Below are 55936 nucleotides of genomic sequence, written 5' to 3' on the forward strand. Positions count from 1 at the left end.
CAAGATCCTGGGCCTGCGGTTCGTGCACAACATGACGCAGACGCAGATCGCGGAGCGGATCGGCGTGTCGCAGATGCACGTGTCCCGGCTGCTCGCCCGCACCCTGCAGCGGTTGCGCGAAGGGCTGACCGAGCAGGACGGGGAGTCCTGACCTGCGGTTTTGCGGACTGCTCCGCAGGGTAACCGGCGATCATGACCGATCCCGGGTGGCGCGCGCCGATGCTGGCCACGCTGACCCAGCAGCCGTTCTCCCGCGAGAACTGGCTGTTCGAGCGCAAGCTCGACGGGGTCCGCGCCATCTGCTCCCGTGACGGTGGCGCGCCCGTGCTGTGGTCGCGCAACCACAACGACATCAGCGACGGGTACCCGGAGCTCGGGGAGGCACTCGCCGAACGCGGCGCCTCCTCCTTCGTCGCCGACGGCGAGATCGTGGCGTTCGACGGCAACCAGACCAGCTTCGCGCGGTTGCAGCAGCGCATCCACCTCACCGACCGGCGGCGCATCGAGGCCACCGGGGTCGCGGTGTACCTGTACCTGTTCGACCTGCTGGTCTTCGACGGCCACGACATGACCGGGCTGCCGCTGCGGCAACGCAAACAGCTGCTGCGCAGGGCGTTCGACTGGGGCGGCGCGCTGCGCTACGCCAACCACCGCAACACCACCGGCGAGGAGTACTTCGCCCACGCCTGCGCCCACGGCTGGGAGGGCGTGATCGCCAAGCGCGCCGACGCCCCGTACCGGTCCGGCCGGACGAACGACTGGCTGAAGTTCAAGTGCGTCAAGGAGCAGGAGTTCGTCGTCGGCGGGTTCAGCGCGCCGGGCGGGGCCCGGACCGGGTTCGGCGCGCTGCTCGTCGGCTACCACGACCGCGGGCGGTTGCGGTACGCGGGCAAGGTCGGGGCCGGCTACACCGAGACCACGTTGCGTGAGCTGACCAAGCGGCTGACCGGGCTGGAACGCCGCCGGTCACCGTTCGACGAACCGGTCCCCGAGCGCGGGCCGCGGTGGGTGGAACCCGAGCTGGTCGTGCAGGTCCGGTTTTCGGAGTGGACCGGGGACGGCAAGCTGCGGCATCCTCGGTTCACGGGTCTCCGCAACGACAAGCCGGCCGCGGAAGTGGTCCGGGAGCAGCCGTGAATCCGGACGAGATCGAGGTTTCCCGGCCCGGGAAGGTGCTCTACCCCGACGGGCCGGTGACGAAGGGCGACGTGGTGTCGTACTACCGCCGCGTCGCCGACGTGATGCTGCCGCACCTGCGCGGCCGCCCGCTGACGCTGCGCCGGTTCCCGGACGGCATCGGCAAGCAGGGCTGGTTCCAGAAGGAGGCATCGGACTTCTTCCCGGACTGGATGCGGGTCGAGGCGGTGCCGACGCGGGACGGCGGCTCGGTGCACCACGTGATCTGCGACGACGCGGCGACGCTGGTGTACCTGGCGAACCAGGCGGTGCTGGAGTTCCACGTCTGGACCTCGACGGTGCACGATCCCGGCCGCCCGGACCTCCTGGTGATCGATCTGGATCCGCCGCCCGGGGTCGGGGTGGCCGAGCTGCGGCGGGTGGCGCGCCGGTCCCGGGACGTGCTCGGTGCGCTGGGGCTGTCGGCGTTCGTGCAGGCCACCGGTGGGCGGGGGTTTCACGTCGTGGCGCCGCTGGACTGCACGAGCGGCCACGACGAGGTGTTGTCGTTCGCCCGCGAGGTGGCGGACTTCCTGGCGGCGGAGGACCCGGCGCGGCTGACGACCCAGCCGCGCAAGGACAAGCGCGGCGACCGGATCTTCCTGGACGTGAACCGCAACGGCTACGCCCAGACGTTCGTCGCGCCGTACTCGCTGCGGGCCCGGCCGGGTGCGGCGGTGGCGACGCCCCTGGACTGGGCGGAGCTGGGGCGGGTGTCGCCGGACGGTTTCGACGTGCGGCGAGTGCCCCGTCGGCTGGCGCGCAAGGCCGATCCGTGGCGTGAGCTGGGGGCGCACGCGGGTTCGGCGCGGAAGGCACTCGACCGGTTGCACCGGCTGACGTAGGAGGCGTTCATGGCGCGAGCGATCTGGAGCGGCGCGATCAACTTCGGCCTGGTGACGGTGCCGGTGGAGCTCTACAGCGCGACCGAGGACCACACGGTGCACTTCCGGCAGTTCGAGCGCGGGACGTCGGACCGGATCCGGTACAAGCGCGTCAACGAGCGGACCGGCGAGGAGGTGGCCTTCGAGAACATCGTGAAGGGCTACGACCTCGGCGACGGGGACTACGTGCTGGTCGAGCAGGAGGAGCTGGACCAGATCGCGCCCGGCCGGTCGCGGTCGATCGACATCGAGTCGTTCGTGGACCTGGAGGACATCGACCCGTTGTACTTCCAGAAGAGCTACTGGCTGGCGCCGACGAAGGAGGAGTTCGGGCGCGCGTACGGGCTGCTGATGCAGGCGATGGCGGAGACGAAGAAGGCCGGCATCGCTCGTTTCGTGATGCGCGGCAAGGAACACATCGCCGCGGTGCGCGCCGGCGCGGAGGGCGTGCTGGTGCTGGACACGTTGTTGTTCGCCGAGGACGTGCGGGACCCGTCGAAGGAGCTGAAGAAGCTACCGGAGAAGGCTTCGCCGCGGGGGCGCGAGCTGGAGATGGCGGTGGCGCTGATCGACTCGATGGCCGACGACTGGAAGCCGGACGCGTTCCACGACCAGTACAACGAACGGGTCCTGAAGCTGATCGACGACAAGAAGGCCGGCCGCACGGTGTCGGTCGAGGAGGCGCCCGCGGAGCCGACCAAGGTGGTCGACCTGTTCGAGGCGTTGTCCCGCAGCGTGGAGAAGCGGAAGGGTTCGCCGGGCGGCAAGGCCTCCTCCGGCGACGGCAAGGCCTCCAGGGGGAGTGGCAAGGCTTCCTCGGGTGGTGGCAAGAAGTCCTCCGGCGGGGGCAAGGCAGCGTCCCCGAGCCGTTCCCGCAAGGCGGAGCCCGACCTGTCCGAGCTGAGCAAGGCCGAGCTGGACCAGATGGCCCGGGAACTCGACATCAAGGGCCGGTCGAAACTCAACCGAACCGAGCTGGAAACCGCGATCCGCGAGGCGACCCCCGGCCGTTCGCGCAAGCGCGCCTCCTGAGAGCAGCGCACTTTCGCGCCATCGCCGCACCGTCCGGCTACGCCGGGCGACGCAACCGCGCTCCCGTCCACGGCCGCCCCGAGCGTCGGCGCACCGTCGCCCCCTGACGTGTCGCCACGTCCCGCCTCGCCACCGCCCAACGCGCCGACCCAACGATCCATCCCCCGAACACCGCGCTCCCGCCACGCCGGGGCAATACGATCACGGACGTGCCCAAGTTCGCCCAGCTCGCGAAGTTCCGCGTCGTGCTGCGCACCGGGCTGGGGTTCGTGGTGCTCGGCGTCGGATCGAGTGTGTGCGGCGCGGCGGCCGTCGGGTTGCTGCTGTTCCTGCAGGGCATCCCCGCCGAGATGGGCGGCCGGAACTGGGTTCTGCTCACCTGCGCCGCCGCGTACGTCCTGCTCTCGGTGCTCGTCGGCTCCGCGTGGACGGCCCTGCTCCACCGCCGCACCGCGGTGTGGTTCGCGCAGGGGCGCCGTCCGGACGCGGCCGAAGCGCGCCGCGCGCTCCGGCTGCCCCGTGACCTCGCCCTGGTCAGCGGCACCCTCTGGCTGGGCGGCACCGTCGTCCTCGGCACCCTCACCGCCGTCCTCGGCTCCGCGCTCGACGCGCTGGGCGTCACGCTCGCGGTCGGTCTCGGCGGGCTCCTGACCGTCGGCCTGATGTACCTGTTCGCGGAGTGGGTCGCGCGCCCGATCCTGATCCGGGCGCTCGAAGTCAGCCCGCCGCGCAACGCCGTGTCGGTCAGCGTCCTGTCCCGGCTCGCGATCACGTGGGCGGTGGCCAGCGGCGTCCCGCTGCTCGGCGTGCTGATCGTGGCCGCGCCGCCGGACATCGGGAAGGCCGACCAGACCGCCAGCCTGATCATGCTGTCGATCGTCGGTCTGGTCTCCGGCGCGATCGGCACCGCGCTGCTGGCCCGCGCGGTCGCCGCGCCGCTGCACCGGCTGCGGATGGCGGTCGGGCTGATCACCCGCGGCCGCAAGGACGTGTCCGTGCGCGTGGACGACGCCAGCGAGATCGGTTCGCTGCAGGTGTCGGTCAACAGCATGGTCGCCGGCTTGCGCGAGCAGGACCGGCTGCGGGACCTCTTCGGCCGTCACGTGGGCATCGACGTGGCCCGGCACGCCCTCGAGCACGGGGCCTCCCTCACCGGTGACGTGCGGGAGGTCGCCGCGCTGTTCGTCGACGTCGTCGACTCGACCGCGCTGGCCTACCGGCTGCCGCCCGAGGAGATCGTGCGCAAGCTGAACCGGTTGTTCGACAGCGTGGTGTCGGCCGTCGACGCCCGTGGTGGCCTGGTCAACAAGTTCCAGGGCGACGCCGCGTTGTGCGTGTTCGGCGCGCCGACGCGGCATTCCGACCCGGCCACGGCGGCCCTGTCCGCGGCCCGCGCCATCCGGGACGCGGTGCGGGAGGCCGGGGAGCTGGACCTCGGCATCGGTGTCGCGTGGGGTCGGGTGTTCGCGGGTCAGCTGGGCAGCAGCAGCCGGCTGGAGTACACGGTCATCGGCGACGCGGTGAACGAGGCGGCGCGGCTCACCGAGCACGCGAAGCACGTCCCCGGCCGGGTTCTCGCCAGCGACACCGTCTGGTCGGCGAGCTCACCGAGCGAGCAGGCGCTGTGGACCCGGCACGAGGCGCTCCACCTCCGCGGCCGGGAGGCGCCCACGAAGACCTGGACGAACTAGGCCTCGCCGCCGGGTTTGACGTCCGGCCAGGTCAGCAGGGTCGACCCCCACGTGAGGCCGGCGCCGAAGGCGGTCAGCAGCACCCGGTGGCCGGGCTGCAGGTCACCGTCGTCGCAGGCGTCGGCCAGGGCGAGCGGGATGGACGCGGCGCTCGTGTTGCCCACGCGCTCGATGTTGGCCACCACCCGGTCGTTCGCCAGGCCCAGCTGCTTCGCGGTGGCCTGGAGGATGCGGATGTTGGCCTGGTGGCCGACGAACCGGTCGACGTCGCCCACTTCGAGCCCGGAGCGGGCGAGCACGGCGCGGGCCGATTCGGCCATCCGCGCACAGGCGTGCCGGAACACCGCCGTGCCCTGCATCGTCAGGTAGTGGTCGTGGGGGTTGTCCGACCGGCGCTGTTTGACGCCACCGGCCGGGACGATCAGCAGGTCGGCGTGCTCACCCTCGCTGTGCAGGTCGAACGGCCCGAGCGCGCCGGGCTCGTCCGCGTTGCCGGCGCGCAGGACGACGGCGCCCGCGCCGTCGCCGAAGATCGGGACCGTGCTGCGGTCGGCGGGGTCGCAGTAGCGGCTGAAGGCGTCGGCGCCCACGACGAGGACGCGGCCGGCCACCCCGGCCGCGATCAGGCCCGCGCCCGTGGCCAGGGCGTAGATGAACCCGCTGCAGACGGCGTTGACGTCGAACGCGGCGACACCACTGAGCCCCAGGGCCGAGGCGACCTGCGGGGCGCTCGCCGGGCACAGCTGGTCCGGGGTGGCGGTCGCGAGCACGACCGCGTCGACGACGTCGGAACCGGCGCTGCGCAAGGCGTTGCGGCCCGCGCCCACCGCCATGTCCACAGTGGACGTGTCCGGGTCGGCGATGCGACGCTCGCCGATTCCCGTGCGGGTGCGGATCCACTCGTCGGAGGTGTTCAGGTGCCGGGCGAGGTCGTCGTTGTCCACCACCCGCGGCGGCAGCCAGGCTCCGAGGCCGGCAAGGACCGCGTGGTGTCCTTCATGCATGAATCCCTTGTAGGGGCTACCCCTGGGTAGACCGGTGAGTTGTGTTCCAGGTCACAAAACCAGGCCCGGAAAGGGCTACGCGGACCGGAACTGTCATGGGTAGGTTCTAGGGTTCGGCCATGCCGGAGACGCTCGGGCCGCGGGCCCTGAACCGCGCCCTGCTCGCCCGCCAGCTGTTGCTGCGACGGGCGAAGCTGACGCCACTCGAGGCGATCCGTCACCTGTGCGGGCTGCAGGCGCAGGCGCCCTTTCCGCCGTATTACGGGTTGTGGTCGCGGCTGCACGGGTTCCGGCCGGAGCAGCTCGGACAGCTAGTGCTCGACCGGCAGGTGGTACGGATCGCGCTGATGCGCGGAACGGTGCACCTCGTCGCGGCGGACGACTGGGGGTGGCTGCGCGCGGCGGTGCAGCCGCTGTTCGATCGCGACATCCGGACGAACGCCTCCTACGCGAAGGCCCTGGCGCCGCTCGACCTGTCCGCGGTGGCCGCCCGGGCCAGGGCCCTGCTGGCCGAGTCGCCGCGCACGCCCGCTGAGCTGGGCAAGCTCCTGGCGGAGCAGTGGCCGGACACCCCACCGGCCGCCCTCGCCCACGCGGCCCGTGGCCTGTTGCCGCTGGTGCAGGTCCCGCCACGCGCAGTATGGGGCCGCAGCGGCCGAACGACGCTGGCCCACGCGGAGGACTGGCTCGGTGTCCCTCCAGCCCCCATCTCCGGCGCCCAGCCGCCCCACTCGGCCCAACCCACCGCCCCGCACCACCCACAGCCGCCCACCACCCACGACGCCCTGCCACCCCGGTCAGCCCAACCCGCCGCCACCCAGCACCCCCGGCCGCCCACCACCGACGACGCCCTGCCACCGCAACCAGCCCAACCCACCGCCCCGCACCACCGACAGCCGCCCGCCACCGCCGACGCCCAACCGCCCCACTCTGCCCATTCCGTCGCCACTCAGCACCCACAGCCGCCCGTCAACCACGACGGCCTGCTGCCCCAGCCGGCCCAATCAACCCCCACCCACCACTCACCGCCATCCGCCACCGCCGACGCCACGCCACCCCAGCCGGCCCTTTCCCACCACCCACAGACGCCCTCCAGCCACGACACCGTGCCGCCCCAGCGGACCCAATCCACCCCAGCCCACCGCTCACGGCCGCCCGTCACCCTGGACGGCCTGCCACCGCAGCCAGCCGAATCCACCGCCACCCACCACCCACAGCCGCCAGCCACCGCCGACTCCCTGCCACCCCAGCCGGCCCAACCAGCCCCCACCCACCACTCACAGCCGCCATCCAGCCCAGAGGTCCGGCTGGCTCAGCTGGAGGAGCTGGTCCTGCGATATCTGGCGGCGTTCGGGCCGGCGAGCGTGGCCGACGTGCAGGCCTGGAGCGGGCTCACCCGGCTCAGCGAAGTGGTGGACCGCCTGCGTCCGCGCCTGTGCGTCTTCCGGTCCGAGCAGGGACGGGAGCTGTTCGACCTGCCCGACGCCCCACGGCCAGATCCCGCGACCCCGGCGCCACCACGGTTCATCGCCGAGTTCGACAACCTCCTGCTCTCGCACGCCGACCGAAGCCGGGTGCTGCCGGAAGGCGCCCGCAAGCGGGTGTTCGGGGTTCCGAACGGTGTGTTCCCGGGCACGTTCCTCGTCGACGGCCTGGTGCGGGGCACCTGGCGGATCACTCGCGAGCGTGGCGCCGCTTCATTGGAGATCGAGCCGTACGGGCGAATCTCCACAAAGGACAGGGCGGCACTGGAGAGCGCCGGGGCGCGGCTGCTGCGTTTCGCTGCCGGCGAAGTTGCCCACGACATCCGCTTCATGCCCCTCGAGTGAGTCCGGCGCCGGCCCGGTTTTGGTTACGATGCGGTGGTGCCCGCCGTTGACCTGGACAAACTCGACTACGAGATTCTGAGACGCCTGCAAGAGGACTCGCGGACGATCGCCGAGACGATCGGCGCCGAGGTGGGTCTTTCGGCCGCCGCGGTTCAGCGCCGGATCAAGCGGCTGCGGCAGGCCGGGGTCATCTCGCGCGAGGTGGCGGTGATCGAGCCGCGGTCGGTCGGGGTCGACATGACCTTCATCGTGATGGTCGAGATGGAACGCGAGCGGCTGGAAGTCCTCGACGCGTTCCGGAAACAGGTCCTGGCCGATCCCGCTGTGCAACAGTGCTACTACGTTACGGGGTCGGCCGACTTCATCCTGGTGGTGCACTGCCGCGATATGGGCGAGTTCGAGGCGTTCACGCGCCGCATGTTCTTCGACAACGGTGAGGTGCGGCACTTCACCACGAGCGTCGCGATGGACCGTGTCAAGGTGAGCCTGAGCGTTCCCCTGAACGGCGGCTGACCCCGCCGGCCACGCGTGTTACAGGATCAAGGGATTTGCACCGGATCGCGTGAAAGTCGTCCGCGAGGCATCATTTTCGGCGCCCGCTCACATCTCATCGCTGTCCGACCTGTTCGCGCCCGGAGCGCGGACCAAGACCGCGAGAGGTGGCACGTGAACACCGATACCGTCACCCAGAGCCAGTTCGTGTCACTCAACGGCTCCAGTGCTCCAGTCCTGTCTAGACTGTCGTACGTGGCGAGCGAGCCGTTTGCCGTGAACATCGCGTTCCGCACGGAGCGCGGCCGCTGGGTGGAGTGGACCTTCGCCCGTGAGCTGCTCGTCACGGGTCTGCGTGAGCCCTCCGGCATCGGCGACGTGCGGGTCCGGCCCGACCTCTCCACCGACGAGGGCATCCTGATCTTGGAGATCGAGTCGCCCGACGGGTACGCGCTGGTGGAAATCGAGCGCGAGGACGTCGAGCGTTTCCTGGACGCCGCTACGGAACTCGTCCCCCTGGGCACGGAAAGCGACTGCTTCGACGTGGACGCCTTCATCGACGAGATCACCAACGTCTGACCTGGCGCCGCGCACCCGCGGTGCCAGGTCGGCTCCGGCCGCTTCTGCTGCCCTCCGGAGCCGGCCAGGTACCGCCGATCCGGCCAGGTACGCGCCGATCCCGCCAGATGTGCGCCGAGCCGGCCAGGCACCGCTTACCCCGAGCGCCAGCCGAGGCTCTGATGACCGCTCCCAGGCGGCAGCCGAGCACGCTCAGCGGGCTCTCCCGGGCGCCAGTCCAGGCCTAAGCGATCCGCTCCCCAGCGGTAACCGTGGCGCAGCCGGGCGTGTCCCGCGCGCCAGCCCAGGCCCAGCCGGGCTCTCCCAGGCGGCAGCCAATGCTCAGCTGTCCCGAGCGCCAGCCGAAGCTCAGGCGACCCCCTCCCAGGCGGTAACCGTGGCGCAGCCGGGCTATCCGGGGAGGCAGCCCAGGGTCGGCCGAGCACTCCCGGACGCCGGCCAAGGCTCAGCGCAGCAACCCGCAGCAGGCCGTCATCGTCGCGACCTGTCGCTCCGGCGCACCACGCTGTTCCCGCACTCCACCCCGCGCACGTTTGCTGCACGAACCCGCGCAAACTCCAGCTACCGGCACCGACAACCCCGTCGCAGGCACCGAGCCCCGGCGCCTCGGCCTCCCGCCGACCGCTCGAAACCTGAAGGCTGTCGGGTCGCGGAATCAGCGGCCAGCGGCCCCTGATTGACGCCTGCCGCGCATTTGGTCAGTGCCCGAACGACCCGAAGGACCGCACCGATCGGTCCTGGACCTCGTCGAGGTCACGCGAGGAGTCCACCCGGGCCCACGACCACGCCGCGATCAGCCGCTGGATCTGCTCGTCCAAGATCTGCCCCGTCGGGCTTCCATGCCTCGGTGCGTCCGCGTCGGTGTCCGCCCGCGCCCCGCCGTTGTCCGGCGCCGAACTCGACTTGGCGGCGGGCTGTGCCTGCTTACGAGTCGGCTCCGTCGTCTTGGCCGTCGCCGGGACGGTCGTCACGGGCGGGCTCGGCATCGGCAGCTGAGGTGCGGTGCTGATCGGCGCCGGTTGCACCGGGTCGGCAGGCACCGGGCTCGGCACGGGTCCGGCGGCGACGGCGGGCCTGGGCTCAGAGCCGTGGTCGAGGTCGAAGGTGTCCCCCGCGATCCAGCCGACGGCCAGCAGCACGACGGACGCCGCCGCTACCAGCAGATTCCGTCGAACTCGCCGGAGCAGCCGTCGCTCGTCACCGGCCGCAGCCACCTCGGTCGCGGACGCCGCCAGGTCGAGTTGCCCCGACACCGTCGCGAAGCCAGAGTCGTTCGACTCCTCATCCCAGTGCGCGCCGGCCTGCTTGGGGGCGCTCGCCGCGACGATGCCCGTACGATCCGCCAGCTGCACGCTGCGCACGAGCTCGCGCGACCTGTCACGCAGGATCGTGCGCGCCATCTACACCCTCCATCGGCACGGCGTGGACCTTCCCCATGGCCTTGCCACCCGTCGGGCATCACTCGACTGCCCACCGAGCAAGTGGCGGCTCGCCAAAAGCTACCAGCGCGATGACTTCGCCAATGCCGAGCGACTCTCACTTTCCTCAATCACGGTGAAAGATCGCCCCATCGGGTGATCACACATCCCATACCTTCTGCGCACGGTAATCACTCTCCAGGCGGCACCACTTGTCAGTTCCTCACCGCTCACCTCCCTCCCCGCGTGTTTCCCACGTCCAGGCCGCGATCCCCACCCTGTTCCTCGCCCCAAGCTTTCGCTGGATGCTCCTGAGGTGCGTTTTCACGGTGCCCGCCGAGATGTGCAACAACTGCGCGATTTCCACGTTCGTCCGGGCCTGTGCAACGAGCCGCGCCACCTCCTGCTCCCGGCTCGACAACGAGGCACCCTTGCGGCCGCTTGATCCCGCGCGTCTGGACTGCCGCAGGAGGCGCAGCGTCATCTGCGGACTGATCAGCACATCACCTGACATCGCCGCGCGCACCCCTTCGACCAATAGAGCGGGCCCGGACCTCTTGAGCAGGAACCCGCACGCCCCGTTCCGCAGCGCGCCGTGCGCGTACTCGTCCAGCTCGAATGTGGTGATCACCACCACGCGCATCGGATCCGCGACGTCCGGACCGGCCAACAGCCGGGTGACGGACAGCCCGTCCCGCCGCGGCATGCGCACGTCGACCAACACCACATCAGGCTTCACCTCGCGCGCACGCTTGACGGCCGCCTCGCCGTCAGCCGCTTCGCCGACCACCTCGAGGTCGTCCTCGGCTTCCAGAATGTGCCTCAAGTTCCGCCGCACCACCTCCTGATCGTCCGCGATGAGGACCCGGATCGCCGTCATGACGACACCGGAAGCACGGCGTGGACCGCCCAACCCGCCGAGCCCGCCGGCCCCGCCCACACTGTCCCGCCGAGCGCCGTGACGCCCTCCGCCAGACCGCGCAGGCCAGTACCGCCCGCCTGTGAGCGCCTGAGCAGCCCCGGTCGTCGGACGCCGTCATTCGTCACCCGAACGATGAGATGCGGGCCGTTCGCGTGCACGTCCACCGAAACCTCACGTGCCCGGGGAGCATGACGGCGAACGTTCGTGAGCGCCTCCAACACGATCCGATACGCGATGCCGGCTACCTCCGCCGGCACTTCCGAGATCTGGTCATCGAGCTCCAGCCGGACCTCCGTCGAGCCGAGCGTCCCGAACCGCCCCACGAGCGCACGCAGATCTGCGAGTGTCGGTAGTCGCTCGTCGTGGGGCGGATCGGCGGCGATCCCGTCGCTGCGCAGCCACACAAGCGCCTTGTCGATCGAGCCGAGAACCCGGACCCCGGCCGCCTCGATGTTCACCAACGCGCGGCCGACAGCGTCCTCCGTGTTCCCCGGAATGAGCGCGGCTTGCGCTTCGAGCACCAACCCGGTCACCTCATGAGCCACCCAGTCGTGCAAGTCCCTGGCGAGCTGCATCCGTTGCTCACGCCGCGCCGACCGCACGGACTCCTCACGCGCTTCGTCAAGCGACCGCAGGTACAGACCGATCGCGATACCACTCGCCGCCAGAAGTCCCCAGCAGAAACACCAGGCGCCGACGTTCACGGTCCACGGAGACGCCCGGGCCCCGAGGTCGAGCCGCAACGGCGCCAGCACGATCACCGTTACGACTGCACCTCCGGCGAAAACGGCGTGAGCCCTCGGCGCCGTTCGAACCACCTGCACGAGCACGCACACGAGAAAGATCGTCTCCACGAGCAGCCAGGTGGGCAGCCCGCGATCTCCCGTTCCGTTGTGCCCGAAAGTGGCCGTCGCCGACGCCACTGCGGCCACGGACGCTGTCGCGACGACGAACCGGGGGCCACGGCGACGACGCAGCGCATTCCCCATCGCCACCAGGAGAACGGTCAGTGCGGATGCGGCGGGAAGCACTGACGTCGGTGGCGTTCCCGCGAGTACCGCGCACATCGCGCCCAGAACCGGAATGGGCCATCCCAGCTCCGCGGCCCAACGCCGGCTGGTTCGCGTCGTGGTGTCCATGTCGAATCTCCTCCGTCTGCCGGTGATCCGAGAATGCAGGAGACCGACGATACGCGCCATCTACCGAAAGGAAGATATTGCGCAGAGAGCCACAAAGATCTCCCAAAAGGAGGGGAACAAAGATTCGATACTCGTGTATGGTCGGAGATGTCGCAGGCGCCGAGAGTGCGCCGAATCCCTTGGTACGTCTACGAAATCACGCCGAGGAGCAATCATGGAGCACAACGGACCGGCCGCACGGCCTCACATCTCGCTCTCACGCGAAATGACCGGTGGCCGACGCACGGAAATACCAGGTGGTTCGCCGGCGAAACGCTCGATCTCGACGAGGACGTGCTGGCCCGTGCACCCCTGCGACAGCCGCGAAGAGGGGATGTCCGCGGTGAGCACGTTGGGGTTGCCATGGACGCACAACGTGCCGACAGGGTCGAACCACGCGCCGGTCGGCAGCTGCGCCACACCACGACGGAGATTCGTGTCCAACACCGCCCCGGCCAGGCAGGCGCCCCGGTCGTTGAAGATGCGGACGAGGTCCCCGTCGGCGATACCACGCGGTTCCGCGTCGGCGGGGTGCAGCCGGACGGCTTCCCGCCCGGCGATCTTCCCGGCCTGGCTGACCGCTCCACCGTCCAACTGGCCGTGCAAACGAGTTCGGGGCTGGTTCGCGATGAGCTGCAACGGGAAAGACGCAGCGCGCTCGCCTCCGAGCCACTCGACGGGCTCGAGCCACGCCGGGTGACCGGGGCAGTCGTCGTAACCGAACGACGCCACACGCTTTGAACTGATCTCGATCCTGCCACTGGGCGTGGCGAGACGGTTGGCGATGGGATCGGCGCGGAAATCGGCCCACAGTGTCCGATCCGGGTTCTCTTGGGGCAACCGGTACTCACCCGCGTGCCAGAAGTCGGCGAAGGAAGGTACGGCGAAACCCTTGTCCATCAAGTGGTCTCGCCATGCGCCGTAGAGGTGTTGCAGCCATTCCCATGGCGTGCGCCCCTCGGTGAACCGGTCACCGATTCCGAGCCGGGTAGCGAGCCCGGCGAGGATCGCGTAGTCGTCCCGGGCCTGCGCGTACGGCTCGACTACCTGGTGCATCGCGATGAGGTGGGTATCACGGCGGCCCGCGCCGAAGTCCTCGCGTTCCAATGCGGTGGTGGTGGGCAGGACGATGTCGGCGTGGCGGGCGGTCGCGGTCCAGAACGGCTCGTGCACCACCACGGTGTCCGGCCGGGTGAAGGCCTTCCGCAGGCGGTTGAGGTCCTGGTGGTGGTGAAAGGGATTGCCGCCGGACCAGTACACGAGGCGGATGTCCGGATAGGAGCGTTCGGCGCCGTCGTACTGGTAGGCCATCCCGGGGTTGAGGAGCATGTCCGCGATCCGGGCCACCGGAATGAACTGCCGGACGGGGTTGACGCCCTGGGACAGATACGGCACCCGGAAGTCGGGGCCGATGTCGCCGGTATCGCCCATCGAGCCGTAACCGTGCCCGAACCCACCGCCGGGCAGGCCGATCTGACCGAGCATGGCGGCCAAGGCGATCGCGGCCCAGACGGGCTGTTCACCGTGCTCGATGCGTTGAAGGGACCAGGTGACAGTGATGAACGTGCGATGACTGGCCATGCGACGGGCGAGATCCACGATGTCGGAGGCCGGGATGTCCGTGAGAGTGGCGGCCCACCCCGCGTCCTTGGGCATGCCGTCGTCCACCCCGAGGAGGTAACGCTCGAACTCCGGGTAGCCGGTGCAGTACCGGTCCAGGAACTGCCGGTCGTGCAGGTTCTCGGTGGCAAGGGTGTGCGCGAGCGCGAGCATGAGAGCGGTATCGGTCGCCGGGCGGATCGGGTACCACCGGGCTCGAAGCCGGTCCGGCAGGTCGTTGCGGAGCGGGCTGATCAGGGCGACGTCGGCGCCCCGCTCAGCGAGCTGCGCGAGGAAACCGGGGGTGTGGTGACGGGTGACGCCGCCAGGGGTGACGAACACGTTCTTCTCGGGCACGCCCCCGAAGGCGACCAGGAGTTCGGTGTTCGCCACGATCGTCGGCCAGCTCGACCCGTTGCGCAGGACGTCGGCGGCGCTGCCGACGACGTGCGGGAGCAGCACTGAACTGGTGCCGTTGCTGTAGGTGTTGCGAGAGGAGGTGAAGCCGCCGAAGGCGTTGAGGAAACGGTGCAGCTGACTCTGGGCGTGGTGGAACCGGCCGGAGCTGGCCCAGCCGTAGGAGCCGCCGTAGATGGCCTCGTTGCCGTGCTCGGCTCGCACTCGGCGGAGCTCTGCCGCGAGCAGGTCGAGCGCCTTGTCCCACCCGACCTCGACGAAGTCTTCCTGACCGCGCTTCGGATCGGGCCCGGGGCCTCGCTCCAGCCAGCCGCGTCGGATCGCGGGCGCGGCGATCCGCGTGGGGTCGGTCACTGTGCTGGGAAGGTTGCCGAGCAGGGGCGAGGGCGCTGGGTCTGCCGGATGTGGGGCGACCCGGAGAACGCCGTTCTCGTCGAGTCCGGCGGAGAAGGCTCCCCAGTGCGAGGTACTCGGCCGCAAGCGCATGGGTCTACAACTACCAGGAAGGATGGTGACTGCCTGTGGTGTGAGACGGTGAAGTCCATGGACAGGACAGGGCTGACCGCCGAGGTGTTCGGCGGCAGGATGCCAGCGAGGTCGGGCGACCTCGTGCTCGAGTCACACGGCATCATGCCGGTGCCCGCCGGCAACCGGTTCGGACGACCGGCGCGTCTGCTCACGGTGTTCTTCGCGCCGAACCTGACGATGACCGCCGTGTTCTCGGGCACCTTGGGTGGAGCGCTCGGGCTCGGGTTCGGCACGGGGCTGGTGGCGTTGCTGCTGGGCACCGTGATCGGGGCTGTGCCGGTGGCCTACCTCACGACCTGGGGCCCCCTCACGGGAACGGCCCAGCTGCCGCTCGCGCGGCTGCCGTTCCGGCGGACCGTGGTGCTGCCCGGGCTGGTGCAGTGGCTGAACTCGATCGCCTGGGACGCGCTCGTCGGACTGTTCGGGGGTGAAGCGCTCGCCCAGCTGTCGGGCATGCCGTTCTGGGTGGCCGTCGCCATCATCCTGCTGCTGCAGTGTGCGGTGGGTGTTCTCGGCTACGAGGTGATCCACCGGGTGCAGGCCGTGATGACGGCGGTGACCGCGGTGTTCTTCGTGGTCCTGACGGTGAAGTTGGTGGGCGGGCATCCGGTCGTGACGTCCGACTCGGTGTCCGGCGCCGACCTTGCCGGGGCGTTCGTCCTGTTCAGCACCATCGCGCTCAGCTTGTCGATCTCGTGGGCGAGCTACGCGTCGGACTTCAGCCGGTACCTGCCGCGGACCACCTCGCGGCCCCAGGCCTTCGTGTACACGCTGCTCGGGCTCACCCTGTCCTTCGGGTGGGGCGAGGCGATCGGGCTCGCGGCCGGGGAGACGCTCACCAACCAGACCACGGCCGGGATCAGCGCGCTGCTGGGTGGCGGGGTGCTGGGAACGATCGCGCTGGTCGTGATCGCCCTGACGGCCGTCTCGTCGAACGCGATGAACGACTACAGCGGCTCACTCGCGCTGCAGACGATCGGCGTGCGGGTCCGGCGGCCGGTGTCGGCCGTCGTGGTGACGGTGATCGCGTTCGCGCTGATCATGTGGATGCACGACGGCGACCTCGCCTCGAAGTTCGAGGACGTGCTCCTGGTGATCGGGTACTGGATTCCACCGTTCGTCGGGGTGGTGGCCCTGGATTGGTGGAGCCGGACCCGGCGCGGGCGGCGGTTCGACGTGCTGGAGGAAGTCGCCACACCTCAGCCGGGGTGGCCGGCAGTGGTGGCGTTCGCCCTCGGGTGCGCGGGCGTCGTGCCGTTCATGAACACCAGCGTGTTCACCGGGCCGGTGGCCAGTGCCGCGCACGGGGCCGACCTCGCGTACTACGTCGGGTTCGTGGTCTCGGCGATCGTGTACGCGCTGCTCAGGCTGGTCATCGTGAGGCGCGGTGTCCAGTCCGAGCAGCACGCCGCGCACGACTAGGGGTTCGGGCCGGTCGCCACGGGGCGGTCGGGCTGGTTCGACCACTGGGACCACGAACCCGGGTACAGAGCAGCGTCGATCCCGGCGATGGCGAGCGCCGCCACCTCGTGGGCCGCTGTGACGCCGGAACCGCAGTAGACGCCGACAGGTCCCGCCGCGCCGAGGTCGCGGAAACGTGCGCCGAGCTCGTCGGCCGGACGGAAGCGTCCGTCCGCGGCGAGGTTGTCGCTGGTCGGCGCACTGATGGCGCCCGGGATGTGGCCCGCGCGCGGGTCGACGGGCTCCTGCTCGCCGCGGTAGCGCTCGCCGGCCCGGGCGTCGAGGAGCATCCCCTGGCCGGGCAGTGCGGCCGCCTCGTCGATGGAGAGAACGGGCAGGTGACCGGGTTCGAGGACGACGTCCCCCGGCTCGGGCAGACACCCGAAGCCGGTCTCCAACGGCCGGTTCCCCCAGGCGGCGAGGCCGCCGTCGAGGAGCCGCACGTCCACGACGCCGGCCCAGCGCAGGAGCCACCAGGCCCGCGCGGCGGCGAGGTTGCCGTTGTTGTCATAGACGACCACGGAGGATCCGGCGCGGATGCCCCAGCGGCGGGCTGCGGCCTGGAGTGCCTCGATGTCCGGCAGCGGGTGCCGTCCCTCGGCCGATGAGGGCGGTGTGGCCAGTTCGGTATCGAGGTCGACGTAGACCGCACCTGGCATGTGGCCGTCGAGGAAGTGGCGGTGACCGTTCGGGTCGCCCAGCGCCCAGCGCACGTCCAGCAGAACGGGCGGGTTGGCCGACTCGAGTTGCCGCTGGAGTTCGTCCGCGCTGATGAGCACCGGCGGACGGGACGGTGCGAGTTCGGCGGGATCCGCCGAACCAGGGGCTTCGCCGCGGGCCGCGGCGAGCGCGAGACGCCGTTGGAGTGCGGCGTTGAGCGGGGTCGGCACGCCGTGCAGCCTGCCCAGCAGGACGATCTCGCCGTTGAGGAAATCGCCCTCGACCGAGCCCGTGCCGCGGGCCAGGCTCTGCCGGGTCGAGCTGCCGCCGCGGGTGCGTCCGGGAATTTCCACCGCATCCGCCTGAGTGGTGTCTATTCCGGACTCTTTGCGCAAATCGGCCGGATCGATTCCCGCGGCGGCCAGAACGCGGCGGCCTTCGGCGCGGAGGTCCTTGCCGAGCTCCGCCGTCCGCTCGCTGTTGCCGAACAGCGCGTCGACGGCGTTGCCCAGGTTGGCGAGCAGCTTGCCCGCCTTCCAGCGCAGCAGGTCCGGCACGAGCTGGACACCGAAGCCGGCGCTCCGAAAATCGGCGGCGATCGCGTCGAGGCGCGGGTCGTCGCCTGATGGGCACTGTCCGAGCCACAGGATTCCGGTCTTCTCCGCGCCCTGGGCGCTGACCTCGCCCGGCTCCAGGTAGGACGCCGGCATCCACAACGCCGCCCCGAACACTGTCGCGAACCGGCGAAGCGCGGCTCGCTCGTTCTCCAGGCCGTTTTGCAGCATGACGACCGGCAGATCGGCCGCGACACCGGGCCCGGCGGGCCGCCAGGACCACTCCTGCAGGACCTCCTCGGTGTCCTGGGTCTTGGTCGCCACCACCAGAACGTCGTCGGGCGCGAGCTCGACCTCCGCGGAACTCTCGGCGACGGGCACGCGGACGAGCTGCTCGCCGGACGGCCGGAAGTACCGCAGGCCCCGCTCGCGGATCTTGGCCCCGTGCTCGCCGCGAGCGACCAGCACGACCGGCAGACCGGCGAGCTGCAGTTGGGCGGCGACGGTCGAGCCGACCGCACCCGCTCCGATGATGACGTAGCGCATGAGCCCATCGTGCCCGATGCCGTGAGGTGGGCCGCCAGGCGCGCGCTCGGCGAGCGGTTGCACGCGTGGGGCGAGGGAGAATTGAGCCGGGGAAGCAGGGGGCGGCCTGGAGCAAAGCGCTGCCAAAGGTGGAGAGCAGGAATGAAGCCGCGCACGCGGCACAACGCAAGCGGGCCAGCCAGGCGGTGGGCAAGGCGGGGCGCGGGCACGAATCAAGCCAGCCCGAGGCACGCGCAGAGGCAAGCCAGCCCCCAGGTAGGAGCACGAGGCACGCCAGCCCGGGGTACGACGCACATCGGCCTGGATAGGGCCCAAGCCGGGCACGCGGGGAAGCAAGCGGAGCCGGGTGCGGCTAAGCCGAAAAGGCAGGGCCGCGCGCGTAGGCAGCACAACCCAAGCCGCCAACCGGCACTCAACCCGACGACCGGCACTCAGCCCGACGACCGGCACTCAGCCCGACGAGCAGCACTCAACCCGACGGCCGGCCCTCAACCGGGAACCGGGCAACCGGGGCAACCCGGCGACCGGGGCAACCCGGCGATCGGGAACCAGGAATCGGGAACCGAGCGGCCGGGAACCGGCAACCCGGCAGCCGGCAGCCGGGCAACCGGGAACCGGGCAGCCGGGCAGCCGCGAACCCCCGAGGCACCCAGCCAAACCCGACCCGAACGCACCCCGAACCCCGGTGCAACAAGATCGTGACCTGTGCGGGCTCAACCCCGGCGCCCCCGGCAACGTCTATCGCCAGGTAGGGATCATTCGAACCTGGGGGACCCACGTGGGCGTGAAGAAGATCGTACTGAGTGTGGCCGCCGTGGCGACCGCTCTGGTGCTCACGGCGTGCGGCGGCGGCACCGAGCAGGCCGCGGACGTGCAGCAGATCGCCGCGACCACCGCCGCTCCCGGCACGACCACCTCGCCCCCGCCGGCGGTGGCCACCACCAGCAGCAGCACCCCGGCCTCGACGCCGACCAGCAGCACCACGACCTCGCCGACGACCCCCAAGACCACCACGAAGAAGAAGACCACCACGACGACGACCACCAAGGCCCAGGCTCCCACCGGCGTCCCCTGCGCCGCCACCGTCGACGCGTGCGTCGACCTCTCGGCGCGCAAGGCGTGGCTCCTGCGGGACGGCAAGGTCGTCTACGGCCCGGTCCAGATCATGCCCGGCATGCCCAGCAACCCGACCCCGGTCGGCACCTTCAGCGTCTCCGGCAAGGTCAAGGACTACCACAGCCGCGAGTTCGACGCCCCCATGCCGAACTCGGTCTTCTTCCAGCCCGGCATCGCCTTCCACCAGGGCAGCCTGTCCAAGTACTCGCACGGCTGCATCCACCTGTCGACCGCCGCGTCGCAGAAGTTCTTCAGCACGCTCTCGGCCGGGGACACCGTCCAGGTCGTCCGCTAGGACGCCACCTGCACGATCTCCCGCAGCTCAGCCAGCAGCTCGCCGCGGCTGGAGGCGCCCAGCCGTTGCCGCATCCGCGCCATGTGGTGCTCGACCGTCTTCGCCGAGATGAACAGCCGGTCGCCGATCTGCTTGTACGTCAGCCCGGCGACCACCAGCTCCGCGACCTGCCGCTCCCGCTCGCTCAACCGCACACCGCCCGTGTGCTCCACCGCTTCCCGGCCCGGCCTGCCCTGGAGCACACGGGCGCAGTCCAGCAGGGACACCATCGCCTTGCGGTCCGACGTCCGGATCGCCGCCTGCCCCGCCAGCCGCGCCCCGTCCCAGCACAGGCCAACCCCGTGCAGGTCCCGCGCCGCCGCCTCGACCTCGGCCCCGTCGACCTCACCGCCCAGCACCTTCAGCCAGCACCCGGCCGCACGGGCGATCGTCGCGAAGTACGGGCCCGCCGAAGCCGCCTCCGCGAGCGCGGCAGCGTGCGACGCCGCCTCCTCCGGCTGCTCGGCGATCACCGCCGCGTGCAGCCCGCTCCAGTGCAACGCACTCGCCCACAAAGGCGGATCGCCCAGGCCGGCCAGCAACTCCCGCGCCTGGTGCAGGTGGGGCGCCAGCCGGTCCCGCTCGCCGAGCCGCGCCGCGGCCACCTCGAACTCGCCGAACGGCAGGAAGGTGAACAGGTCGACCGGGTGGCGCACCACCGCTTCGCGGGCCTGCAGCCAGATCCGCCGCAGTCCCGCCAGGTCGCTCGCCCGGCGCGCCAGCCCCACGCGCAGCCCGACCGCGAACAGCCAGTCCCGCGGCGACAACTGCTCCCCCGCGGAGCGCAGCTGCGTGTTCGCGCCCTCCTCGTCCCCGCGCAGCATCGCGATCCACGCCAGCAGCAGCCGGTGCCGCGGCACCAGCACACCCGACGAGACCGCTCGCTCGAGCAGCGGCTCGGCGATCGCGGCCTCACCCGAGTGCAACGCCACCAGTGCGCCGAGCGCGGCCGGGCTGTCCGGCAGCAGCACGCGGTCCGACACCGGCTCCAGCATCTCCGCCGACCGGATCAAAGTGGACAGTGCGACCGTCGGCTGACCGGTCACCGACTCCAGGACACCCTGCGCCGCCGAGGACACCGCACCGGCCAGCAGGGTCGGTGGACCGTCCACACCGGACTTCGCGAACAGCTTCTCGGCCTCGGCGAGCCGCCCGGACCCGGTCAGCCCGATCACCGCGAAGCACCGGGCCGCCGCCGTGTCCGACCACTGGAACAGCTCCGCGCTACGCGCCAGCTGACCGCGGTGCGCCAGCGCCGCACCCGCGACCTGCGCGCCTTCCGCCCGGTCCGGGGCGTCGTCGGAGGCGATCACCTCGTCCGCCAGCTGCAGCGCGGTGTCGAAGTCCCCGGCGCGCGCGACCGCCTCGGCCCAGCGGGAGCCGACCGCGGCCGTGGGCCGCCCGGCCCGCACCGCCGCCTCGTACAACCGCGCGGCCAGGGCCGGCTCACCGGCCGCCTCCGCCGCGGCGACCTCGAACGCGGACGCCACGTCCGCCCCGGTCACCCCGGTCCCGATCAGCGGCCGGACCAGGCTCAGCACCGGCCCGCCGCGCTCGAGCTGCCGCCGGATCAGCCGCAGCCGCAACGCGATCCGCCGGTCGGCGGGCACCAGCTCACGCAGGGCACGCGCGGCGACCGGCAGCAGCCGGCCGTCCGGGCCGAGGAACCCGGTGGCGCGCACGGCTTCCGCGGTGGACGCCGGCAGGTTCATTGCCGCGAGCAGGTCCGGGTCGGCCCCGGCCTCGACCGCCAGCAGGTAGCACAGCGAGTCCTCGCCCGTCTGGTCCAGCTCGTGACGGAACGCGGCGACCAGCTCGCCGTCGCCCCCGGCCAGCAGCCGCACGAACCCCGGCACGCCCCCGGTCTGCGACTGCACGGCCTCGACCTGCAGCGGCCGCCCGGCCCTGGCCAGGAACGCTTCGGTCCGCAGCCGGTCGAACGGCCGCAGCACGAGCTGTCCCTTCAGCCTGCCGAGCACCTGGTTCAGCCCGGCGGGCCGGGGGTGCGGGCGCGCCGCGATGACCAGCCCGGCGGTGTCGTCGTCGAGGTGACCGGCCACGTCGGACAGTTCGGCCTCGCCGAGCAGGTGGGCGTCGTCGACCAGCCGCACCCCGGGCGCGCCGGCGAGGTGGTCGAGCACGGCGGTCTTGCCGTAGCCGCCGGGGGCCACGATCGCGAGGCGGACCGGCGCGAGCTGACCGGATTTGATCGCCGCGCAGACCCGCTCGGTGGGTTCGTCCAGCAGGATCACTCGTCGTCCTCGCTTCGGGAGCCGCCGCGGCGGGAGGGCACGAACCGGCGGCGGGGCGGTTCGAGCGGGGTCAGCACGACCGGCGGCCGCGGCGGAACGGGTTCGTCGTCGTACAGGTCGTCGGGTTCGAGGTCGGGGAAGCCGGTCACCTTCGGCACGAGCGCGGTGGATTCCACCGCCGCACCTTCCGCGAGCCGCGCGACCAGCGCCGCGCCGCGGGCGACCGCAGTGGCCGGTTCGGGCTCGGTGACGACCCGGCAACCGGTCAGCTCGGCGACCAGGTGGGCCACCAGCGGGACCGCGGCCGTGCCGCCGACCAGCAGGACCCCGTTCAGCCGCTCGTACCGGCGCAGCGGCTCGAGCGTCGCGAGCAGGGCCGGCCGGACCAGGCGCTCGAACTCGGCGCGGGTCACCCGCACCGGCCCGAGGTCTGTTTCGGGCAGCGTGGACAACCGTTCCTTCGCTTCGGTGCACACCAGCCGCAGCGCCGAGGGCGCCACGTCGCCGCACCGCTCGCGGACGTGGTCGAACAGCAGGTCGTCGAGCACCTTCCCGGCCGCGGGCTCGGCCGGCTCGGCGTGCGTGACGAGGTCGAACGTGGACGGTCCCCGGCGGAGCACGGCGAGATCGGCGTGCTCGCCCCCGATCCGGCACACCCCGAGCACGGTCTGCGGGTCGACCCGCTCGCGTGCGAGGTGCCCCTCGGCGGCGGCGACCGGGGCCGGCAGGAGCATCGCGGGCGGCAGCCCGGCCGCGCCGAGGGCGTCGAGCAGCAGCTTGCGCCGGTACACGCCCCACGACGGCGGATGGGTCACGGCGATGCGTTCGGCGGGTTCGCCCTCGTCCGCGGCGACCTGGTCGACGACCCACCCGGCGACGGCCGCGGTGAGCGCCTCCGGCGTGTACAGCTCGTCACCCAACAGGAACGGAACGTCGTCGCCGATGCGGCGCACGAAACCGCGGGCGACCCGGTCCGGTTCGGTCACCGACTGCCGCAGCGCCTCCGCGCCGACCGACACCGTGGCATCGCCCGCGACATGCACCACCGCCTCCACGGGCGGCACGACCACCGGCTCGGACCAGCGTTCGCCCACGTCACGGCACACGGCGGCAGCGATGCCGGTGCTGCCGATGTCGATGCCGAGGACGTGACGCATAGGTGTGGAATCCTCACTCACGGGGTCGCCCCTTCGTACCAAAGTCGCCCGTTGGGGTCACATCCCCTAATCCCCTAACCGGTGGCCCCGATCACCCCGTCGAAGGTTGCGGCGTGATCCCCGATGCCGGGTAACGGAATGGTCACTAGCTTCTGCCTAGGCGTCCTGCGGTGCACCCTGGGCGCCTTGTCCGTTTCCGACCCCCGAGATCCCGCGGAGATTTTCTTGTCTCTCCCCGCCCAGAACCTGCACGAGTTCGTGCTGAACCTGCTGAACGACGAGGCTGCCCGGTCCGCGTTCGCCGCCGACCCGACCAGCGCGCTCGCCGCCGCCGGCTTGAGCGACGTCACGCCGCAGGACATCCAGGAGGTCGCTCCGCTGGTCGCCGACTACGCGCCCGCGCCGCTGGCCGACGCCCTGTCCGCGCTGCCGCTGGACGCCGGCGTGACCGGCCTGCAGGGCGCCATCGCCCAGCTGCAGGCCGTGGCCGGCGTCGCCGACGCGCTGCCGGTGGACGTACCGGCCCGCGCCGACCTGCCCCTGGACCCGACGGTCTCCACCTCCTCGCTGCCGCTGGCCGGCGAGCTGCTCGGCGGCCCGAACGCCCACGTCCTGCCGGAGCTGGGTGACCTGCCGGTGGCGCTGCCCCAGCTCGGCGACCTGCCGCTCGACCTGCCGGCCACCGACGCCCTCCCGCTGGACGTCGCCCGCCAGGACCTGCCGGTCAACGCGCTGCCGGTCGACAACCTCCCGCTCGGCGAGCTGCCGCTGGACTCGGCCGAGCTGCCGGTCACGCTGCCGGAGCTGAGCGACATCCCGGTCCAGGTGCCCGCGCTGAGTGACCTGCCCCTCGAGCCCCCCGCCGTCCCGGCCGACCTGCCCCGCGCCGACCTCCCGGTGGACGCCCTGCCGGTGGACGCGCTCCCCGTCGACGCCCTGCCGGTCGACGCCCCCGAGGTGGGCGAGCTGCCCGTCTCGCTGCCCGAGGTGGAGGGCCTGGGTGGCGCGCTGCCCGGCCTCCCGGTCGAGCCGCCCGCGCTGGGTGAGCTGCCGTCGCTGCCGACCGTCAGCACCGAGCGCGCGGACGTGCCGAGCGAGCTGACCGGCCTGCCCGTCGACACGAGCGCCCTGCCCGTCGACACGAGCGCCCTGCCCGTCGACACCGGCGCCGTGACCGGCGTCACCGAGGCCCTCGGCCTCGGTGACGTGCCGGACACCAGCGGCCTGCCGGTCGACTTCGACGACCTGGGCTCGCTGCCGGTGGCCGCGCCCTCGCTGGGCGACGCGCCGTTCACCGCCCCCGACCTGGACGTTCCGGGCGTCGGCCGCTTCGACACCGCGAGCGAGGGCTCCGCCGAGGGCTACGCCGGCACCGTCACCTACGAAGGTGAGCTGGCGGAGGGTGCCGGCGCGGTCGCCGCCACCGAGGACGGTGCGGGTGCCGCCGGCACCGCCGCCAGCCCGGCCGGCTCGTTCGTCGGCAGCGCCACGGGCAGCACGGAGGGCTTCACCGGTGGCTTCGCCGTCGCGAACGACTACGCCGCCGCGCAGTCCGGCCTGACCGCCGACGACGACGCCGTCCTCGCCGGTGCCCGCAGCGCCTCGCCGCTGGGCACCTACACCCTCGGCTTCGACGGCCTGCCCGCCGACGTCCCGAGCTTCGACGAGGCCGGTGACCTGGCCGGTTCGCTCGACTCGCACGTCCTGGGCCGCTCGGAGCCCGCCGCGGGTCCGATCGCCGACTACGTCTCCATCGGCGGTGACCTGATCGGCGGCAAGATCGCGCAGGGCTCGGCCACGCTGGGCGAGTACCTGACCGAGGGCAACCCGCTGCTCGGCCAGCAGGTGGCCGACGCCGGTGCGCAGGCCGGCACCGCGGTGTCCGACGGTGGGCACCTGGCCGCTGACCTGGGCTCGGACCTGCCGGCCGCCCCGGGTGTCCCCGCGGTGCTGCCGGCCGACGTGCCGGCCGAGATCCCGGCCGCGGCCCCCGCGGACCTGCCGGTGCACGGCCACGCGGACCTGCCGCAGGGCCTGCCGCACCTGCCGATCGCCAACCCGCTGCCCGAGGTCACCCACCACGTCGAGCACGCGCTGTCGACGGACCCGGTCAAGGAGGTCGTGTCGGTGACCGACAGCCCGCTGACCGACACCATCGGCCCGCTCAACCACGCGCCGCTGCCCGAGGCCGCTGACCTCGGCAACCTGCCTGGTGACCTTCCCCTGGGTCACTGACCGGTAGCCGCAACGGCGCGGCTACCGCTCACCGATGAAGCGGCGGGGTTCGTCTCAGAACGGACCCCGCCGCTTCACGTTTTGGTCACGACACGGCACACTCCTCCGCGTGCTTGCACCGCCCTGGCTCGACGTACTGGACGACACCGCCCACGTCTGCGCCACCCAACGGCGTCCTGACCTCGTGGAGCGGATCCGCAGACGCAGAGCGCAGCTGCTCGACGAGAAGCTGCGGGTGGTCGTCATCGGCGAGACCGGCCAGGGCAAGAGCCAGCTGGTGAACGCCCTGGTCAACGCGCCAGTGTGTGCCGTGGGCGAGGACGCCACGACCGCCGTCCCGGCCGTCGTCTCGCACGCCGAGAGCCCGACCGCGACCGTCGTGACGGCCGGCGCGCGGGCGATCGAAGGCCCCGGCCGGGAGCCGGTCGCCGTCGAATCGGTCACGAGCCGGGCCAACCGGGACGCGACCGCGGTGAGCGGGCCACCGATCGTCCGCGCGGAGATCGGCCTCCCGCGCGCCCTCCTGTCCGGCGGGCTGGCGCTGGTCGACACACCGCCGAAGGCCGCCATGGAGACCGTCGACTCGGCCGACGCGGTGCTGATGGCGACCGACGCCACCAGCGAGCTGTCCGCGTCCGAGATCCGGCTGCTCGAGCAGGTCATCCGGCTGTGCCCGACGGTGCTGGTGGTGCTCACCAAGATCGACCTCGTGCCCGGCTGGCGCGCGGTGGCCCAGCGCAACCGCGCGCGCCTCGACCAACGCGGGCTGATGGCGTCCCTGGTCCCGGTGTCCGCGGCTCTGCGGCTGGCCGCCGCGCGCACCGGTGATCAGGCACTCAACGCCGAGTCCGGGTTCGGTGAGCTGGTGAAGTGCCTGCACCGCGACCTGCCGGGTCAGTCGGACCTGCTCGCCCGCCGCTCGGTCGCCGCGCTGAGCACGACGACCGTCGAGGTGCTGCAGAACGAGCTGCACGAGGAGTTCGCCGCGACGCAGCAACCGGACAACGGCGACACCGTCGCGCGCTGGAAGGCCGCCGGGCGCCGCCTGGAGAAGCTGCAGCGCGATGCGAGCCGCTGGCAGACGCTGCTGTCCGACGAGGTGTCCGACCTGATCTCCGACGTCGAGTTCGACCTGCGCGACCGCACGCGCAAGATCCTCGTCGAGGTCGACGAGTACTTCGAGACCGCCGACCCCGCGAAGACGTGGACCGAGTTCGAGGAGTGGCTGCGGGAGAACCTGACCGCGGTCGCCGAGACCAACTCCGAGTGGCTGCTCGACCGGTTCGAGTGGATCGCCCGCAAGATCGCGCGGCAGGTCGCCCCGCACCGCGAGGACGCGCTCCCCGACTCGCTGCCGCGCGAGGTGCCCGGTGACGCCGTCGGCGATCTGCGGATGCCGCGCGTGGAACGGTTCAGCGTCGGGCAGAAGCTGTTCATTGGCATGCGCGGGTCCTACAGCGGCCTGCTGATGTTCGGTCTCGCGACGACGATCGCGGGGCTGCCGCTGATCAACCCGATCTCCCTCGGCGCCGGCGCGGCGTTCGGCGCGAAGAGCGTGTTCGAGGAGCGCGGCAACCGGCTCAAGCGGCGCCAGCACTCCGCGAAGACCGCCGCCCACCGGTACGTCGACGACTTCTTCCTGCGCTACGGCAAGCACAGCAAGGACACCGCGCGGCAGATCCATCGCGCGCTGCGCGACCGGCTCAACGCGATCGCCGACGAACTGCGCGGCGAGATCACCGAGACCGCGAAGACGTACAAGCAGGCCATCGACGACGACACGACCCGGCGGACCGTCCGGGCCAACGAGATCCGGCGGATGATGGACGAGCTGAACGCGCTCCGCCGCCGCGCGCAGGCGCTGGCCGCGCCGGCGCAGTTGCCGACGCAGCGGGGGATCACGGCGTGAGCCTGGCCGCGACGACGCGGGCGGTGCTGCAGGAGGCCGTCGACGTCTACCAGGACAGCCCGCGGGCGACGAGCTGGCTGCAGCGCCAGCTGACGAGGTTCGACGACCCGCTGCGGCTGGCGGTCGTGGGCCCGCAGGGGTCCGGCCGGACGACGCTCGTCACCGCGCTCGCCGGGGAGCCGGGGCAGGGCGAGATGACGTGGTTCCGCACGTCACCGGGCCGCTCACCGGACGAGCTGATGCTGATGGACACGCCGGCGATCGACGGCGGCGCGGCGCCCAGCACGATCGAGGGCATCTGCATGGACGCCGACGCGGTCCTGTACCTCGTGCGGCGCCCGTCGGAGGCGAACCTGGAATTCCTGCACACGCTGCAGGACCACCCGGTGGCCCGCGCGGCGGCGGTGAACGCGCTCGTCGTGTTGTCCAGGGCCGACGAACTGGGCGGCGGCCGGGTCGACGCGGTGATCTCGGCGCGCCAGGTCGCCCGCCGGTACCGGGTCGCGCCCGAGGTCGAGCGACTGTGCCAGGACGTCGTGCCCGTGGCCGGGCTGCTCGCCGCGGCCGGGCGCACGCTGACCGAGGCGGAGTTCCAGGCGCTGGGCGCGCTCGCGGGCGTGCCGCGCGAGGAGCTGGAGCCGCGGCTGCTGTCGGCGGACCGGTTCGTGGCGGAGGACTTTCCCGCGCCGGTGGCCGCGGCCGGCCGGGCCGCGCTGATCGAGCGCTTCGGGCTGTTCGGCGTGCGGCTGGCGCTGACGCTCATCCGCCGCGGCGCGAACACGCTGCCCGCGCTGGCCGGTCAGCTGGTTCCCCGCAGTGGCCTGACCGACTTGCGCGACGCGATCGACGGGTACTTCGCGGCGCGGCGGGAAGTCCTCAAGGCGCGTTCGGCGTTGATCGGGCTGGAAGTCGTGCTGCGCATGGAACCGCGGCCGGCCGCGGCACCACTGGCGACGGAGCTGGAACGGTTGCTGGCCGGCGCGCACGACTTCCGGGAGCTGCGGCTGACGGCCGCGCTGCGCACGGGCCGGACGGTCTTCCCGGCGGAGGTGAAGTCGGAGGCACTGCGGTTGATCGGGGCCACGGGCACGTCACGCGCGGAGCGGCTGGGGGCGGACCCGGTGCTGCTCGCCGTGCGGCGGTGGCGGGACCACGCGGAGAACCCGGAACTGAGCGCCCGGGAGCGCCGAGCCGCGGCGGTGGTGCTGCGCAGCTGCGAGGCGATGGCGAACGGAAGCGTCTGACGGTTTCGGCGTGGCTGCGGGCTCGCCAGGCAATGACGAGCCCGGCCGTTCAGTCGTCGGTGGAGTCGGCGGGCTTGAGGTAGGCGGTACCCCCGGTCGGCATGCGCCGGAAGAAGTCCACCCGCGTGATCGGCTGACCATGAGGCTGACGGGCGAGGCCGGAATGCGGGAACACAGTTCCGTTCTCCGGTCGGGGCACCGTCGTTTCGCCGGGCCGGTCGTCGTTCCTCCGGCGAGGGTCCCACTGGGCTGACATCAGGTTCCTTTCCGACGTAATGTTCCGTCCGAAGAGGACGGTACTCCGGTGCGCCGGGTGGCACGCACCAAGGTGGCGTCCACCAGCGCGGCGAGGACGTCCGCTCGTCCGGCACCGATTTCCCCGGGGGTGTGCCCAGCGGGCGCACGGCTCAGCCTCAGCACGATTTCGGCCGCTTCACCGTCCAGCCAATGGAGTTCCGGTGGGTTTCCGGGACGGCCGGCGAGCACCCGCCCGGTGGCCTCCACCCGGGCTATCCGCAGCAACGGATCCAGCGTGTAGCGACCGGAAAGCACCGGACGGGTGACGCGCGACGGTGGTTCGGGTCCACTTTCGTCGGACATCAAGGCGTGCAGGAGCCACTTGGCGTCGATTTCCAGCGCGTCCTCTTCACCGAGGAGCCAGGCGCCGATCTCGGTGGCGCGTTCGCGGGCGCGGGACAGCAGGGAGTCCGGGCCGAGTTGCGCCGTTTCCCCGCGCCGCGCCACATCCTCGCCGAACTGCGCGAGGCAGGTGTAGGCGTGGAACGCGGCCATGACCTGTTCCACCGGCCACACCGCGGACGACCAGGACGGCCGGAACACGCGCCCCTCGGCGACGTCGGCACCGAGGAAGTCGCGCGTGATGGCGAAGTCGAACAGCTTGACGTGGGCGCCCTCGTGGACGATCGCCTCGGCGACGTCGTAGGGCGAGGCGGGCCGATCCATCAGGATGAGCCCCGGGAAGAGCCGCGACGACGCCGAAACCAGCCCGCCCGACGTCTCCGGGTCGAGGACCACCAGCAGACCGACGTGCGGCAGCAGGTCGTCGGCCAGGTCCGGGCTGACCTCGCGCACCTTGCGCACGCCCGCGGCGACGGTCGCCACGACCTCGTCGTCCCCGGTCAACGGCCGCGGGGGCCGCCGGGTGGACAGGCTCTGCGCGTGGATGACGCGTAGGGCGCCGGCCAGCAGGTCGTGGGCGCCGGCGCCGGTGGCGACGCGGAGCCGGGCCGGCCCCGCGGGCAGATCGGTGACGACGGCGTCGAGGTCGTCGTCGGCCGCGGCGAAGGGCAGGCGCCCGGCCAGCGCCTCGCCGATCCGGAACCGGAACAGGGGATTGTCGAGCTGGGACGGAGCGACCTGCTCGTGGCCCGGCGCGAGGAGCTCCAGCGCCATCCGGTACAGCGCCCGGCGCTCCTCGATGACCGCGTGGGCGGGCGCCAGTGCCGCGTGCACGGCCGTGGCATCGGGCCAGGCAGGTCTGGAGTACATCCGAAACGCGTGGCTTCCGCTAGCAGGGAACCGCCATGGACCGCGCGAGAGTACAACTCGGTGGCGGGTCCCTCACATCCGGGGGCGGCTGTCAGACAACAGACGCAAACCGCCCCCTCGTCCGCCCCTAGGCGCCTGCGCCGAGGACCGAGACGACCTCGACCACGCCCAGAATCGCCAGGACGAACCCCGCGGTCAGGGTCATCACGATGACGGTCCGCCACCCGATGATGGTCACCGCAAGAGCTACCAAGAAGATCACAGCGAACAGAGATTCCGAGGTCACGACGACACCTCCTCACTGGCCTGGGTGGATGCCGGGCTGGTGGCCCGGCCGCTCACCCGTTGTCGGCACCGGTAGGATCTCGTGTCGTCGGTTGTCTGTCAAGTGACGAATGTTGACAGACAACTTGCGTCAGGCATCAGCTGGCGTTATGGTTTTCCGAAGCTCGGGGACCGCCTAGGAGCTTTGCGAGAGGTTGACGATGGATGACGAGAGCTGGGCTCTCTCACCGAACACGCGCAAGCCGCTGCCCGAACTGATCGAGGACAAGATCAGGTCGCTCATCAAGAGCGGCAAGTTCAAGGCCGGCGACCGCCTGCCCACGGAACCGGAGCTCGCCCAGCGGATGGCGGTGGCGCGCAGTTCGCTGCGCACCGCGTTGCAGCGGCTGCAGCTCCAGGGCGTGGTCGAGGTGATGCGGGGCCGCGGCTGGTACGTCCGGTCGACCGACCTCTCCGAGCACGACGAGCCGCTGGTGTTCGACCGCCGCGTCGGCGACGCGGACCTGATGGAGGTCCGGATCGCGTTGGAGACGACGGCGGCGAGCCTCGCCGCGACGCGCGCGACGCAGGGCGAGCTGGACGACATCGCGAAGCTGGCGAAACTGCACCAGTCCGCGTCCATCGACGACAAGGACGAGCTGCTGCAGACCGACGAGGACTTCCACGCGGCGGTGGTGCGGGCGAGCCACAACGAGCTGCTGGACCAGCTGTACCGGTCGCTCGTGCCCCAGCTTCGGGGGTACCGGCGCAACAGTTACAGCACCTCCGAGGTGCACGTCCGGTCGGCGAACGACCACAACCAGGTGACGTGGTTCCTCAAGCGGCGCGACGAGGGAGGCGCCCGCGCGGCGATGGCCACGCACCTGCTCGGCCTGTACAACGACCTGGCCGCGCAGACCGGGACGCCGGCCGGCGAGCGGGCGACCCTCACCACCTACGCGCTGGAGGACGAGCCGCACTGGCGCCGCGAGTGAATTAAGCCTATCGGCCGCTTTCGCCCGAACAGCCTCTCCGTCGATCATGGTTTCTCTCGGACCGGGCGGAGAGGCTGTGACAGCTGGGGAACAACCGCGGCCTGGTGGTGATGCGCGCCCGAAACCCCGCACCGGCGTCCTCCGCACCGCGTTCGTCCTCGTCGTCGTGGGCGTCGCCGCCCTGATCACGGTCGTGTCGTGGCGGGCGCGGCCGGGGTGGCCGACCGCGCTGCACGACGTGCTCGAAGCGGTGTTCCCGCTGGTCATCGTGGTCGGGTGCGGGATCGGCGGCTACGAGCTGTTCGTGCACCCGCGGCTGGTGACCGAACTGGCCCGCATCTCCGGGCCGCGGATCGTCGAAGCGCTGCTCCCGCAGCAGGTGATGGAGACGTTCCTGCAGTCCATCTACGGCGACAACGAGGCCAACCGCGACGTGGTGACCGGTGTGCTGGGCGGCGAAGGCCTGCGCCCGTACGGCGGCGACCTCACCATCAGCACGCACACCGGTGTCACGTTCGAGCTGAGCGCGGTGGACCACGAGATCTATCACCTGACGACGGCCGCCACCTACAGCTTCAAGAAGAACGTGCCGGTCGACCGGTTCATCATCTTCGCGACGTGCAACGCGCTGCTGCGGGATTCGATCAGCGCCGGCTGCCAGCTCCCCCTGTTCGAAACGTGGTTCGTGCCCGACAGCTCGCTGTTCGAAAGCTCGGTCGAGGACATGCTGCCGTCGGTGCGCATCAGCATCGACTACCTCGACCACGTGGGCCGGCACCACGTGGCGGCGTCCGGGAAGGTCGAACTGCGCGAGGTCAAGTACCAGCAGTGGGCGGACTACCTGACGTTCTTCCGCACCGACCTGGGCCCGCTCCCCCGCCAGAACACGCTCGACTACCTGTCCGACCTGCGCATCTTCGAATGCGACCTGTCCGACATCGCGGGCGAGGACCACACGGTGAGCGCCATCGAGCGGCTGTCCCTGCGGGCGACGGCGCTGCAGCGCATCGACGACGGTTACTGCTACTGGCAGGCGTCGTACCCGTGTTACGTCGAGCGGATCTCGATGTCGGCGAAGGGACTGGACCTCGAGGGCGGCGGCGCCTACGAGTTCCGCGTCGTGCCGTTCACGTTCCGGTCGAACACCGCCTCGGCGCGGTGGCTCAAACCGGAGGAACTGAGTGATCTGGACGTGCGGTCCTGGCTGCTCCCCGGCCACGGCGTCGCGCTGCTCTGGCGCGCAGCGCAGTGAGCGGGCCGGCCCGCCGTGACCCGACTACGTGACCCTGACCGACGGCCGCGTACTCAGCGGGCCGCCGCGGGATCATCGCGCGTAACCGTGACATCCGCTTTCAGCGACCCATTTGCAAACATCGCGGCGATAAGCCGGACAAGTGCATTCGTCTCGCCCGGCATATGCCTGTTGGCAGACGCGGAAGCACCGTGCGGAGCACCGATCGCGGCAGCCCAGCCAACAGGTGGCATTCTGAATCACGTACCCGTGTTCGTCGCCGCAGCGCGAACAGGTGCGGTCTGTAACACGGCACAATGCGGTCATGAGTGATCTCACTTGGGGGCTGCACCACCTGGGGTCAGCAGCGCCTACCAAACCGAGGTCAATCCGGAGTTTCCACCGGCTGGCGTGTGGTCAGCTCCTGCGTTCAACTTCGAGCGGAACGGGGAGCTTGTCCCCGACGTTTCCGCCGGCCAGGGTCCTCCTCTGGTACTGCGGGTCTCTCGCTGCTCTTGCTCGTCTCGTTCACCAACATCGTCGCCATAGGACCGGGCGGCATCGCGTGGCCGTCTCCCCGGCTGGTTCTCGACAACCTTCGCGTGCAGGAGGTGACCGCTGACGGCATCCACTGCACCGGCTACGACCTACGAGACTCCGCAGAAGAGATTCTCGTGGATCTAACCGACGGCCGCGTGCTCAACGGGCCACGACTGGGGGGCTCGCGTAGCCGTGTCGGCCGGCTCAGCGGCTACTGCAACCGTCGAGAGCCAAGCCGGGCGAGGACTTATGCCTCGCCCGGCATATTGCCTCTTCAGAGACGCGGAAGCGGAGGGATTTGAACCCCCGGTCGGTTTCCCGACGCTCGCTTTCAAGCTGAACGGCATTGAGCGCTGTGCTCGCCTGCGTCTTTGCAGGATATCAACAAGCGCAAGTGCTCGAATTGAGCGTACAGCTGTTGATCTTGCGTCCGCGCTTCACACCGTCGGGTTCGGCACGCTCACGAGCCGCGGGCGGCGGCGCTGGTCCTCGTCGGTCGCCGGTGCCGGGACGAGCCCGCACGCAGTGACGTCTCCGCCGTCGCCGGCGAGTCCGACGAGTCGCCGCTCGGCGGGCCCGTACACCACATCCCGGAGGACGTCGATCATCGCAGGGATGGGGTCGGCCTCGGGGTCGATCCGGAGGGTTTGGGTGTGGGCGTCGTAGGCGGCTTCGTAGTGCTCGATGGGGGCGCGGACCAGGGTGATGTGGCCTTCCCGGTGCAGGACCGCCATGAGGAGGTCACGGATCTCGTCGGACATATTTCAGATTTCGAACACACAGGCCGCAGCGTTAGCTGAACACTGTATAGATCACTCAGCCAGCCCAACCTCGCCGGTAACTTGTGGATCTTCGCGTCACGCCCCGACACCCGGCACGTCTTAGCGCTTCGCCGCGCTCGTTCCCCGCTTCGGGCGGCCGGTGGTGAACCGGCCCGGCTCATCCTCGACCTCGGCGCGACTGAGCGTGCGCCCCGTGTCGGCCGCAGCCATGCGGCGCCGTATCTCGGCGAGGAGCTGGTCGTCGGTGAGACGGGATAGGTCGATGGGCGCCGCGGCGCGCTGGTGCGCCTCTTCGGCTGTGAGGTAGCCGGCCGCGACGTAGGCCTGAATGACGGGCTTGCCGGCGGTCTCCGCGACCTTGCGCACGATGTCTGGCGACGGCACGCTGCCTTTGCGCCAGTCGACCAGGCGGGTACGGGAGATGCCCGAGTGCTTCTCGAAGTCGACCCCGGACCAGCCGCGCTCGTCCAGCAGGGTTTGCACGTACGAAGACCAGGTGGGAAGGCCCTGTTCCATAGGCGCCGATGTTACGTGCTCAGACGCAACATTGTCACGCCGGAGCATCAGGCATGTGTCCAGGTCGACGAACTACAAGCGTGTAAGTAGGCCGCGCGCAGGAGCAACACGCCGCTAGATGCCTCCACGGAACATTGTTGCGCGCACGCACACGCTGACTGTACTGTTGCGTACGCGGACAGCACAGCGTTCCGCAGAACGAACGAGGTGATCCCGCTGCACACGATCAAGCTCCGTCCCGGGGAACTGGACAAGGCCATCCGGCTCAAGCACTTCCCGTCGGACTACGCGCTCGCTCGGGCGATGGGCGTCGCCCGCTCGACGGTCGTCCGGGTCCGGGCCGGGCAGATCGAGCCGGGCCCGCGCTTCATCGCGGGCGCGCTCGTGGCCTTCCCCGAACTCAGGTTCGAGGACCTGTTCGAGATCTCGGCCACCGCATGAACACCAGCCACGCAACAGAGAGCCCCCGCCGCACAGCGACCAAACCGACGGCGAGGGCTCTGGGAGACGACTTCCCCGAAGGGAAACCGATGACCACAGCTTACAAGCCCACTGACACCGCGACGAGCGAACTCGCCGCCGCCCTGGAGGCGATGGGCGCGACGCTCGGCTACGACCCCCACTTCGTCCACGCCGACTGCGAGTGGTGCCCGGACCAGCCTCGCATCACCGAGTTCCGCATCACCCGGCGCCCCGGCCCGGGCTTCCAGCACGAGCAGGACGAGGCCGAGGTGTGCCTCTTCTGCTTCATCCCTGTCCTCCGCGCCGCCCTCGACGAGCGCACTGAGAGCGACGACGCCCCGATCTACGTCGAGCACGCCGGAGGGCCCCGCTGATGCCGACCTCGAACGGAAGGAATCCCATGTCCAGCAGCGAAGTCGCCGTCCCCGAGCAGGCGCAGCAGCACGCCCCGGCGAAGAAGGCCCCGGTTCCGGTGCCGCTGGTTGGCCAGCTGAACGACCTGGATCAGGCGTACCGGTACGCGCAGGCGCTCGCGCAGTCGAGCCTGCTGCCGAAGGACTTGATCGGCAAGCCCGCGAACGTGCTCGCGATCATCCTGTACGGCCAGCAGCTCGACCTGACCCCGATGCAGGCGGTCCAGTCGATCTACGTAGTGAACGGCCGCCCGTCGATGGCCGGGCAGCTGTGGCTGTCGAAGGTCCGTGAGGCCGGGCACCGCGCGTTCGTGCCGTGCAAGGAGTGCGGGTTCGCCGCCGAGGATCACCGGCCGGACACCGGTCACCGCTACGAGGCCGACCACGACGACCAGCACTGCACGTTCACGATCCGCCGCAAGGACACCGGCGAGCAGCACACCGAGACGTTCACCTGGGCGCAGGCGGTCGCGGCGAAGCTCACCAACAAGGACGTGTGGAAGTCCTACCCGCAGCGAATGCTGCTGTGGCGTGCGGTCTCGAACTGCGCCACGGTCATCTGCCCGGAGGTCGCCCTCGGCTTCGGGGCGGAGGACCCCGACCCCGGTCCTGCGCGGCCGACCCTCGGGCAGGTCGCGGCCGAGCGCGCTGACCGCGAGCACGCCGAGCGCGCTTCGCAGCTCACGCCCATGGAGGTCGGGCACGGCGAGAACGAGGCCGAGGCCGACCCGCTGCCTGCGCAGAACCCGGGCCAGCCGGACGAGGACATGCTCGCCGAGCTGCGCGAGATCGAGCGCGAGCACACCGCGCCCGCCCCGGACGAGCCGATCGACGCCGTGTTCATCGAAGACGGTGGCGAGTCGTGACCGCGGTCGCGCCTCGGCTCGCGGAGCGGACCACCGCGGACCTGCTGCTCGAATGGGACCGGACCCGCCCGCGCTCGCGACAGCGCGAGCTGGGCTGGTCCGAGGTCGGCGGCTGCCGCCGCCGCGCCGGATACCGTCTGGCCGGCACCGAGCCCACGAACCCGGGCGGCTCGGTCCAGGCCGTGCTGGGCACCGCGATCCACGAAGCAGTGCAGCAGCGGCTCAACGAGACCGCCGGTCCGGACGACCTGGTCGAGCACCCCGTCGAGTTCGCGGGCATCCCGGGCCACCTTGACCGCTACGAGGCCGACACCGAAACGCTGGTCGATGTCAAGACCACCTCGTCGCGGTGGCTGGAGCACATCAAGGTCGAGGGGCCGACTCGGTCGCATCTGTGGCAGGTCAACGGGTACGCGGCCGCGCTCATGGCGCAGTCCGGGATGAAGGTCCGGGTGCGGCGCATCGTGATCGACTACATCGCGCGCGACACGGGAGAGCTGTACCGCTGGGCCGGGAAACCGGATCCGCAGCAGGTCCGTGACGCGCTCGACTGGCTGCGCACGGTCCGCGAGACCCCGCTCGAGTGGCTGAACCGTGACTACGCGCCGGACGGCCCGTTCTGCCAGCACTGCCCGTTCTTCGACACCTGCTGGGACGGCGCCGTGACGGGCCGCGACCTGCGGTCGGTGCTGCTCGTCGAGGACCAGGACGCCGCGGGCTGGGCGGAGAAACTGTACCGGGCCCGGCAGGACAAGAAGGACGCGACCGCGCGCGAGGAGGAGGCCAAGGGCGCGCTTGACGCGCTCCGGCCGAACGACGCGGGCAAGTCCGATCCGGTCGACGTCGGGTTCGAGCTGAACCTCGTGTGGCAGGTCAGCGAAACGACCCGGTTGGACGCGGATGCGGTCCGGGCCGAGTACCGCAAGATCGGCGCCGAGCCGCCTACGAAGACGAGCACCAGCACGAAGCTGATGTTCGTCGCGAAGCCCGAGGACGAGTGATGCACCGCCTCGGCTGCACCGGCAAACGCCAGTACGCCAGCCCGGAGGCGGCCGAGGCGGCGCTCTCGGCCATGTGGTCGAAGTGCCGCCCCGGCGCCCGGCTCCCCACCCGCAAGTACCCGTGCCTGTACGGCGACCACTGGCACATCACCAGCTCACCCCAGCCCCCACTGTCCATAAGGGAGGACCCAGCAGCATGAGCGCCATTCTCAACGAGCCGGAGCGCTACGGCGACGGTCTCACCATCCGCGGCATCAACGCCACCAGCGACCTCGTCATCGACCCGATCCAGCCCGACGACAGCACGATCCTGCTCTCGGTCTACCGGGACGGTGACGGCCCGTCGGTCGCGCTCACTCCCGAGCAGGCCCGCATCGCGGCCGGTGCGCTGCTCGCCGCCGCGACGCACATCGACCTGCCCGGCCTCCGCGCCGTCGACGCCGCCCCGCTCGACGTGCTGTGCGGCACCAGCGAGACCGACACCGAGTGCGTCCAGCCCAAGGACCACGACGGCGACCACCTCGACATCGAAGGACGGTACTTCCGGTGAACCTCCCCCACCACACCAACCCGCCCAACGAGGCCGAAGCGATGGAGATCACCGACCGGTACCTCCAGATCGCCACCGCCATCGCAGGCCCCAGCGACGACATCCGGGCCGACGTGGACCGCGTCACCGACATGCTCGTCGACTACTTCACCGACGACCCCATGATCGCGTCCCTGCGGCTCCGGTACTTCGCCGGGATCGGGCCCGTCCTCGTCGCCGGCGCGATGAAGAAGGCGCACCGCGGCGCAATGCCCCGCGGTGGATTCTGGGCGATTGAGCAGGTCGGCGCCGGGGACACGGACCCGAACGCGCTCGCCGCCGCGCAGGCGGTCACGTTCCAGCTCAACGGCGACCAGGACGCATCACACGACGTGCTGGACGCGCACTTCGCCGTCGTCGCCAAGCACCACGGCCCGAACGCCGCCCACGACGCGCTGTTCGACGTGGTGCTGCACCACCTCCAGATGCTCGCCGCCCTCATCAAGAACGGGGTCTTCGATGACCGCTGACCAGCTCGCCCTGCCCCTCGCCGACCGGCACGGCGGGCAAGCCGCGAACCTCGCCGCCGGCCAGAAGTCCTATCGGGACGACCGGCACCGCGTCGAGACCGCGGTCGCCACCCTCGCCCGGTCCGGCGCGACGTTCACCGCCGACGACGTGCACCGGCTCGTCGCTCACGACGCCCACGGCGCCACCTACGACCCGAACCTCGTGTCCAGCGTGCTCGGCGTGTGGGCGCAGCAGCGCCGCATCGTGCGCATCGCCGACAGCGTCAGCGCCCGAAGATCCCGTCGCGCCAGCCGCAACAGCGTGTGGCGCCGCAACCCGCACGGCGACACCCCGGCCACACCATCACCCCGACGACCCGAGTAGCCCCGCACCCCAGCACACCTCGGGCCGCGCCCACAAGCACCAGGGCGCGGCCCGAACCATTGCCAGGAAAGAGAACCACCACCGTGAACGGCAACACCGGAACGAACGTCGCCACCCGAGAACAGCGCGAACTCGCCGCCTGCCCCACCGACCTGCCCGGCAACGCCGTGCAGCGCGCCGAAACCGCCGCCCAAGACGTGCGCCGCCTCATCGCCGACCTCCGAGACATCGACCCCCGCCAGGTCTGGGGCTGGCTCAACCTCATCGGGCACGACGATCCCAGCCGGATCCTCGCCGCGCTCATCGAAGCCGTCGCACGCATCGACCCTGACCAGCCCGAGAGCCAGCAGCTCGCCTGGATCAACCAGCACGGCGGCACCAAGACCCTCCACCCCGACCACGGCAAGACCGACGTCACCCTCCCCGCAGGGCCCTACCGCTACGACGACGAGATCGTGCGCCTCCGCCGCGACGGCGGCCTCACCCACGGCGCCATCGCCCTCCGCGTCGGCGTCTCCCTCAACACCGTCAGCCGCGCCCTCGCCCGCGCCGGCCTCACCGACGCAGGCCGCACCGCCAGCGCCCGCGAGCAGCACATCATGCAGCTCGTCGCGGACGGCTACACCGAGCGCGAGATCGCCGCCCAGCTCGGCATCGACCGGCGCACCGTCGGCCGCGCCAAGGCGCGCGCCCGAGCACGACAGGAGCACGCCGCGTGACCAACCGCCCCACCGACCCGCGCGAATTCGTCCGCGTCACGGCCGACATCTACGCGCACCCGAAGCTCGTCGAACTCGCCGACCCCGCCGCCGCATGGGCCTACATCGTCGCCCTCGGCTACGCCGGAAAGAACACCACCGACGGGTTCATCCCCCTCCGCGCCATCGCCGCCCTCGCCGGCATCTCCACCCAGAAGATGCGGAAACTCACCACGGTTTCCCTCATCCACGAGCCCGGCCACACGTGCAAAAAGTGCCCCGAAGTTCCCAAGGGCCAGGCATACATCCACGACTACCTCGAACACCAGCGCTCCCGCCACGAAGTCGAAGAATCCCGCAGGTCACACGCCGAACGCGGCCGCAAGGGCGCAGCGAAACGCTGGGGAAACCACAGGCAGAACCCACCGAAAACCCCCCCGGAAACCGATAGCAACAGCCATAGCGACAGCGATGGCAAACCGATGGCAGAGGTAGAGGAAGAGAAGAACACTACTCACCTTGATCACTCAGCTCACCAACCCAACGCGCACGAACCACGACCCGGCCCCGGCGTCACCGGCAGCCACAGCGCCCGCGCCTACCGCCTCGTCGACCACGCCATCGGCCGCAACGCCCCCAGCGCCGTCCGCACCGCCCTCGCCATCGAAACCGCCCACCTCCTCACCGAAACCGATGAACCCACCATCACCGCCGCCCTCCACCGCTGGAACACCCGAACCGGCATCGGACCACGCATCCTGCCCAACCTCGTAGCCGACATCCTCAAAGAACGAGCAGGTCAGGTGGTGGACGCCCACACGCCCGGGCCCGCGCGCGTTGCTCCGCGCCGAGCGTCCACCACGGACACTCGCCTCGCCGAGATCCAGGCCCTCAAGGGCGGGCCGTCCCCTGACCTGCGTGTGATCGAAGGAGCTGCCTCGTGAACCGGAACGACACGATCGACCTGCTGACCGCGATCGCGGCGCGGGACCAGCGCACGGTGGGCGAGGGTGATATCGCGGCGTGGGCGACCGACCTGGATGACGTGACGCTGGCGGAGGCGCTGGACGCGGTGACCGCGTTCAACCGGTCGGAGATGGCGACGCGGCGTCGGATCGTGGCGGCGGACATCGTGACGTGGGTGCGGCAGCGGCGGCACGACCAGGTCGAGCGTGACCACGCGGCGTCGCTCAAGGCGGACGCGCAGGCCGCGTACCGGGAGATCACCGCGGGCGGGCTGGATCCGCACGGTGGCCGGCGGAACTCCCCCGCGCTCGAGGAACTGCACGCCGAGGCGATGACCGTGGCGTGCCCGGCAAAGCCGCTCGGGTGCGGGCAGCCGGCGGGCGAGCGGTGCGTGCGGAAGCTGGCGACCGGCGAGGTCGTGGCGACGAAGATCCCGCACACCGCGCGTTGGAAGCAGGCCACGAGCGGCGCCGCGACGCTCTCTTGACGGAACGTTGTTGCGTGCGCGCACAGAACGCTGTAGCGTGGACAGCGCACCAGTTCCGGTGACAGAACACGGGAGACGACCATGACCATCACCAGCGGCCTGACCAACCGCACCGACACCGCGAGCGAGGCGGCCGAGCAGCCGCAGCACATCCAGCTCGCCGAGGGCCTGCGCAAGCTGGCCGACTTCATCGAACAGCACCCGCAGCTCGACTCGCGAATCCACGGCATCAACGTCTGGTACCCGGACAACGCCGCGGACATGGGCCCGATCGCGGCCGCCGCCGCGCGCTTCGGCGCGACGGTGCACAAGGACGTCACCGACTCGATGTACAACCTGGCCATCGACTTCGGGGCCGTGACCGCGAAGGCGCTCGCCTACCGCGAGCAGGTGTGCGAGCGGGTCGTCGTCGGTACCGAGACCGTGACCCGCACGGTGCCCGACCCCGAGAAGCTGGCCGAGGTGCCGCACGTCGAGGTCACCGAGACCGTCGAGAAGGTCGAGTGGCGGTGCGCGCCGCTGCTCGCGTCCACCCCGGACGGCGGCCGGTGAGCGCCGACATCGCGGCCCTGATGCCGCTCCCCCTGCGCCTGGCCGGGCTCGTCGTGCTCCTCGCCGTCCTCGGCCTCTCGATCCGCTGGGGGCACCGATGAGCCTGATGTTCGAGGTCGACGGCAAGGCCTTGCCCGCCGACGACTGCTCCTGGCTTCTGATCGCGCCGTGCGGCTGCCCCTGCGGCATCACCGTCATCGGCCGAGGTGACGACGTCCTCGCGACCGCCGAGCAGGCGATGAAGGCGTTCGTCCCGAACGCCGAACAGCGCCGCCGCGACGCCAAGGCCGGCTGGAAGGTTCGCCTCGGCCTCCGCAAGGAGGTGCACCAGCTCGTCGACGACTGCAAGCACACCCCGAGGTGGGGCGTCGAGAAGACCCCGATCCCGGAGGGGCACGTGTGGGCGCGCCAGGTCGTGTCCGTGCGGCGAGGGAACGGGCGGCGCAAGCACCTCGTGCCCGTGATCGGCGTCGAGAACCGCTCCGAGGGCCGGTACGGCGCCGGCGAGACGCCAGCGTTGTGCGGCAGCTCGACGTGGCACTGGTCGGACAAGTGGTGGGACGTCAACGACTACCCCGAGTGCGTCCGCTGCCAGCGCGCCGCGCGAGCGCTACCGAGCATCGCCAGCACGCCGGGCACCGATGGTGCGCCAGCGGTCGTCACCGTCGAGTTGCCTCCGTTCACCGAGGAGGGGCAGCGATGAGCGCCCGCCTGAACTTCGGCCGCGCCCGGAAGGCCGCGCGCTGGCGGATCGCCCGCCTCCTCGACCGGCTGCCCGGCCAGTGCTGGGCGGAGCTGGCCACGTGGGCCGTGGGCTTCAGCGACCGGCGTGTCCCCTGGGCACGGATCGACCGCATGTGCCGAACCGACGTCGCGAACTGCGGCGCCTGCTATTGCGGGAAGCTCCGCGACCGCTCCGCGGACGGTGGTGGCGAGTGAATGCGCCGGCCGCTCACCTACCCGGAGCACTTCGCCTACACCTTCCTCGCCGCGCTCACCGTGCTCGCCGCCCTCGCCTGGCTCTGCAACGGCGCAGCCACCTGACCGGAACCCGGAGGCCCGCGTGAAGACCGCGACCGACCTCTTCGGGGGGGCCGGAGGCTCGTCGGAAGGGCTGCGCCGCGCCGGCTGGCACGTCGCCATCGCCGCGAACCACTGGCCAACCGCGGTCGCCACCCACCAGCTCAACGACCCCGACACCGAGCACCGCATCAAAGACCTGTCCGAGGTGGACTGGCGCACCTTCCCCAGCACCGACCTGCTGTGGGCGTCCCCGTCGTGCGTGTGGCACGCCCGCTCCGGAGGCCGGAAGCGTCCGCCTGCCGAGGTGGAGCGGCTGCGCGCCGACGCCGGCGCGATCGACCGGGCTACCGCGTTCGCCGTGATCGAGGCCGCCGAAGTCCACCACTACCCGGCGATCCTCGTGGAGAACGTCGTCGAGTTCCTCGACTGGACGCTGTTCCCGTGGTGGCTCGACGGGCTCCGAGCCCTCGGCTACCAGACGGAAACCCTGGTGCTGGACGCGAAGAACTTCGGCCACGCCCAGAACCGCAAGCGGCTGTTCGTCGCCGCCACCCGCGGCCTCGACGTCGACCTCACCGCGCCCTCCATGCCTGCGGTGACTGCTGCGGACATCCTCGACCCCGACCCCGGCAAGGAGGTCGCCCGCCGCCTGTACGTCTCCGACCAGATCGACCAGATCGACACCGAAGGCGTGCCGCACCTCGTCACCTACCGGCGCCACGCCCGCCCCCGCCGCGCTGACCGCCACCAGCTCGCCACCATCACCGCCGGCGGGAACCACCATGCGGTCGCCACCATCGTCGACGGCCGCCCCCACCACCGCATGCTCACCAACCGCGAGTGCGCCCGCGCCCAAGGCTTCGACGACGACTACGAGTTCGTCGGCACCGCGGCCGAGGTGAAGCGGCAGATCGGCAACGCGGTGCCGGTCGGCATCGCCCACTGGCTCGGCAGCCGCGTAGCCGCCGCCCTCGGAACCCAGCAACTCCCGCTCTTCGCCGCCTGACCCTTCGCCCAACCCCACCCCTGGAGAACCCCGAGGAGACCCGATGACCACCCACGACGAACAGCGCGAAGACCAGGCCCTCGGCTACGACTGGCAGATCCGTTCGGAGATGGCCGAACTCCGTGACCACTTCGAACTCCCCGAGAGCATGTCCGCCGCCGACATCGTGCTGCAGCTCAAGCTGATGGCCGAGCACGGCTGGCGTAAGCAGGGGGCCGCAGACCCGGACGTGATCGGACGTGCTGCACACGTCCTGCACGAGTCGGGTTGCGAAGACGACTGCCCCGGCCACTGCGTCGAGGACGCCCACAAGCTCGCCAGCGCGGGTGTCCTCGCCGGGCAGGGGGCTGCAGACGACGACACCACCCGACTCCGCGCCGAGAACGAGCAGCTGCGGTGGCTCCACGCCGAGGCGAGCTGGTACCGCGAGGAGATGGCGCGCGCGGGCTCGCTCCTCCTCATCGCCCAACGAGACGGCCTCGCTGACGAGCTGGGCATGTCGAGGAACCTGCCGATGGGCTCCCTCCTCGCCCGGGTGAAGCATCTGCGCGAGTACGCCGAAACCACCCGGGTCTCCCAGCCACAGCCCGAACCCGAGCCGCTGGAGTACGGCGCGCGCTGGCGCGGGACCGAGCACTGGTTCGCCACCGAGGACGAGCGCGCCCGCTACGTGCGGAGGCTCGCGCCGGACCTGTTCGTCGAGACCCTGACCCGCCCCGCCGAGGTGTCCCGGCCACAGGAAGCCCGCGAGCGCCCCGATTACCCGGGGATCTCCGCATGACGCCGCGCCACCGCGTCGCCGGCCCGGTCGCCGCCGCGATCCGGGCCGTGCGGGCGCTCGTCGACGCCGTGCGCGTCGACCCCCAGTCCGGCCTGTCCTGGCGGGCGCTCCGGCAGCTCGAGCAGCGCCGCGCCACCGCCGACTACCAGCAGGCGATCGAAGACGCCATTCGCGCCGAGGAACGGAGACGATCACGATGGCTGTGACCCATCCACCCCAGTCGGTGATCCCGATGGGCGGTGTCGAGTGTGGACGGTGCGGCCAGCCCGCTCTGGAAGTCCAGGTGTTTCCGAAGCAGCGCTTCGTCATCCACCTGGACCCGCGCGTCACGCCGTGCCCAGTGCCGAACCCGGAGGTGCGCTCTGGTGCATGAGCTACAGCGGAACCGCGACAGGTCCGGGCGCGTCAAGCTGATCGCAGATGACGAGCAGACGCGATGGAGCGGGCAGCTCTTCGGCCGTGATGATGTAGAACTCGTGTCCGTCTCGGATCGGCAGGTCGATCCCGTCGGGGCCCTCGCGAACTTGATCCGGCTCCACTCCGGCGAGGTCGAACCGGACCCCCGTGGCGTCCATCTCGCCTACGTTGAGCAGCCGATAGAGGTCGCCGTCGACGCGGTGGATGGCGAACTCAGGTCGTTTCGCCGCCTCCGCCTGCTTCGCCTCCCGCCTCCGATCGAGCCGCGTCGAGAGTCGACCGAGGAAGAAGGTGATGATCGCCGGTCCGCCGATCTTTGCTGCTTCGAGCCAGGCACTCACACGGGCAGTATCGCCAACACACTTCGCGGCGCTACTCCCGAACGCCAGGAGCCGCGCCGATGACCGCGACGACGCTCCGGTTCGAGATCGACGTGCCGATGATGCGGCGCCGCGTCGGCGGCCCGCTCGAACCCCCGCTGTCCGAGAACGACCGCTGGCACTACACCCAGCGCGCCCAGCGCACGCAGGTGATCCGGCTCGGCGTCCGCGACGCTGCACGCAAGGCCGGCATCCCGACCGGCCGCCACCTCACCGTCACCCTGCACTACCAGCCGGGCGACAACCGGCGCCGCGACGCCGACAACCTCGTGCCGACGCTCAAGGCCGCGTGCGACGCGCTCGCCCGCGGCCGGAACCGCCGCTGGATCGGGCTGGAACTCGTCCCGGACGACACCCCGCAGCACATGGACAAGCGGATGCCCGTCATCCACCCCGGCCCCGGCGAGCGGCGGCTGTGGCTTGAAATCGAGGTGACCCCGTGATCGCTCTCCGGGCGCTCGCGCTCGTCACCGCCACCGCGGCCGCGTGCGCGCTGGCGGCCGCGCTGCTGCTGTTCGGGACGGCCGTCGCTGCGATCGCCGCGACCGGCGCCGCCCTCACCGGCTTCGTCCTCTGGATCATGCCGTGAGGCCCGGCGAGTACGGCTGGCGCCAGTTCGTCCGCGCCCACGGCGACATCGTCGGCTTCACCACCGACCCCGACCTCGAGCACCGCATCACCGGGCCCGTACCGCCCGGCACCGGCCTCGACAACGACCTCGTCCAGGCCGCCCACGCCACCGGCACACCCGTGTTCGCGGTCTACGACCTGCAGCCTGCGGACGGTGCGCCGTGATCCTCGAACGAACCGTCGACCCCGGCCTACTCGTCGCCGCGCTCGTCGCCGCCGCCGTGCTCGCGGTCCTCGCCGCGGCCGGCCTGATGCTGTGGAAGGACCGATGACCGCCGTCGCCGAACCGCCCCGCCTCCCCCGCGAGGTCCCCGACTGGCACGCGCAGGGGGCGTGCCAGATCTTCCCCGAGCTCGACTTCGTCGAAGCGAAGGGCGCGCACGCAGCGGCGTGCCGCGTCATCTGCGCTGCCTGCCCCGTCCGCATGCTGTGCGCTGAAGACGCGCTGCGCCGCGGTGAACCGTGGGGCATCTGGGGCGGCCTCGACCGCAAGGACCGCACCGTCCTGGCCCGCGAGTACGGGTTCCCCCGGCCAGCCGTCGTCCCGGAGCACGGCACGAACAGCCGGTACGCGAAGTGGGGCTGCACCTGCGCGGAATGCCGGGAGGCGCACACCATCTACGAACGGGAGCGCCGCGCCCGGGCCCGGCGGAAGGCCGAGCAGCGCGAGGTGTGGCAGCAGCCGATCGCGCTCGACACGCCAGTCAAGGTCGGGCACCGGTGGGTCGGCGCCGGCCAGTACGTCATCCCGTTTGCTGAAACAGCAGGGGATTTTTCCCCCAGGGGCTCGGTTTTTTTTGAAGCGGCATCGTCCCCAGCAACGCGGCTGCAGCGGCAGTCATCGCGGTCAGCAGCATAAACGCAACTGCAGCCAACGAGGCGCCAACCAGGCCTGCGGCAACCTGGAGCCCGGCGGAGCACGCCGCACAGATCGCCATCAGTGCCGTACGACCCGACGAACCGCGCCTCGCCATGCGCGCGAGGGTACTACGTGCTGGACGTGTGCGCGGTCTGCCGTTGCGGCTCGTCACGGCCCACTCGCTCTCTCCCATCGTCAGAAGGGCATGATCGGTGTCCTACGTCCCGGCGCCGCCCGACGCCGGGTGGACATCGGGAACGCCGGCCAGCCTGCACACCTCGGTCTATGCCCGAACGAGCCCGGATCGCTCGGCCGAGTCGCAGTCGCACTCCGCGAGCGCGAGGGCCAGCAGGACATGGTTCGCGTCAAGCCAGCGAGTGGCGACGGGCTCGGTGGGCTGCAGCGGTCGAAGCCGCGGGGTGTGCTCCATGCCTCGACGCTGGCACATGCGACACGGCAGCCGCCAGACCGTCCGTCGATCTGTGGATAACTTGGGGCGGTGGTCCTGTCCCGCGCCGGCACGGGACAGGACGTCATACCCTCGCGCCGACTACCTGGCCGTGGCGTAGGCCAGCACGAACCAGGGGTAGCTGTTCACCTCGCCCCACCGCTCGTCGAAGAGCTTTCGGGGCTCGAGGCCCAGCTCCTTGCAGCGCGCCGTGGCTTCGCGGCCATGACGCGCGACATCTGCGCCTACGGTCGAGAGTCCGCACTGACGACGGAACGCGAGCGCGGTCATCCAGGGTATATCATCGGGGGGTTGGGACATAATGGCCTCCATGGGCTTTCGTTCTCAACTATCTCGCGGGCCGGTACCCGCGAGTGATAGAGGTGGCCCAGGTTCACGCGCCTGGGCCACCTGTCGTTGACGGCCGTCACGGCGGTCGGGTTGCGATCTTGTGGCCGCGATCCCCTTCGCCGCGACCAAGGCTATCACCGATTCCGCGCTTTCGGAAACGGGACCTCGGGAGCGTTCGGTCGGCCACCTTGACGGAAGTCGGCGTACGGTGTTGTGTACTCATTCATACAGGTCAGAGCCTTGCATCGGTCTCGTCATGCTTGCAACCACGAGCAAAGGTGCGGCTTTAGTCGCGCATAGTTGCGCAGCGTCTTAAACTGTCGCAAATTGTCTCAAGCTGTCGCGCAAAGTCTTATTCTGACAGCTTCCGCAATACAAACCCCGCAAGTTTGCTACGTACATATCTTCCAGAGTTTATTCTCAGGAACTGCACTAGCTACGCCTCTACATAGATGAGACCCACCAGGTGCACCTCCACATAGATGAGACCCACCAGCTGTTCACTTGATCGTGACATCGACGTGCGATGCGCGGAAGCGGCATCGAAGATGAGCACATGACCCTGCCCGCTCCGGTCGCGCCGATGCTCGCGACGCCCGGCCAGCCACCCGCGGGTCCCGGATGGGCGTTCGAGTGGAAGTGGGATGGCGTGCGCGCCATGGTGGCGGTGGACACCGGCGGGGTCGTAGCACGGTCCCGCAACCTGCGCGACATCACCAGCTCCTACCCGGAGTTGCGCGTGCTGCCTGAGCTGGTGGACCGGCCGCTCTTGCTGGACGGCGAGCTGGTCACGCTCGACGATCGGGGCCGACCAGACTTCGGCCGGCTCCAGTCCCGGATGCATGTCGCTCGGCCGCGGCCCGAGCTGCTGGAGTCCCACCCGGTCGCGTTCTTCGTGTTCGACCTGCTGCACGACAGCGGCCGGGACCTGACCCGCGAGCCGTACGAGGACCGCCGCGGGCAGCTCGCCGAACTCGCCCTCGACGCCCCGCCCACGATCCGGGTGCCGGACCACTACCTAGGCGACGAGGTGACTGGACCGGATCTGCTGGAGATCGCGTCGCAGAGCGGACTGGAGGGGATCGTGGCGAAGCGCGTCAGCTCGCCGTACGCGCCCGGCCGTCGCTCGCGGGACTGGATTAAGACGCCTCTGCGACAGACGCAGGAGGTGATCATCGGCGGTTGGGTGCCTGGCGAGGGCCGCCGTGCCGGCACGCTCGGCGCGCTGCTGCTCGGCGTGCAGGATGACCAGGGGCAGCTGGTGTACGTCGGCCACGTGGGCACGGGGTTCACGGACCAGGTGCTCGGCGAGATGCGAGACCGCCTCGCGCCGCTCGCCCGCCAGGTGAGCCCATTCGAGGTTCCGGTGCCGCGCGAATTCGCCCGGCGCGCTCGCTGGGTGGAACCCGTGCTGGTCGGCGAGGTCGAGCACCGGCAGTGGACGGGAGACAACCGGCTGCGCCATCCGTCTTGGCGCGGGCTTCGTCCGGACCGTGACCCGGCCGAGATCCGACGCGCGGGGTGACGGGGTCCTCGGCGCCTTGCTGTTGAAGCGCCGAGGACGAGTGATCATGTACCCCCCCGAGCTGGCGACCAACACCCCCGTTGCGATCATCGAACACCTGTTCTACCGTCGCGGTGGCGCCGGTTCGGGAGGGGGAAGCTCCCGAACCGGCGCAGTCGCACAGGAGGGCAGCAGGAGGGCAGCGCGGATGGCGTCGATCACGACGATGAACGCGAGGCACCGGCGAACCGGCGAGATGCGCTACTTCGAGAACGAAGACCACGCGCGCCGCGTGCTCGGCGACGACATCCTGACCTGGGAACTCATCCCGTGGCACGGATGGCAGTGGGGCGGGCCCGCCGAACTCCTCCCAGACGACCAAGGCCGCCTGCCCGGCACACCCGGCCACAACCCCGACTACCGCCGCCGATCACCGAAGAAGGTCGCCCGCCGCACCCACGGCTAACGCCAGCCTGTGCGTGACACGACCCGCGCACGCTGCGGACGTGCCCACCATCCCCGAAGACCAGCGCGCCGCGATCATCGAAGCGATGCTCGCCGACGACGGCCCGCCCTCACACCGGGCGCTCGCCGAGCAGTTCGGCGTGTCGAAGGGCACGATCTACAACGTCGCCCGCGACGCTGGCCTGTCGCACCTCTGGGAGGACCGCACCGCCCGCACCGAGGCCGCCAACGCCAGCAACGCCGCCCGCGTCGCCGAGCATCGCCAGGCCCTCGAACTCGAATCGCTCGAGGCCGCACGGGAGATCCTGGCCCGCCGGTTCGACTCACACTCCGTCGTCGTGAAGACCATGATCGGCGCCGAGGTCGAAGAGGTCGACAACGGCCCGGAGGACTGGCGCAACATCGGCCAGGCCGTCTCCAACCTCACCACCTCAGCCACCCAACTCGCCCGCCTCGAATCCGACCTCGCCGGCGCCGGGCAGGCATCCGGCATCCTCGACGACATCGAAGCCGGGCTGCGCGAGGCCCGCCTGCGCAGGGAGGCCGCCAGCCGGGCGGGCGAGGAGTGACCGGTCCCGGGCTGTCGATCAAGCAGCAGGACAGCATCCTCGACGCCGACCGCCGGCTGAACATCTGGCACGGCAGCATCCGGTCCGGCAAGACGATCGCCTCGATCCTGCGGTGGCTGCTGTACGTGCGCAACGCTCCGCCCGGCCCGCTCGCCGTGCTCGGCAAGACCAAAGACACCATCGCCCGCAACGTCCTCGACGTCATCGCCTCGATGCACCCCGCCGCGATCACCTACACCCGCGGCGCGAACGTCTGCCGCATCCTCGGCCGGCAGGTCGAGGTGATCGGCGCCAACGACGCGAAAGCCGAGTCGAAGATCCGCGGCCTCACCCTCGCCGGCGCCTACGTCGACGAGGCCACCCTGTTCCCGGAGGCGTTCTGGTCGCAGACCCTCGGCCGCCTGTCGGTGCCGGGGGCGAAGCTGTTCGCCACCACGAACCCGGACAACCCGGCGCACTGGCTGAAGAAGAAGTTCCTCGACCGGGCCGCCGAGCTGGACCTGTTCGCGGTGCACTTCCAGCTCGACGACAACCCGTCTCTCGATCCCGCCTACGTTGCGAGCCTCAAGGCCGAGTACACCGGGCTCTGGTACAAGCGGTTCATCAACGGCCTGTGGGTCGCAGCCGAGGGCGCGATCTACGACATGCTCGACGAGGACTTCCACACCGCGCCCGCGCCGGACCCGAAGCGGTGGCAGCGGGCATGGATCGCCGCGGACTACGGCACCTCGAACCCGACGCACGCCGTGCTGCTCGTCCTCGCTGACGACCGGCTCCACGCGGTTGCCGAGTGGGTGCACGACGGCCGCGCCAAGGGCCAGCTCACGGACGCCGCGATCTCGCAGCGCCTCACCGCGTGGGCCGGGCCGCTCGTCTACGACCGCGACATCCCCACCCTCGCCGTGCTCGACCCCTCGGCCGCGTCGCTGCGAACCCAGATGCGCGCCGACGGCTGGCCCGGGCTCCGCTCGGCGGACAACCGGGTCGACGTCGGCATTCGCAACACCGCGTCGCTGCTGGCCGGCGGTCGGCTGGTGATCGATCGGGAACGCTGCCCGGTGCTGTGGGACCAGCTGTGCGGCTACGTGTGGGACGAGGCCGCGCTACAGCGCGGCGAAGAACGCCCGGTCAAGGCGGACGACCACGGCCCCGACGCGCTCCGGTACGGGGTGATGGCTTCAGCGCCGGTATGGCGAGGGTGGCTGCCCGACCTCGCGGCCGACGACGAGTTCGCGGCCGCGGCCTAACCCCAGCATGTCGAGCCGCCCGGGTGAAGCTCGGAGTACCGCTTAATGGCCGTGCAGTTGCCGAGGTAGGCGGAGTAGTCGTCGAGCGTGCCCAGCACGCCGTCCGGTGGCGGTTCCGCGTAGACGCCGGGGGCAAGCATGACCATCCGGTCACCTTCGACCCACTGCGTGTACCGGTGGTCGACCTGGCTCTTCGGCACGAACTTCGGGTACTCCGAGCGCGGCGTGGTGGTCGTACTGCTGGGCCGCACCGACGAACTGGTCGTCGTCGTGGTGCTGGTGGTGGTCGGCACGGGGGCTGCCGTGGTCGACGGCCGCATGACCGCTTGAGTCGGCGGCGAGGCGGCCGCCGGCTCATCGTGACCGGAAGTGAAGAGCGCGATGCCGCCCCCGATCACCGCACCCGCCACGATTACGCCGATGCCGAAGATGGCAATCTCGCGCCGGCTGAGTTTCATCGGGTCCCCCTGTTGCCTCGTCTCGATCGGGTATGTCGCGTTCGGCCGCTTTCCGTTACCGCGTGACACCGTGCGGCGACGCTCGCGCGGTGCTGATTCGCCCGGATTCCCAGTGGCCGCCGCCCGGTGCGGCGAAGATGCGGAAGCGCTGGCCGTCGTGGCGTGCCTGGTGGTCCGGCGACTTCGACGAGCTGCGGAAGCACGCGCCCGCGACCGCGCCGAACGGGTACTGGGCGAAGCGGGACCGGCACCCCGAGGACCGGCAGGTGCATCTGCCGCTGGCGGCGGACATCGCCCGCACCTCGGCCGAGCTGGTGTTCGGCGACACCCAGGCGCTCGACTTCGGCCCGCTGCAGGACTCGTGGGAGGAGCTGGCGCAGGACATCGGGTGGACGAACTCCCTGCTTGAAGCCGGGGAAGTCGACGCCGCGCTCGGCGGGGTGTTCCTGCGGCCGGCGTGGGACAAGGCTGTCGCGAACCATCCGTTGCTGACCGCGGTCCCCGTCGACGAGGCGCTGCCCGAGTTCCGGTTCGGGATGCTGTGGCAGGTCACGTTCGTGACCGAGCTGGGCGAGCGGGATGGGTTCTGGTGGCGGTGGCTGGAGCACCATGAGCGCGGCCAGATCCGGCACGAGCTGTGGAAGGGCACCGCGACGAACATCGGCCGCGCCGTGGCGCTGGCCGACCAGCCCGAGACAGCGCCGCTCGCCGCGGGCGAGGATGGCGGGCTCATCGACACCACCCCGATCCGGCCGGACGGGGGCCTGCTCGTCGACTACATCCCGAACGACCTGCCGCAGCCGCTCGACCGGCTCCCGTTCGGCCGGTCCGACCTGCAGGGCATCGAGTCGGCGCTCGACATGCTCGACACGACGTGGGACTCGTGGATGCGGGACCTCGACCTCGGCAAGGGCCGGGTCATCGTGTCCTCCGAGATGCTGGACGGCATCGCGCCGGCGCCGCGGTCGACCGGGCATGTGCAGACCGCGACCGACCGGTTCTTCGGTCGCCTCCGCCGCGGCACCCCGACGAAGGTGTTCGACGAGGACGCCAAGGTGTTCACCCCGCTGCCGGGCCTGCCGCCGGACGACGGCGGGAAGGTCACGCCGATCACGCACGTGCAGTTCCAGTTGCGGGTGCAGGAGCACGCCGACACCGCGATGGCGCTGGTCGAGCAGATCGTGTCGCGGGCCGGATACGCGCCGCAGACGTTCGGCCAGGACGTCGACGGGCAGATCTCCGGCACCTCGCGCCGGCTGCGGGAGCGGCGCACGTACACCACGCGGAACCGGAAGCGCCGGTACGCGCGCAGCGCGATCGAGCGGACCGCCGAGACGCTGATGCTGATCGCCGCGACCGACTTCGGCGGAGAGCGGCCGACCGAGCGGCCGAAGCTGGACTGGCGCGACACCGACCAGTCCGATCCGAAGGAGACCGCGGAGACGATCAACACCCTCCGCATGGCCGAGGCGATGTCGACCGAGATCGCCGTGCGCATGGCTCACCCCGACTGGGACGACACCCAGGTCAAGGAAGAGGTCGGCCGCATCAAGGCCGAGCGCGCGACCGCCCCGGCGCCGAGCGGATTCGAGACCCCCGACCAGCTTGACGACGAGGAGCCGCAGGCGTGAGGTACTTCTACGACACCGAGTTCCTCGAAGACGGCCGCACGATCGAGCTGATCTCGATCGGCATCGTCTGCGAGGACGGCCGCGAGTACTACGCGGTGAACCGCGACTTCCGATGGAAGCGCATCGCGGGCCGCCGCTGGTGGGCGCCGTGGCGGATCGTGACCCGGAACCAGTGGCTCGCGGACAACGTCGTCCCGTCTCTGCCTCGCCTGCACGGCGACGCGATCCTCCACTGCGCTGGGCGGGGGCCGCTCGGACGGCTGGACTGGCAGGCTCCAGAGATGCGGCGACGGGCCGCCATCGCCCTGCAGGTCCGTGACTTCCTGCTCGCAGGAGGCGACGAGCCCGAGCTGTGGGCCTACTACGGCGCCTACGACCACGTCGCCCTCTGCCAGCTCTTCGGCACGATGATGCAGCTCCCGGACGGCATGCCCATGTTCACCCACGAGCTGATGCAGCTGTGGGAGCAGGCCGGGCGCCCGGAGAAGCCCTCGCAGCAGGACGAGCACAACGCCCTCGCCGACGCCCGCTGGAACCGGGCGCTCTACGAGACCTGTCGTGACTGAGCCGGGCCCGGCGACGGGCGCGGCGGTCGCGGCCCTGATGGGCGTGAACCCGGCCGACGCCGCCGCGGTCCTCAAGACGCTGCTCGACGTGTGGGACCTCGCCGCAGAGCGCATGATCGAAGCCGTTGCCCGCCGGCTCGCCCGCGGCATCACCGAGGACGGCTGGGCCGAGCGGAAGGGCCGCGAAGTGCTCGCGGTGCGGGACGAGCTGCTGGCGATCGTGCAGCGCCTCGACACCGACACCCCGGGCATGGCGCGCCGCGCCCTGGAAGAGGCGTACGACCTCGGGCGCCGGGCGGCGACCACGCTCGACGTGTCGTCGATCCGGACTCGCACGGACGAGGTGCTGACGCTCGCGCAACGCTACGTCGGACAGCTCCGCGGCACGTTCGTGCCCGTGCTGCGCGCCGAGCTGGACCTGTACCAGCGGGCCGTGGTCGAGACCGAGCTTCTGATGCAGACCGGCACGATGGTCCGCCGCGAAGCGGTCGCCCAGGTCGTCGACCGGCTCCAAGCCCAGGGCCGGGACCGGTTCCTCGACGACCAGGGACGCCGCTGGCACCTCGACACCTACGCCCGCATGGCCGGCCGGACCGTCGCCGGGCACGCCGCGGTGCAAGGCCAACTCGATCGCATGGTCGTTGAGGGCCGGGACCTGGTCGTCATCTCCGACTCGCCGCGCGAGTGCCCGATGTGCCGGCCGTGGGAAGGGAAGCTGCTGTCGATCTCCGGCGGCCGGGTCGGCGAGCGCGTCGACGGTCACCGGGTGGTGGCGCCGCTTGCCGAGGCGCGGGCGGCCGGGCTGTGGCATCCGAACTGCACGCACCGCGCCGACCCCTACGCGGCCGGGCTCACCCGGGTCCCGAAGGCGGACGCGAATCCTGAGGGCTACGAGCAGCAGCAGAAGCTGCGGCAGCTCGAGCGGCGGGCCCGCGAGCTGAAACGCAGACTGACCGCGGCCGAGCAGTTCGGGCGCGACAACGCCACCGCCCGGAAGCTGCGCAAGGAGATCCGGGACAACTCAGCCGCGATCAAGGCGCACACCGAGTCCACCGGGCAGCTACGCCGCCGCGACCGCGAACGCCCCGTCGACGACACCCGGCCGCCCGAGCCGCCGCGCGACCGCGACGAGCCACCCGCGCCACCTCCGCCCCCGCCCGAGCCCGAGCGGGATGAGCCTCGCCGCCCGCTGATCGACGACCTGATTCCGCGCGAGTCCCCGGACGACGCCGAGCGCGACCGCATCCGCGAAGACGTCTACTCGGTGTTCGAGGACCAGGAGTTCGGCGACTTCCTCGTCGACATCAACGAGGTCCGCTTCAGCACCAACAAGCTGATCATCGGCGGGAACATTCACCACACCGACGGCATGCAAGCCGGGTACGTGGTGCGCGGCTTCTACCGCGAGGACGACGGCACGCTGTGGGTCGATCACAACTACCTTGAGCTGGAGCCGGAGTACCAGGGCCAGGGCTTCGCGACAGCGTTCAACGGGTTCCTCTACGACTGGTACCGCGAGTCCGGCGTCGAGTACGTCGAGGTCCACGCGGACATCGACGTCGGCGGCTACACCTGGGCGCGGCAAGGTTTCGACTTCGCGGACGCGGAGGCCGCCGAAACCATCATTGACCTGCTCGAATACGAGCTGCGCGACCTCCACCGGTCGATGGACGACATCACGGTCCAGCTCGGCGAACACGTCGACGGCCCGCGCCGCCAGCAGCTTGAGCAACTGCGCGACCGCGCGCGCCATGAAATCGCCGCGGCGGAAGCTATCCTGGACCGGGCGTACACCTACCCGTTCGGCAGCGATGAGTACCCGACCGCCTACGAGATCAGCCAGGCTGGCCGCACGGACGGGTCGGACGACTGGATCGGCAAACGGGCGATGCTCGGCTCGGACTGGCAGGGAAGGCGGTGGTTGTGATGGCTCGCGACGGCCGTGCTGTGCCCCCGTCGCCGGAGAAGCGGCGCCGGCTGAACGAGCTGGCCGACTGGCATCAGGAGTGGGCGCGCCGCAACCTCGACCGGGCCGAGTTCGATCGCGGACGGGCGCGGGCGAAGTCGCCGTCGGACTACAACCTGCATTACCTGGATGTGAACCCGTCGGCCGACGCCGAGGACGAGTTCCAGGCGCGGGCTCGCGAGATCATGGGCCTCGGCCCGGACGGTTCTCGGCGCGAGGCGTAACACTCGGCGCTGACGATCGGCGGGTGAAGACGAAGACCTGCGCCCTGATCGCCGCCGTCGCCGCGACCGCCGCCGTGCTGACCGCCTGCAAGGTGAGCGGCACCGTCGAGTGCTCGCCGGACGACCAGTCCTGCCGAATCGACGTGACGCGGGTGACCGCCCCGCCGACGACCTCGACATCCCGCTCGAGCACCAAACCACCCGGTACGACGATGCCGCCCGAGGCGACGACCAGTGCACAGCCGACCAGCACGAGCAACCCGCCGACCACGCTGGCACCGCCTTCGACGTACCCATCACCCAGCAGCACGGCCTCGAGCTCTCCGTCGGAGCCGAGCGCATCCCCGACGCCGACGAGCTGATGGGGTGACACGGCGCTCGCACCGTGGGCGCCGTGACTGATTCCACCACCACTCCGGCCGGTTCCACCAGCACCGGCGCGACCACCGACGACAAGCAGAACGTCCAGCAGCCCCCGGCCGGCGGCGA

Annotated in this window: 62 protein-coding genes (2 of these 62 only partly in view); 46 read left to right on the forward strand and 16 right to left on the reverse strand. The window is 70.9% G+C overall.

Going from position 1 to position 55936, the window contains the following annotated elements; translation table 11 throughout:
* The 5 genes from FB470_RS09455 to FB470_RS09475 form a co-directional block, all read left to right on the forward strand.
* A protein-coding gene (locus FB470_RS09455; protein ID WP_306990469.1) for a SigB/SigF/SigG family RNA polymerase sigma factor crosses the window boundary here: on the forward strand, positions 1–151 show its 3' portion. 656 nt of this gene lie to the left of the window's left edge; the window shows 151 of its 807 coding nt (coding positions 657–807); its start codon lies beyond the left edge, outside the window; it ends in the stop codon at positions 149–151.
* 41 nt (positions 152–192) lie between these two features.
* Positions 193–1137, forward strand: coding sequence for a non-homologous end-joining DNA ligase (gene ligD, locus FB470_RS09460; RefSeq protein ID WP_306990471.1), 945 nt, complete (start codon positions 193–195; stop codon positions 1135–1137).
* A complete protein-coding gene (gene ligD, locus FB470_RS09465) occupies positions 1134–2021 on the forward strand; it encodes a non-homologous end-joining DNA ligase (RefSeq protein ID WP_306990473.1) in 888 nt (295 codons plus the stop codon). The genes ligD (FB470_RS09460) and ligD (FB470_RS09465) overlap by 4 nt, the downstream gene beginning before the upstream one ends.
* Positions 2022–2030: 9 nt before the next feature.
* Positions 2031–3092 carry a non-homologous end joining protein Ku gene (ku, locus tag FB470_RS09470; RefSeq protein WP_306990475.1) on the forward strand — a complete coding sequence of 354 codons (1062 nt, stop codon included), beginning with the start codon at positions 2031–2033 and terminating at the stop codon, positions 3090–3092.
* 209 nt (positions 3093–3301) lie between these two features.
* Positions 3302–4783: an adenylate/guanylate cyclase domain-containing protein gene (locus FB470_RS09475; protein ID WP_306990477.1), complete on the forward strand. Its 1482-nt coding sequence runs from the start codon at positions 3302–3304 to the stop codon at positions 4781–4783.
* On the opposite strand, the gene FB470_RS09480 is transcribed toward FB470_RS09475, so the two are convergent.
* Positions 4780–5787: a beta-ketoacyl-ACP synthase III gene (locus FB470_RS09480; protein ID WP_306990478.1), complete on the reverse strand. Its 1008-nt coding sequence runs from the start codon at positions 5785–5787 to the stop codon at positions 4780–4782. The two genes, FB470_RS09475 and FB470_RS09480, sit on opposite strands and share 4 nt — an antisense overlap.
* 119 nt (positions 5788–5906) lie before the next feature.
* Between FB470_RS09480 and FB470_RS09485 the strand changes: the two genes are divergently transcribed.
* The 3 genes from FB470_RS09485 (at position 5907) to FB470_RS09495 (ending at position 8687) form a co-directional block, all read left to right on the forward strand.
* Positions 5907–7616, forward strand: coding sequence for a winged helix DNA-binding domain-containing protein (locus FB470_RS09485; protein WP_306990480.1), 1710 nt, complete (start codon positions 5907–5909; stop codon positions 7614–7616).
* 36 nt (positions 7617–7652) lie between these two features.
* Complete coding sequence (locus FB470_RS09490) at positions 7653–8129, forward strand: Lrp/AsnC family transcriptional regulator (RefSeq protein WP_306990481.1); 477 nt, start codon at positions 7653–7655, stop codon at positions 8127–8129.
* Positions 8130–8282: 153 nt separating this feature from the next.
* On the forward strand, positions 8283–8687 hold the full coding sequence (locus tag FB470_RS09495) for an SsgA family sporulation/cell division regulator (protein WP_017986234.1): 405 nt from the start codon (positions 8283–8285) through the stop codon (positions 8685–8687).
* 698 nt (positions 8688–9385) lie between these two features.
* Here the strand turns inward: FB470_RS09495 and FB470_RS09500 are convergent.
* The 4 genes from FB470_RS09500 to FB470_RS09515 form a co-directional block, all read right to left on the reverse strand.
* Positions 9386–10087 (reverse strand): hypothetical protein, encoded by a 702-nt coding sequence (locus FB470_RS09500; RefSeq protein ID WP_306990482.1) that lies wholly within the window; start codon positions 10085–10087, stop codon positions 9386–9388.
* Positions 10088–10328: 241 nt separating this feature from the next.
* Positions 10329–10985, reverse strand: coding sequence for a response regulator (locus FB470_RS09505; RefSeq protein ID WP_306990484.1), 657 nt, complete (start codon positions 10983–10985; stop codon positions 10329–10331).
* The gene (locus tag FB470_RS09510; protein WP_306990485.1) at positions 10982–12166 is read right to left on the reverse strand and encodes a sensor histidine kinase; all 1185 of its coding nucleotides are present in this window, start codon (positions 12164–12166) and stop codon (positions 10982–10984) included. The genes FB470_RS09505 and FB470_RS09510 overlap by 4 nt, the downstream gene beginning before the upstream one ends.
* Positions 12167–12409: 243 nt before the next feature.
* Positions 12410–14707 carry a molybdopterin-dependent oxidoreductase gene (locus FB470_RS09515; RefSeq protein ID WP_306990486.1) on the reverse strand — a complete coding sequence of 766 codons (2298 nt, stop codon included), beginning with the start codon at positions 14705–14707 and terminating at the stop codon, positions 12410–12412.
* A gap of 57 nt (positions 14708–14764) precedes the next feature.
* On the opposite strand from FB470_RS09515, the gene FB470_RS09520 reads away from it, so the two are divergent.
* Positions 14765–16171 carry a purine-cytosine permease family protein gene (locus FB470_RS09520; protein ID WP_306990488.1) on the forward strand — a complete coding sequence of 469 codons (1407 nt, stop codon included), beginning with the start codon at positions 14765–14767 and terminating at the stop codon, positions 16169–16171.
* Here FB470_RS09520 and FB470_RS09525 read toward each other — a convergent pair.
* A complete protein-coding gene (locus FB470_RS09525; protein ID WP_306990490.1) occupies positions 16168–17970 on the reverse strand; it encodes a 2-dehydropantoate 2-reductase in 1803 nt (600 codons plus the stop codon). The genes FB470_RS09520 and FB470_RS09525 overlap by 4 nt on opposite strands.
* A gap of 784 nt (positions 17971–18754) precedes the next feature.
* Here FB470_RS09525 and FB470_RS09530 point away from each other — a divergent pair.
* A complete protein-coding gene (locus tag FB470_RS09530) occupies positions 18755–19381 on the forward strand; it encodes a L,D-transpeptidase (RefSeq protein WP_306990492.1) in 627 nt (208 codons plus the stop codon).
* Here FB470_RS09530 and FB470_RS09535 read toward each other — a convergent pair.
* Both FB470_RS09535 and FB470_RS09540 read right to left on the reverse strand, forming a co-directional pair.
* Positions 19378–21672 (reverse strand): helix-turn-helix transcriptional regulator, encoded by a 2295-nt coding sequence (locus tag FB470_RS09535; protein WP_306990493.1) that lies wholly within the window; start codon positions 21670–21672, stop codon positions 19378–19380. The genes FB470_RS09530 and FB470_RS09535 overlap by 4 nt on opposite strands.
* Positions 21669–22850, reverse strand: a complete 1182-nt coding sequence (locus FB470_RS09540; protein WP_306990495.1) for an Hsp70 family protein — start codon at positions 22848–22850, stop codon at positions 21669–21671. Before FB470_RS09540 ends, FB470_RS09535 begins: the two co-directional genes overlap by 4 nt.
* A gap of 204 nt (positions 22851–23054) precedes the next feature.
* Between FB470_RS09540 and FB470_RS09545 the strand changes: the two genes are divergently transcribed.
* The 3 genes from FB470_RS09545 (at position 23055) to FB470_RS09555 (ending at position 28217) form a co-directional block, all read left to right on the forward strand.
* Positions 23055–25064: an IniB N-terminal domain-containing protein gene (locus FB470_RS09545; RefSeq protein ID WP_306990497.1), complete on the forward strand. Its 2010-nt coding sequence runs from the start codon at positions 23055–23057 to the stop codon at positions 25062–25064.
* Positions 25065–25173: 109 nt separating this feature from the next.
* Complete coding sequence (locus tag FB470_RS09550) at positions 25174–26973, forward strand: dynamin family protein (RefSeq protein WP_306990499.1); 1800 nt, start codon at positions 25174–25176, stop codon at positions 26971–26973.
* Entirely contained in the window at positions 26970–28217 is a 1248-nt protein-coding gene (locus FB470_RS09555; RefSeq protein WP_306990500.1) for a GTPase domain-containing protein, read from the forward strand. The genes FB470_RS09550 and FB470_RS09555 overlap by 4 nt, the downstream gene beginning before the upstream one ends.
* Positions 28218–28472: 255 nt before the next feature.
* Here FB470_RS09555 and FB470_RS09560 read toward each other — a convergent pair whose 3' ends face one another.
* Positions 28473–29726 carry an aKG-HExxH-type peptide beta-hydroxylase gene (locus tag FB470_RS09560; RefSeq protein ID WP_306990502.1) on the reverse strand — a complete coding sequence of 418 codons (1254 nt, stop codon included), beginning with the start codon at positions 29724–29726 and terminating at the stop codon, positions 28473–28475.
* 127 nt (positions 29727–29853) lie between these two features.
* Positions 29854–30012: a hypothetical protein gene (locus tag FB470_RS09565; protein ID WP_306990504.1), complete on the reverse strand. Its 159-nt coding sequence runs from the start codon at positions 30010–30012 to the stop codon at positions 29854–29856.
* A gap of 199 nt (positions 30013–30211) precedes the next feature.
* Between FB470_RS09565 and FB470_RS09570 the strand changes: the two genes are divergently transcribed.
* Together FB470_RS09570 and FB470_RS09575 are read left to right on the forward strand one after the other, a co-directional pair.
* Entirely contained in the window at positions 30212–30985 is a 774-nt protein-coding gene (locus FB470_RS09570) for a FadR/GntR family transcriptional regulator (RefSeq protein WP_306990506.1), read from the forward strand.
* A 76-nt stretch (positions 30986–31061) separates the two neighbouring features.
* Positions 31062–32237: a hypothetical protein gene (locus tag FB470_RS09575; protein WP_306990508.1), complete on the forward strand. Its 1176-nt coding sequence runs from the start codon at positions 31062–31064 to the stop codon at positions 32235–32237.
* A gap of 956 nt (positions 32238–33193) precedes the next feature.
* On the opposite strand, the gene FB470_RS09580 is transcribed toward FB470_RS09575, so the two are convergent.
* Positions 33194–33517: a hypothetical protein gene (locus FB470_RS09580; protein ID WP_306990509.1), complete on the reverse strand. Its 324-nt coding sequence runs from the start codon at positions 33515–33517 to the stop codon at positions 33194–33196.
* Positions 33518–33637: 120 nt separating this feature from the next.
* Positions 33638–34054 (reverse strand): helix-turn-helix domain-containing protein, encoded by a 417-nt coding sequence (locus FB470_RS09585; protein WP_306990511.1) that lies wholly within the window; start codon positions 34052–34054, stop codon positions 33638–33640.
* 207 nt (positions 34055–34261) lie between these two features.
* Between FB470_RS09585 and FB470_RS09590 the strand changes: the two genes are divergently transcribed.
* The 17 genes from FB470_RS09590 (at position 34262) to FB470_RS09670 (ending at position 43938) form a co-directional block, all read left to right on the forward strand.
* On the forward strand, positions 34262–34495 hold the full coding sequence (locus FB470_RS09590) for a transcriptional regulator (protein ID WP_306990512.1): 234 nt from the start codon (positions 34262–34264) through the stop codon (positions 34493–34495).
* Between the two features lie 89 nt (positions 34496–34584).
* Positions 34585–34890 carry a hypothetical protein gene (locus FB470_RS09595; protein ID WP_306990514.1) on the forward strand — a complete coding sequence of 102 codons (306 nt, stop codon included), beginning with the start codon at positions 34585–34587 and terminating at the stop codon, positions 34888–34890.
* Between the two features lie 26 nt (positions 34891–34916).
* Positions 34917–35795 carry a hypothetical protein gene (locus tag FB470_RS09600; protein WP_306990516.1) on the forward strand — a complete coding sequence of 293 codons (879 nt, stop codon included), beginning with the start codon at positions 34917–34919 and terminating at the stop codon, positions 35793–35795.
* Complete coding sequence (locus FB470_RS09605) at positions 35792–36796, forward strand: CRISPR-associated protein Cas4 (RefSeq protein ID WP_306990517.1); 1005 nt, start codon at positions 35792–35794, stop codon at positions 36794–36796. The genes FB470_RS09600 and FB470_RS09605 overlap by 4 nt, the downstream gene beginning before the upstream one ends.
* Entirely contained in the window at positions 36796–36996 is a 201-nt protein-coding gene (locus tag FB470_RS09610) for a hypothetical protein (RefSeq protein WP_306990518.1), read from the forward strand. The genes FB470_RS09605 and FB470_RS09610 overlap by 1 nt, the downstream gene beginning before the upstream one ends.
* Positions 36993–37346 carry a hypothetical protein gene (locus FB470_RS09615; protein ID WP_306990519.1) on the forward strand — a complete coding sequence of 118 codons (354 nt, stop codon included), beginning with the start codon at positions 36993–36995 and terminating at the stop codon, positions 37344–37346. The genes FB470_RS09610 and FB470_RS09615 overlap by 4 nt, the downstream gene beginning before the upstream one ends.
* A complete protein-coding gene (locus FB470_RS09620; RefSeq protein ID WP_306990520.1) occupies positions 37343–37855 on the forward strand; it encodes a hypothetical protein in 513 nt (170 codons plus the stop codon). The genes FB470_RS09615 and FB470_RS09620 overlap by 4 nt, the downstream gene beginning before the upstream one ends.
* Positions 37845–38219: a hypothetical protein gene (locus FB470_RS09625; protein ID WP_306990521.1), complete on the forward strand. Its 375-nt coding sequence runs from the start codon at positions 37845–37847 to the stop codon at positions 38217–38219. Before FB470_RS09620 ends, FB470_RS09625 begins: the two co-directional genes overlap by 11 nt.
* Before the next feature lie 83 nt (positions 38220–38302).
* Positions 38303–38938: a helix-turn-helix transcriptional regulator gene (locus tag FB470_RS09630; protein WP_306990522.1), complete on the forward strand. Its 636-nt coding sequence runs from the start codon at positions 38303–38305 to the stop codon at positions 38936–38938.
* A complete protein-coding gene (locus FB470_RS09635; protein WP_306990523.1) occupies positions 38935–39861 on the forward strand; it encodes a hypothetical protein in 927 nt (308 codons plus the stop codon). Before FB470_RS09630 ends, FB470_RS09635 begins: the two co-directional genes overlap by 4 nt.
* On the forward strand, positions 39858–40370 hold the full coding sequence (locus tag FB470_RS09640; protein ID WP_306990524.1) for a hypothetical protein: 513 nt from the start codon (positions 39858–39860) through the stop codon (positions 40368–40370). Before FB470_RS09635 ends, FB470_RS09640 begins: the two co-directional genes overlap by 4 nt.
* Positions 40371–40451: 81 nt before the next feature.
* Positions 40452–40922 carry a hypothetical protein gene (locus FB470_RS09645; protein WP_306990525.1) on the forward strand — a complete coding sequence of 157 codons (471 nt, stop codon included), beginning with the start codon at positions 40452–40454 and terminating at the stop codon, positions 40920–40922.
* Between the two features lie 97 nt (positions 40923–41019).
* Positions 41020–41625, forward strand: a complete 606-nt coding sequence (locus FB470_RS09650) for a hypothetical protein (RefSeq protein WP_306990527.1) — start codon at positions 41020–41022, stop codon at positions 41623–41625.
* Complete coding sequence (locus FB470_RS09655) at positions 41622–41861, forward strand: hypothetical protein (RefSeq protein WP_306990529.1); 240 nt, start codon at positions 41622–41624, stop codon at positions 41859–41861. Before FB470_RS09650 ends, FB470_RS09655 begins: the two co-directional genes overlap by 4 nt.
* A gap of 124 nt (positions 41862–41985) precedes the next feature.
* Positions 41986–42951 carry a DNA cytosine methyltransferase gene (locus FB470_RS09660; protein ID WP_306990531.1) on the forward strand — a complete coding sequence of 322 codons (966 nt, stop codon included), beginning with the start codon at positions 41986–41988 and terminating at the stop codon, positions 42949–42951.
* Between the two features lie 43 nt (positions 42952–42994).
* Positions 42995–43732, forward strand: coding sequence for a hypothetical protein (locus tag FB470_RS09665; RefSeq protein ID WP_306990532.1), 738 nt, complete (start codon positions 42995–42997; stop codon positions 43730–43732).
* Positions 43729–43938 (forward strand): hypothetical protein, encoded by a 210-nt coding sequence (locus tag FB470_RS09670; protein ID WP_306990533.1) that lies wholly within the window; start codon positions 43729–43731, stop codon positions 43936–43938. Before FB470_RS09665 ends, FB470_RS09670 begins: the two co-directional genes overlap by 4 nt.
* A 168-nt stretch (positions 43939–44106) precedes the next feature.
* Here FB470_RS09670 and FB470_RS09675 read toward each other — a convergent pair whose 3' ends face one another.
* Complete coding sequence (locus FB470_RS09675) at positions 44107–44490, reverse strand: hypothetical protein (RefSeq protein ID WP_306990534.1); 384 nt, start codon at positions 44488–44490, stop codon at positions 44107–44109.
* A 59-nt stretch (positions 44491–44549) separates the two neighbouring features.
* Between FB470_RS09675 and FB470_RS09680 the strand changes: the two genes are divergently transcribed.
* The 4 genes from FB470_RS09680 (at position 44550) to FB470_RS09695 (ending at position 46018) form a co-directional block, all read left to right on the forward strand.
* Positions 44550–44972, forward strand: coding sequence for a RusA family crossover junction endodeoxyribonuclease (locus tag FB470_RS09680; protein WP_306990536.1), 423 nt, complete (start codon positions 44550–44552; stop codon positions 44970–44972).
* Positions 44969–45118 (forward strand): hypothetical protein, encoded by a 150-nt coding sequence (locus FB470_RS09685; RefSeq protein WP_306990538.1) that lies wholly within the window; start codon positions 44969–44971, stop codon positions 45116–45118. Before FB470_RS09680 ends, FB470_RS09685 begins: the two co-directional genes overlap by 4 nt.
* On the forward strand, positions 45115–45324 hold the full coding sequence (locus tag FB470_RS09690; protein WP_306990540.1) for a hypothetical protein: 210 nt from the start codon (positions 45115–45117) through the stop codon (positions 45322–45324). The genes FB470_RS09685 and FB470_RS09690 overlap by 4 nt, the downstream gene beginning before the upstream one ends.
* Positions 45325–45427: 103 nt before the next feature.
* The gene (locus tag FB470_RS09695; RefSeq protein ID WP_306990541.1) at positions 45428–46018 is read left to right on the forward strand and encodes a WhiB family transcriptional regulator; all 591 of its coding nucleotides are present in this window, start codon (positions 45428–45430) and stop codon (positions 46016–46018) included.
* A 550-nt stretch (positions 46019–46568) separates the two neighbouring features.
* On the opposite strand, the gene FB470_RS09700 is transcribed toward FB470_RS09695, so the two are convergent.
* On the reverse strand, positions 46569–46757 hold the full coding sequence (locus FB470_RS09700; protein WP_306990543.1) for a hypothetical protein: 189 nt from the start codon (positions 46755–46757) through the stop codon (positions 46569–46571).
* 616 nt (positions 46758–47373) lie between these two features.
* On the opposite strand from FB470_RS09700, the gene ligD (FB470_RS09705) reads away from it, so the two are divergent.
* From ligD (FB470_RS09705) to FB470_RS09720, 4 genes are all read left to right on the forward strand, one after another.
* A complete protein-coding gene (gene ligD / locus FB470_RS09705; RefSeq protein WP_306990544.1) occupies positions 47374–48342 on the forward strand; it encodes a non-homologous end-joining DNA ligase in 969 nt (322 codons plus the stop codon).
* Between the two features lie 187 nt (positions 48343–48529).
* Positions 48530–48787, forward strand: a complete 258-nt coding sequence (locus tag FB470_RS09710; protein ID WP_306990546.1) for a hypothetical protein — start codon at positions 48530–48532, stop codon at positions 48785–48787.
* 40 nt (positions 48788–48827) lie between these two features.
* The gene (locus tag FB470_RS09715) at positions 48828–49355 is read left to right on the forward strand and encodes a helix-turn-helix domain-containing protein (RefSeq protein WP_306990548.1); all 528 of its coding nucleotides are present in this window, start codon (positions 48828–48830) and stop codon (positions 49353–49355) included.
* Complete coding sequence (locus FB470_RS09720) at positions 49352–50602, forward strand: PBSX family phage terminase large subunit (protein WP_306990550.1); 1251 nt, start codon at positions 49352–49354, stop codon at positions 50600–50602. Before FB470_RS09715 ends, FB470_RS09720 begins: the two co-directional genes overlap by 4 nt.
* Here the strand turns inward: FB470_RS09720 and FB470_RS09725 are convergent.
* The gene (locus tag FB470_RS09725) at positions 50599–50748 is read right to left on the reverse strand and encodes a hypothetical protein (protein WP_306990552.1); all 150 of its coding nucleotides are present in this window, start codon (positions 50746–50748) and stop codon (positions 50599–50601) included. The two genes, FB470_RS09720 and FB470_RS09725, sit on opposite strands and share 4 nt — an antisense overlap.
* Here FB470_RS09725 and FB470_RS09730 point away from each other — a divergent pair.
* The 5 genes from FB470_RS09730 to FB470_RS09750 all read left to right on the forward strand — a co-directional run bounded on the left by FB470_RS09730 (position 50741) and on the right by FB470_RS09750 (position 55447).
* The gene (locus FB470_RS09730; protein ID WP_306990554.1) at positions 50741–50932 is read left to right on the forward strand and encodes a hypothetical protein; all 192 of its coding nucleotides are present in this window, start codon (positions 50741–50743) and stop codon (positions 50930–50932) included. The two genes, FB470_RS09725 and FB470_RS09730, sit on opposite strands and share 8 nt — an antisense overlap.
* A gap of 217 nt (positions 50933–51149) precedes the next feature.
* Positions 51150–52691: a phage portal protein gene (locus FB470_RS09735; protein WP_306990555.1), complete on the forward strand. Its 1542-nt coding sequence runs from the start codon at positions 51150–51152 to the stop codon at positions 52689–52691.
* On the forward strand, positions 52688–53257 hold the full coding sequence (locus FB470_RS09740; protein WP_306990557.1) for a 3'-5' exoribonuclease domain-containing protein: 570 nt from the start codon (positions 52688–52690) through the stop codon (positions 53255–53257). Before FB470_RS09735 ends, FB470_RS09740 begins: the two co-directional genes overlap by 4 nt.
* Positions 53250–55184 (forward strand): phage minor capsid protein, encoded by a 1935-nt coding sequence (locus tag FB470_RS09745; RefSeq protein WP_306990558.1) that lies wholly within the window; start codon positions 53250–53252, stop codon positions 55182–55184. The genes FB470_RS09740 and FB470_RS09745 overlap by 8 nt, the downstream gene beginning before the upstream one ends.
* Positions 55184–55447, forward strand: a complete 264-nt coding sequence (locus tag FB470_RS09750; protein ID WP_306990559.1) for a hypothetical protein — start codon at positions 55184–55186, stop codon at positions 55445–55447. The genes FB470_RS09745 and FB470_RS09750 overlap by 1 nt, the downstream gene beginning before the upstream one ends.
* Here FB470_RS09750 and FB470_RS09755 read toward each other — a convergent pair.
* Positions 55407–55757 carry a hypothetical protein gene (locus FB470_RS09755; RefSeq protein ID WP_306990561.1) on the reverse strand — a complete coding sequence of 117 codons (351 nt, stop codon included), beginning with the start codon at positions 55755–55757 and terminating at the stop codon, positions 55407–55409. The two genes, FB470_RS09750 and FB470_RS09755, sit on opposite strands and share 41 nt — an antisense overlap.
* Before the next feature lie 84 nt (positions 55758–55841).
* Here FB470_RS09755 and FB470_RS09760 point away from each other — a divergent pair, with 84 nt between their 5' ends.
* On the forward strand, positions 55842–55936 hold the 5' portion of the coding sequence (locus FB470_RS09760) for a hypothetical protein (RefSeq protein ID WP_306990562.1). It continues 631 nt past the right edge of the window; 95 of the gene's 726 nt are visible here — the first part of the coding sequence; it begins with the start codon at positions 55842–55844; its stop codon lies off the right edge, out of view.

The organism is Amycolatopsis thermophila (genome assembly GCF_030814215.1).
In the GTDB taxonomy this organism is placed as follows: Bacteria; Actinomycetota; Actinomycetes; order Mycobacteriales; family Pseudonocardiaceae; genus Amycolatopsis_E; species Amycolatopsis_E thermophila.

What these genes read in the sequence shown, in the direction of transcription:
- ligD (WP_306990471.1), top strand. Translation starts at nt 193, where the DNA reads ATGACCGATCCCGGGTGGCGCGCGCCGATGCTGGCCACGCTGACCCAG.
- ku (WP_306990475.1), top strand. Translation starts at nt 2,031, where the DNA reads ATGGCGCGAGCGATCTGGAGCGGCGCGATCAACTTCGGCCTGGTGACG.
- FB470_RS09480 (WP_306990478.1), bottom strand. Translation starts at nt 5,787, where the DNA reads ATGCATGAAGGACACCACGCGGTCCTTGCCGGCCTCGGAGCCTGGCTG.
- FB470_RS09485 (WP_306990480.1), top strand. Translation starts at nt 5,907, where the DNA reads ATGCCGGAGACGCTCGGGCCGCGGGCCCTGAACCGCGCCCTGCTCGCC.
- FB470_RS09500 (WP_306990482.1), bottom strand. Translation starts at nt 10,087, where the DNA reads ATGGCGCGCACGATCCTGCGTGACAGGTCGCGCGAGCTCGTGCGCAGC.
- FB470_RS09505 (WP_306990484.1), bottom strand. Translation starts at nt 10,985, where the DNA reads ATGACGGCGATCCGGGTCCTCATCGCGGACGATCAGGAGGTGGTGCGG.
- FB470_RS09510 (WP_306990485.1), bottom strand. Translation starts at nt 12,166, where the DNA reads ATGGACACCACGACGCGAACCAGCCGGCGTTGGGCCGCGGAGCTGGGA.
- FB470_RS09515 (WP_306990486.1), bottom strand. Translation starts at nt 14,707, where the DNA reads ATGCGCTTGCGGCCGAGTACCTCGCACTGGGGAGCCTTCTCCGCCGGA.
- FB470_RS09520 (WP_306990488.1), top strand. Translation starts at nt 14,765, where the DNA reads ATGGACAGGACAGGGCTGACCGCCGAGGTGTTCGGCGGCAGGATGCCA.
- FB470_RS09525 (WP_306990490.1), bottom strand. Translation starts at nt 17,970, where the DNA reads ATGCGCTACGTCATCATCGGAGCGGGTGCGGTCGGCTCGACCGTCGCC.
- FB470_RS09560 (WP_306990502.1), bottom strand. Translation starts at nt 29,726, where the DNA reads ATGTACTCCAGACCTGCCTGGCCCGATGCCACGGCCGTGCACGCGGCA.
- FB470_RS09570 (WP_306990506.1), top strand. Translation starts at nt 30,212, where the DNA reads ATGGATGACGAGAGCTGGGCTCTCTCACCGAACACGCGCAAGCCGCTG.
- FB470_RS09580 (WP_306990509.1), bottom strand. Translation starts at nt 33,517, where the DNA reads ATGTCCGACGAGATCCGTGACCTCCTCATGGCGGTCCTGCACCGGGAA.
- FB470_RS09585 (WP_306990511.1), bottom strand. Translation starts at nt 34,054, where the DNA reads ATGGAACAGGGCCTTCCCACCTGGTCTTCGTACGTGCAAACCCTGCTG.
- FB470_RS09595 (WP_306990514.1), top strand. Translation starts at nt 34,585, where the DNA reads ATGACCACAGCTTACAAGCCCACTGACACCGCGACGAGCGAACTCGCC.
- FB470_RS09600 (WP_306990516.1), top strand. Translation starts at nt 34,917, where the DNA reads ATGTCCAGCAGCGAAGTCGCCGTCCCCGAGCAGGCGCAGCAGCACGCC.
- FB470_RS09610 (WP_306990518.1), top strand. Translation starts at nt 36,796, where the DNA reads ATGCACCGCCTCGGCTGCACCGGCAAACGCCAGTACGCCAGCCCGGAG.
- FB470_RS09615 (WP_306990519.1), top strand. Translation starts at nt 36,993, where the DNA reads ATGAGCGCCATTCTCAACGAGCCGGAGCGCTACGGCGACGGTCTCACC.
- FB470_RS09625 (WP_306990521.1), top strand. Translation starts at nt 37,845, where the DNA reads ATGACCGCTGACCAGCTCGCCCTGCCCCTCGCCGACCGGCACGGCGGG.
- FB470_RS09645 (WP_306990525.1), top strand. Translation starts at nt 40,452, where the DNA reads ATGACCATCACCAGCGGCCTGACCAACCGCACCGACACCGCGAGCGAG.
- FB470_RS09650 (WP_306990527.1), top strand. Translation starts at nt 41,020, where the DNA reads ATGAGCCTGATGTTCGAGGTCGACGGCAAGGCCTTGCCCGCCGACGAC.
- FB470_RS09655 (WP_306990529.1), top strand. Translation starts at nt 41,622, where the DNA reads ATGAGCGCCCGCCTGAACTTCGGCCGCGCCCGGAAGGCCGCGCGCTGG.
- FB470_RS09665 (WP_306990532.1), top strand. Translation starts at nt 42,995, where the DNA reads ATGACCACCCACGACGAACAGCGCGAAGACCAGGCCCTCGGCTACGAC.
- FB470_RS09670 (WP_306990533.1), top strand. Translation starts at nt 43,729, where the DNA reads ATGACGCCGCGCCACCGCGTCGCCGGCCCGGTCGCCGCCGCGATCCGG.
- FB470_RS09680 (WP_306990536.1), top strand. Translation starts at nt 44,550, where the DNA reads ATGACCGCGACGACGCTCCGGTTCGAGATCGACGTGCCGATGATGCGG.
- FB470_RS09695 (WP_306990541.1), top strand. Translation starts at nt 45,428, where the DNA reads ATGACCGCCGTCGCCGAACCGCCCCGCCTCCCCCGCGAGGTCCCCGAC.
- FB470_RS09700 (WP_306990543.1), bottom strand. Translation starts at nt 46,757, where the DNA reads ATGACCGCGCTCGCGTTCCGTCGTCAGTGCGGACTCTCGACCGTAGGC.
- ligD (WP_306990544.1), top strand. Translation starts at nt 47,374, where the DNA reads ATGACCCTGCCCGCTCCGGTCGCGCCGATGCTCGCGACGCCCGGCCAG.
- FB470_RS09710 (WP_306990546.1), top strand. Translation starts at nt 48,530, where the DNA reads ATGGCGTCGATCACGACGATGAACGCGAGGCACCGGCGAACCGGCGAG.
- FB470_RS09730 (WP_306990554.1), top strand. Translation starts at nt 50,741, where the DNA reads ATGACCATCCGGTCACCTTCGACCCACTGCGTGTACCGGTGGTCGACC.
- FB470_RS09725 (WP_306990552.1), bottom strand. Translation starts at nt 50,748, where the DNA reads ATGGTCATGCTTGCCCCCGGCGTCTACGCGGAACCGCCACCGGACGGC.
- FB470_RS09750 (WP_306990559.1), top strand. Translation starts at nt 55,184, where the DNA reads ATGGCTCGCGACGGCCGTGCTGTGCCCCCGTCGCCGGAGAAGCGGCGC.